We start from the raw sequence: 57101 nt of genomic DNA on the forward strand, positions 1-57101 counted from the left end.
ACCATGATCGTCGTCACCCACGAGATGGGCTTCGCCCGCGAGGTCGGCGACGCCCTGGTCTTCATGGACGACGGCGTCGTGGTCGAATCCGGCCATCCCCGCGACGTACTGACCAACCCCCAGCACGACCGCACCAAGTCCTTCCTCTCGAAGGTTCTGTAGCAACGCGAGAGGGGCGGTACGGACGTGATGTCCGTACCGCCCCTCTCGCGTTGTCCGGAAGCTACTTCACAGCCAGCAGCAGCGTGTCGGAGGGCGAGGCCCACACGGCGCGGGCCTCGCCGAATCCGGCCGTGCGCAGCGTCTCGGCGTGCCAGTGCGGGGACGGCATGTCCCCGTCGGCGTGCTCGCCGTAGATCTCGTAACGCTCGGCGGTCGGCCCGGCGAGTACGGGGTCCTCGGCGGCCAGGGCCCACCATCCGGACCAGTCGAGCGCACCGGCGGCCTTGGCCCGCTCCATGTGGGCGTGCCGGCGTGCCCGCTCGGCGGCGTTGATGCGCGGAGTGGTGCTGTCGATCATGTGGTCGGCGTTCATGAAGACACCGCCGTCCCGCACGAGCCCCGCGATCTGCCCGTACAGCGCGGTCAGCGGCTCGTTGTGCAGCCAGTGGAGGGCGGTGGCGGTGAGCACGGCGTCGTACTGGTCGTACGGCAGCTTGCTCACCCACTCGGGGTCCTTCAGGTCGGCGGTGACGAAGGTGATGCGCTCGTCGCCGTCGAAGTACCCCTCCGCGATGGTCAACAGGGCGGGGTCCAGATCCACCCCCGTACTGGTGGCCGTCGGGAACCGCTTGAGCAGCCGGTCCGTGATACTTCCCGTACCGCAAGCGAGATCCAGCACCCTCGGCTCGGGGCCCACCAGGTCCTCGACCATGTCCAGCATCACCCGGAACCGCTCCTCGCGGTCGGGCATGTACCACTCCTGCTGCCGGTCCCAGCTCTCCTGCCAGGCCCGCCAGTCGGTCCCCGTACCCGTCCCTGCCACCGTCTCCGCCACCGGAACCCTCCCGTCCGTAATACCCTCGAAGCATCATCAGCTGTTACGTCGACACTAGAACGCCGCGGTAAGGACTACAAGTGGAACTGGCCTATTACTCGGACTATGCCGTGCGCCTGGTCAACACCGAGGAGCCGGCTCGCAACAAGGACTCCCTCACCTCGGTCGAGTCCATTCGCGAGCTCTTCGGCGAGTCTTCCCAGGCCGCGCGCCGCGCCACCGACGCGGATGTCACCCGTTTCCGGTCCGTACGGGGCCGCCTGCGCGCGGTCTTCACCGCGGCCGACTCCGGCGACGAGACCCAGGCGGTCGACCTGCTCAACTCACTGCTGCTGGAGTTCCCGGTGAACCCGCAGATCTCGGGCCACGACTTCCGCAACGAGGACGGCCGCCCGAAGTGGCACATGCACCTGGCCGACCACCCGTCCAATGCGACGGCGGGGTACGCCGCGATCGCCGCGATGGGCCTCGCGTTCCATCTCACGGAGTACGGCGTCGACCGGCTCGGCCTCTGCGAGGCAGCACCGTGCCGCAACGCCTACCTCGACACCTCGACCAACCGCTCACGCCGCTACTGCTCGGACCGCTGTGCGACCCGCGCCAACGTGGCTGCCTACCGCGCCCGCAAACGTCTCGAGACGGAACGGTCCGCGAGCACGAGCCGCAGCGACGACGCCACCCAGGAGACGACCCCGCGAACCGACCGCTGATCCTCGGGCAGCGGCCGGTATCTGCCGCGCACCCGCCCCAGCAGCAACTCGTGGGGCACTGTGCCGAACAGCCGGCTGTCCCCCTCCGCCCCCGGATTGTCCCCGAGCACCCACCAGCCCTCCTCGCGCCGCTCGACGAGCCGCTTGACGATGAGCAGATCCTGTTGCAGCGGATGGCGCAGCACGGCGACGTCGCCGGCCTTCACCTCCGCGCCGTAGTGCACCAGCAGTTGATCGCCGTGCTTCAGCGTCGGGTACATGGAAGGACCCATCACTTCGGCGACCCCGAATGGCGCTCTCGGCTCCCGCCCCTGCTCAGTCATCCCGCCACCTCCGAGTCCCACGGTATGTTCGGCCACCGGTCCCATACTGACCCTGGACTTTTGTCCTAAGCCCTAGGGGGCACCCGCGAAAACGCGTCTCTCACGGAGTAATGTCCCACCTGAGAAGACGATCACGAGGAAGGACAGCTCAATGCTCTCCCGCCTGTTTGCCCCCAAGGTGAAGGTCAGCGCCCACTGCGACCTCCCCTGCGGTGTATACGACCCGGCCCAGGCCCGCATCGAGGCCGAGTCGGTCAAGGCCGTCCAGGAGAAGTACCAGGCCAACGAGGACCCGCACTTCCGGGCCCGCGCCACGGTCATCAAGGAGCAGCGCGCGGAGCTCGCCAAGCACCACGTCTCGGTGCTGTGGAGCGACTACTTCAAGCCCCCGCACTTCGAGAAGTACCCGGAGCTGCACCAGCTGGTCAACGACGCCCTGAAGGCGCTGTCGACCGCGAAGGCCTCGACGGACCCGGCAACGGGCCAGAAGGCGCTGGACTACATCGCCCAGATCGACAAGATCTTCTGGGAGACGAAGAAGGCCTGATCTTGGCCTGGGCGGCCTGACCCGCACTTTCGCGGGTCGCGTCGCTTACCTGTCCGCACCTGGTCCGCAAGCCGCCGAGAACGGCGTCGATGACGGACCGGGTGCGGTCTTCTTCCCCCCGGGCACAAGTGGGGATAGATCCGCAGGGTGATGACCGCGGACGCGTGGCCGAGGACCAGCTGAACCTGCTTGACGCCTGCCCCGCCGGCGATGAGTGCGGAGGCGTAGAAGTGGCGCAGGTCGTGGGTCACCATGTGCGGCAGCTCGCCGGGCTCGCGGCCCTCGCGCTCGGGTTCTTGCTCTCCGCCGTTTGGAGTTCGCGGCGGGCGCAGTTCCATTCGGTCTTCCAGCGGCGGTAGTTGAGCGGTTCGCCCTCCTCCATGGTGAACAGCCACTCCTTCGAGGGCCGTGCGGCGAGATGCGCGAGGAGCGCGAGGAGCGCGTCGGTGACGACCTCGCCGACGGGGACCGTGCGCCGGGACTTTCCGGTCTTCGGCGGGCCGATCAGGCCGGACTGCAGGCGCTGGCGCTCGACGCGGATGGTGCCGCGCTTGAAGTCGACGTCCGAGACCTTGAGGCCGAGCAACTCACCTATGCGCAAGCCCGCTTCCCCAAGGGAACCGACCTGTCCGTCCATACCCGCGAGCAACTGGCCGCCGCCGAACTCAACGGCCGCCCACGCAAAACGCTCGACTGGGAAACCCCAGCCGAGCGCCTGCATAGACTACTCGCCGCCTAACACAACCGATCACATGTTGCGACGATCCCTAGAAACCGCCGCCCTTGACGGGGCTTCACTTTTCCTGGCGTTATCGGCCGTCCTTGCGGGAGGTACTCCACGTCAGCGCTTCACCTGATCTAACGGTTACCCACGCCTCAGGGAACTCTAGAAGGATGCCACACACCTCACCTACGGAATTACGAATATCCGAAGTCGAGATGATTCTGTCGAATCCAGGGCTTCCGATCTGATCTACCTCCTCGAAAGCCCACGACTCGACGGGCCAGCACCATGCGGGCAATACCGGCCATCGGCCTTCCGAGACCTTCAAAGTCCAGTCCGTGCCGCAAGACAAAAGGATGGAAGGGTGCGCCTCCAACAGGAATTCCACGGCCTCGGCGGATGCGGCACCCTCGACGTCATCCTCTAGATACTTGACGACAAGCGCAGCCCGCACCCGCTGCCCGGCTCGCAGGCTAGGCGCGTTTCGCTCTGTCATTTCTTACACCCGCATGAGTAGGGAGTAGCTTGCTGGAACCAGCCGTTTGGCTTACTCATAGGGAACATGGTGACGAACTGGCCATCACCCTTCGTTACTAGAAGATCGTTCCCTCTACGGTAGAAGAAATAGTCGTTCCCGCCGCCATTCTTCGGATTCCATGGGCCTTGACGCACTTCGTCATGCGACCCGCGAACCCCTGCGATTTTGTCACGGAATCCCTGACGGGCAGAGGCATCGCCCGGGTTCAGGCCATAGTCCTGTGCATGCTTGCCCCACTTCTTTCCGAACTGCCCCTCATCGATGGAAAACTCAGGACCACAGTCGGTGTTGTGAACGAGTACGGGAGTTTCACCCGCCAGCACATAGTACGTGTGGAAACCGGCAACCGTGAGGTTGTAGGTGGGCACGTGTTTGGTGAAGGAGTGAATTTCCTTCACGGTGACAGTGGCACCGACATCGGTGCGTAGGGTCATGCCCGTCTTGAGGTCACCAGCATCGATCCAAGCATGCTTGGAGGCCACCCAGAACGGGTGCCCTTCGGTCGCGGTGAGCGAGTCGATGCCATCTTTTGTTTCGATCTTCAGATCGACGAGGTTCTTCTTGCCTTCGGTGACGAAGGTCGCGGTTACCTCTTGGGCTTTCGTCTGACCCGTTTCCGGGTCTGTTGCGATGACCTTCTCGCCGACCTTGATGTCTTCGATGTTCTTGGTGCTGCCGTCAGCCATCAGCACGTCTGTGCCGGCCAGGAAGCAGTTTCCGGTCGGAGGGCGTCCTGTTTTGAGACCTTCGAGCGCGACGACGACGTCTTGGACAAGGTGATAGGCGGCTTCGACGGCGCCACGAATTTTGGCGTCCCTATTGCACTCACTCGCGTGCTCAACGCAGTACAAGGCCGCGACGCGTTTGGCGCCTGCTACATCCCCCGTCTCCTCCAGATAGTCGGCAGCCTTCTCGCAGCCGAGACGGCCGTAGCAGAGCACGCCTCCGCTGCCATCCTCGGCGCCGTTGACCGTGGGTTGCCAGTACTCGCCGGACTGGTTCGGCTGCCTACCGTTGGTGTCCCAGCGCTTGAGAAGCCTCTGCGGTTCGTTGGTGTCTGGGGTGTTCTGGTCGACCCATTCATCAACTGCTTTCTGCTGACGCTCCGCATCGTGGTCGACTCCGCCGTTCTGTGCGGATGCCGGATCGTTCTCTTCTTTGTAGTCGCCGTATGTGCCGTTGCTTCCGGCGCAGTAGTTGGGATAGCAACTCTCCAGACCACTGGGGTCAGAGGCGGTTGTGGGGTTGTTGTTGGCGTAGCTGTAGCCGTTCAGGCTTTGGGGCTGCTCAAGACTGAGGAGGGGATCGACGGAAATGAATTGCCCGATCGAGGGGTCGTATTCTCGGGCGCCTATATGCGTGAAGCCGGTGGTGGGGTCGATGTCGCCGCCGACGAAGCCCTTCTGACCTGGCCAGAACGCCGGAGCTGTACCACGGGCGCCGCCGTAGGGCATCGACTTGCGGCGGTTTGCAGCAAGCGTAGTGGCGCTGATCGACAGCTGGTTGGTGTTGTGGTGGTCGGCTACCAGCAGCCGGACCTTGCCATCGCTGCTGGTGCGCACCGCGGAACCCCCGGGCACGCTGTAGTAGCGGGTGCCGGCCACGGTCTGGGTGGACTTGTTCAGGACCAGTTCCTGGCCGCCCGGCAGGTACAGGGTGGTCGCGTTCGGGTCGCGGCGGAGGAGGCGGGTGCCTTCGGCGTCGTAGAGGAACTTGGTGGTGGCGCCGGAGAGGGTGGAGGTGGCCAGTTTGCCTTCGTCGTTCCAGGTGAGGGTCTGGGCGGCGCCGGTGGAGGGGGTTTTGGTGAGCTGGTTGCCGGTGTTGTCGTAGGTGTAGTTGGTGGTGCCGGTGGTCCCGCCGGTGGCGATGACGGAGCGCACGCCGTGGGCCTGGGCGGCGCCCGTGGTGGTGGGGTAGGTGTGAGTGCGGGTGGTGTCCGCGGAAATGGACCCGGCCTTGTGCTGGGTTTCGCTCGCGCGCTGACCGGTGTCGGTGAAGGTCCAGCTGGTCCAGTACGGATCGACGGAGCCCAGCGCGGGGGTTCCGGTGCCGTCCACGGGCTTGGTGGTGCAGCCGTCGCCGGTGGTCCAGGCTTCGGACAACCGTCGTGCCCAGTCGTAGCTGAAGCACTGGTCGTCGAGGATGGTGCCGTCGTTCTGGTCGTCGCGGATGCGGGTGATGTTCCCCGCCGGGTCGTAGCTGTACTGGATGTTCGACAGGGTCGCCGGGCCGGTGCTCTCCCGGTCCACGATGGAGCGATCTGGTCGGCGGGTCACTGCGTCGTAGGTGTTGGTCTGGATGACCTGGGCGCCGCTGTTGCCCAAAGATGCCTGGGCCAGCTCCCCGAACGGGGTGTAGCCGGCGCCGCGCAGGTACACCTGAGACAGCGTGCCGTCGACGATCGCCAGCTGGTCCTGGGCTCCGTAGTGAGCGGTGACGGTCTCGGCGGGCAATGCGGTGGTGGCGTTGCTGTTGCCGGTGCTGTAGGTCGTGGTCAGCGGCAGGCCGTTCACCGCCGTCGAGGTGCCGGCCAGCGTGTAGGTGCCGGCGAGCTTCTCCTCCCCGACCACCGATGGCACGCTCACCCTCGTGCCGGTGACCTCCCCGGCACTGTCGTAGCCGGTGGCCTCGGTGGAGTAGGCGGGGTTGGGGGAGACGGTGGTGTCGTAGCGTACCGAGGTGGCGGGCAGGCCCTTACCGCCGGGTGCGGTGTCGTAGGTCCATTCGGCGAGCTTGGTGCCGGTGACCGAGTCCTTGCGCAGGCTGGTGGTGCGGCCGAGCACATCGTAGGTGGTGGCCAGCGTGACGCCTCTGGCGTCGGTGCTGGTCTGCACGCGCCCGTCAGTGCCATAGCCGGTGATGGTGGTGCCCGCGTCCGGGTCCGTGCTCTGGATCTTTCGGCCGCGCAGGTCGTAGGTGTAGGTCCAGGCGTTGCGCCCGGAGGTGTCTGTGACCTTGTTCAGATTCCCGGCCGCATCATAGGACCGGGTGGTCTTCTCGTACCCCGTGGCCGCATCGCCGATCAGGGGCGTGCGGTCCTTGTAGTCCCGCTGCTCGACCAATCGGCCGCGCACATCGCTCACGCCCAGGGTGGCGGTACCGCCGATGGGCGGCACGCTGGCGCTCCAGGTGGCGCCGTAGGTGTTGGTGGTGCGCCACTTCTCGACGTTGAGGGACAGGGTGATCGCAGCGGTAGGGCGGCCGCGGCCGTCGTACTCGGTGAGCGAAGCGCTGGGGACCTGGTTGTCGGTCACCACCAGCGCGGTGGTCGAGGCGGCGCTCGCGTTGTAGAAGGGAGCGTTGGTGCGGTACGCGCGGCCGTGATCGTCGTAGAAGGTGTCAATGACGACACGACCAGCTGTGCCGATGGCGTCGCTCTGCGACTGACGCGCGCGTAGCAACGAGTCATAGAGAGCGATGCCGGTGCCCCAAGTGCCGTTCTCGTACAGGGTCTTGGTAGTAACGGCGGACGGAGCGGTCGACGAGAGAGTGTAGGTAATGTCGACATTGGGGCTCAGGGTGGTGGCCCGCCCGGCCCGCCAACCCTTGACCAGGCGGCCGGCCGCGTCATACGCGGTGGTGGTGGTGCGGCCGTTGGCCTCGTCAGTGGCCTTCAGGATCAGACCGCGCAGACCGTCGAACTCGCTGCTCGTCGCGTAGCCCTTGGGGTTGGTGACGGTGACCTTGGTGGGCTGTGCGCCGCTGGTGGGAACGTAGTCGGTGGTCGTGGTCTGGCCGTCCTGGCCCTTGACAGTCTTGACCCGGCCGAGCGTGTCGTAGGTGCTCTGGGCGGTGGTCTCCCACACCAGGGCCCCGCCGGTGTCCGTCTTGGCAGCCTGCTCAGTCTTGGTCTCGTTCGCCTGCCCGACCTTCGGCGCGGTTCCGACGGCCTGCAGATCGTAGGAAGTGCGGGCGGAGCCGGTGACCGCGGTGGTGGCATACGCGCCAGAGCACGGCTGGTGGTTGGTCGTGGTGACCTGGGAGGGATAGCCGATCAGCCAGTTGGCGGTGTCGGGGGTGACATAGGAGGTGCGGGCGCACTTCGCTTCGACCGTGCCGGCGCCGTCGTCGCCTTCGGAAATGAGCAGCCCGTAGGTGGCGTCGTAGGTGCGGGTGGTGGTCAGGGTCCGCCAGGTGGTGTCGTCATCCTGCAACGTGGCGGCGGCCTCGGTGGCAGTGCCGGAGTAGTGGGCCGTCTTGGCCGGCAGCGCCGGGCCGGGATCGTTGGGCTTGTCGGGGTCGGTGATGCCGGTCACCGTCTGGGTGGCGGTGGCGCCGGACTGCCAGGGGGTGAAAGTCGCCTTCGCGACGACCTTGCCGCCGGGGCCGTCCTTGTCGAAGGTGCGCGACTGTGCCGCGCGCCCGGAGAAGTCGTCTCGGTCGGGGATCCCGTTAATGGTGGGGACGGGGCGGGCAGAGCCGTCGGCCAGGGTGTCGCCGGCCATGCCCGTGAAGTACGCCGTCTCAGACTTGGTGCGGTTCGTGGCCCCGACAAAGGTGCGCACGGTGCCATAGCCCCGGAACTCGGACCAGGTGCGGTGCTTGTCCAGCGTGAACTCGCCTGTGTCGCGCCGCCACTTCGGGCCGTCGGCGTACTCATACGAGGTGATCTTGGAGGCGGAGCCGGTGCCGAACGTGGTGTCGTCCTCCACGACCTGCGTCACCAGGTACTTGTGGAAGAAGTCCTTGACCGGGTCCACCGCGCCCTCGGGTGTCCACCAGGATGGATAGCACCGCTTGGCGTTGGTGTCCGGGGTGGGCAGGTTGCTGGTGGTGCACTCGGCGGCGCTGTAGGTGACCAGCGTCTGGCCGCCGGTCTCATTGGTGATCTCGGTGAGGCGCTTCTTGTTCAGCGGCGGTCGGCCCTCCGCCGCATCCACCCGATTCGCCCGCAGCTCACCGGTGAACGTCGTCTTGGGGAGTGTGATGTCGGCGAGTGCCCCGGCCTTCGCTGTGCGCTGGATTGAGTCCAGCCACATCGACGGCGAGGAGGTGTCCCCGGTGGCCGGGAAAGACTGGACCAGATTCCACGTGTCGACCGGCTGCATCGTGGTGCCGACCAGCGAGTACGTGTTGATCGAGCTCAGCCGCTTGCGGGACCAGAACACCGGCCCCGTCTGCAGGCACTGGGTGCTGCTGGTGCAGTTCAGGTCGACGGGGGTGTCGGGCCAGCTGGTGGCGTGGGCCTCGTCGAAGGTGCAGTCGGACAGGCAACGGTCGATGGAGGTAAAAGTGACCCTGCTGGCCGGGTTCGCCGCGCTGTAGACGGCGCCTGCCCGCAGCCCGTAGTCGATCTTGGTGAGGTAGCCGCCGCGATCGTAGGGTTGCGAGGCGTCGATCTTGTTGTTCTGCGCGTAGTACCCGCCCTCCTTCGCGTAGTACAGCGCCATCGCGTTGCCGTGCGGATCGACGACGTAGTCGAGGTTCCACCGCCAGCCCTGGATCTCGGCCGAGGAGGCGAAGTCTGCGGCATGACCCTGCTCGCCGGCGTGGTTGCCGTAGACCGGAACGGTGAACACCGAGTTCGTCTCGGCGTTACCACTGGCCCAGCCGGGCAGCCGGTTCTTGCCGAAGAAGTACTGGGTGCCGGTCTGCGTGGTGACCTTGAAGTACTCGCGGTCCGCATCCCCTGAGTTGTTGGCCTCCGTGTCGTAGAGGCGCTCCACCCGCGAGCCGTCATCGCCGGACAGCCGGCCGGTGTTGCCATTGGCGTCCCAGACGACCTGGTTGGAGGAGCCGTTGAGCGACAGGGTGGCGTTGTCCGACTTCCAGCACAGGTCACCGACCTTCTCGGTGTTGTTGCCACCCTGCTTGTCGTTCTCACACGAGGCGTACGTCCGTTCGACATAGCCGGGGGAGAACTCCCAGCCCTCACCGATCCACGTCGACTGGTTGTTGGTGGACGCGGTACGACCATCCACGGCGGAGGAGTTGTAGTTCAGCGCCACCTTCGGCGCCAGGCCACCCGGGGCAGAAGGGACACTGAGCGGCACATTCCAGGCGAAGCCGCCGGAGTTGCCGCCCGCCGACCACGATCCGGACGGCGCCAGCGAGGTCGCTGCGAACGAACCCTCGCCGCCGCTCGCCGCGGCGGTCGCCGCGAGCAGCACCGGCGGACCGTCGGAGGCTGCGAGGGTGGACGTCCTGGCCGCCGCGGGCAGCGGAGCGGTACCGCTCAGGGTGTTGCGGTTGGTGTCGTTGGTGGTGGGCAGCGCAGTCGCTGTGCGGCAGGCCGGCTTGTCGGGGGTGGTCAGGGCGCAGCCGGGCAGGGTGGCCAAGTGCAGGCGGGAGGACCAGCCGGCGCCGTAGGCGTCGCGAATGCTGGAGTAGTCGACCTCGATGCGGGCACCGCTCGCACCGCGCTCGCCGTCGGTGCGCTGGACCTGCAGGAGCAGCCCCTCAACCCCGGCGCGCCGCGCGGCCGTGCGGTCGAGTAGTTTCACTCCGAGTTTTGTTGGGGCAGTGCCCGCGAGGGTCTTACCGACCGAAGCGCCGACCTTGACGGGCAGGCTCCCGGCGCGCTGCTTGCTTCCGGCGGTGGCGGCGGCTGTCGTCAGGTCCACTTCTGTGCGGCCGGGCTGGGGCCAGGTCACCGGGGCCGGCTTCCAGGGTTTCGACGACGGCGTCACCGGCCGCTTGCGCGGGGCGAGGTCGGTGCCCTCGACCGAGGTGGTCTTGGGTATGGCCCGTACCCGGTAGTCGCTTGCGGCCGCCCAGACGGGCGAGGTCAGCAGGGACACCATCAGCGCGGCGGAGGTCGCCCCCACCACAGACGTCCGCGCACTGCCCCGCTGAGAAAGGCGGGTTCTTCGACGAGAAAACGGCACGGCGAACGCCCGGCGCAACGACATGTATCCCCACCCCAACAAGATCAATCGCGAATAGCTTGCACATCTAAGCGAGGCGGGACAGATCCCCGCAAGGGTTTGAGACAACAGTTTCAACTGGGCCGAGCCCGTCGGCCGCCAAACGCTTCGAAACGCACGTCAGACGTCACCAGTTGAGCTGATCAGCCTTGTCTGGCCCCACTCTGAATTGGGATCCTTCGCACAGGTGCTGTTCCGCAGATCCAGTTTCGGTGCGCCGTATGGAACGCGGGAGGTGTCGCATAATCTGCGCAGTTCAAGCTCGCCTTCAGGGCGACCCACGAGAGGTCCCGATGGAACACCGCAGATTCTGGGCCAGTGGCCTCAGACGCCCAATAGCCACCGCGATGGCCTTGGGCATTCCCCTGGCCGCGGCCACCGCACTCACTCTCCCCACCGCCGCCGCCGCGAGCGATGGCAGATCGAACTCGACTCCGCCCATGGCAAGTTCGGAGCTGAAGGCGTTCAAGCTGGCCGTCGAGTCGGGGCAGCGCGTGGAGATTGTGGACCAGCGAGAGGAGAGCCGGGAGGTCTTCGCCAACCCGGACGGCACCACCACGCGCCGCCAGTACGCCGCCCCCGTCTGGACCCGGTACGAGCGCCAGTGGCAGAAGGCCGACGACACGCTGGTCCGCCACCCCGATGGCACGGTGGGCCCGGCCGCGCCAGTCTTCGGCATCACCTTCTCCGGAGGCGGCAGTGCCCCCATGGCCGCCATGGCCAAGAACGACATCAAACTTGCGCTGAGTTGGCCTACCACGCTGCCGGAGCCGACCCTGGCGGGCAACACCGCGACCTACAAGTCGGTACTACCAGAAGTTGACTTGAAGCTGATCGCAGAGGTGGACGGCTTCGCCCAGCACCTGATCATCCACACCCCGCAGGCGGCCGCCAACCCGGCACTGAAGAGCATCCGACTCGGCATCACCGCACAGGGGGTGAGCCTGGACGACGACGCCGGGGACAACCTCCTCGCCAAGGACGCGGCGGGCAACGTCATCTTCAGGGCGCCGAAGCCCAAGATGTGGGAGCAGCCCCCAACCCAGGCTGACGGCACCGGTGCCAAACCTGCGCCGTCCCCGGCCAGGGCGCTGGCCGCCGACGCCGTGGACGGGGAAGCCCCGGCGTCGGCGCCGGTGGCCGCCGACGTCACCGGGAACACTCTCACCTTGACGCCCGATGCCGAACTGCTGGCCGACGCCGACCAGTTCCCGCTCATCGTCGACCCGATCTTCTCCGGCGGTTCTCGGGAAAAGTGGGCGGTGGTCTACTCCGCCGAGCCATCCGGGACCTTCCCCAACGGTTCGGGCTGGAACTCCTCCAACCCCGCCGATGAGCCGCGGGTCGGCAACAACGGCGACGGCCGCACCCGGTCGTTCTTCCAGATGAACACCGGCGGCCTGGGTGGCGCTGACATCCTCGACGCCACCTTCGCGGTGCGCGAGACCCACTCCTGGGGCTGCAGCGCCTCCGACGCCGGACCCACCGAACTGTGGAGCACCAACTCCCTGACCACCACGCCCTCCTGGAACACCAACAACGGCTGGTGGACCACGAAACTCGACGCCGACTCCTTCGCCGGCGGCAACGCGACCTACTGTCCGGGTGTGCTGGGCCACGACTTCAAGAGCGCCGCGCTGACCGGCGCCGTCCAGCAGGCCGCCGATGGCGGCTGGAGCAACCTGACGCTGGGGCTGCGAGCCGCCGACACCCACGAGGGCAGCGTCAACAGCTTCAAGCGCTTCGAGAACGACCCCGTCCTGGAGGTCACCTACAACTTCCTGCCCACTGTGGCCAACCAGGCAGCCTATGAAGGAAGTTGGGTGCCCAGTGCGGAGGAGAACAAGCTGGTGCCCTGCGGCGGCATCATCGGCAACAGCGGCCTGGCGCTGACCGCCAAGCTCACGGACAAGGACGGCGGCACCATCACCCCGCAGTTCTCGGTCACCAACGCCACCACCGGCGCCGCCGTACCCGTCACCAACGGCGCCGCCGTCTCCAGCGGCAAGACCGCCACCGCCAGCGTCTCCGCCGCGAGCCTCGTGTCCGGCAGCTACAAGTGGAAGGTACGCGCCAAGGACGGCGAGACCACCTACAGCCCCTACACCGCAGATTGCGCCTTCAACGTCGACCGCCAAGGCCCTACCGCCAAGGTCACCATCACTCGCACCGACGGCACTCCGGCCGGCGATCCCACCGTGAAGTACCCGGCCCGCAAGACGGTCCGCTTCAAGGTCTCCAACCCCGCCACCGACCTGGCCGGGTTCTGCTGGGCCGCCGACCACCCCATCTCCGTCTCCAGTGAGCGCTGCCACGCGGCCAACTGGGTCCCCGTCGCCTCCGGCGCCACCACTGCCACCATCGATGTCATCCCCACCGGCTACCCCAACACCGCGCTGCACGTCCTGGCCTACGACAAGGCCGGCAACCACTCCCCGCTGGACAACGGCGTCGAGACCACGATTCTGGCCACCACCAAGGCGGACTTCGTCTACGCGCCCGGGCAGAACCCCGCCACCGGCCTCGCCCGAAAGGACCTGCACGGCGACCTCACCGGCGACGGCTACCCTGACCTGTTCGCCACCGACAGCAACAAGCAACTCCTGCTCTACGCCGGCGACGGTACCGGCGCCATCGCATCCGCGCAGATGGTCGGGACCGGCGGTTGGGACTACTCCCTGGTCGCCCACGGCGGCGACCTCGCCGGCTTCACCGGCACCACCGCCGCACCGGACGGCTACGAGGACACGATCGCCCGGCTGCGCGACGGCAAACTCTATCTTTACCCCGGCAATGGCCTGGGCACCCCTTGGACCTGGTCCCGCACCGAACTCGTCCACGCCGACCTCAACAGCGGCACCGACTGGCGCCGGACCCGCCAGATCCTCACTCCCGGTGACATCGACAAGAACAACACCGCAGGTCACGCTGGCGGCAACGACCTGATCACCATCGAATGCACCACTGACATCGGCGCCAACAGCTACTGCGCCAACGCCGAACTGTGGCTCTACACCGGCAATACCCTCGCCGACGGCACCACCGACCAGACCGAACCCTTCGACCTCACCAACCGCACCAAGATCGGCAGCGCGGGCTGGCAGAACCTCAACGTCCTCGCCGTCGGCGACCAGAACGACGACGGCATCATGGACATCGTCACCCGAGACCCCGCCGCCTCAACCCTGTACCTCTACCCCGGGAAGATCACCAGCGGCGTCTACGCCCTCACCACCCGCACCAGCTACGCAGGCCAGGGCTGGAACCTCACCAACCGCCCCCAGCTGGCCTCCGCGGGCAACGCCCAAGGCGCCGTGACTATCAACACTTACACCGACCCCGACGATCCCACCAACCCGGTCACTTACCGCCAGTTCCAGCCCAAGACCGGCGAACACTACGGCGACATCTGGGCCACCACCGACGCCGACCCCGACCTCGTAGTCAGCTACGTCACCGCCAGCGGAACCGCCGCGACCACCACCTGCCCCACCGGCTGCCTCCTCTTCTACCCCGGAGGACCCACCACCCACCGCACCCCCACCCTCGTAGGCGCCGCAAGCTGGAGCACCAACATCACCGCAATCCACTGACCCACCCAAGAGACCAACACGCCACGCTGCCCCGATCAGGGCAGCGTGGCGAGCGCGGGTCACGACGGCGTTGCCCATGCGTCGTGCTTCGGATTGTCGACCAGTCCGCACGCAGTCCGCAGGACACTCGCTCGTGACCGTCGCAGCCCGTCGCCAGTAATCGCTAAGAGGCCAGGTCAGCGCCCCACAGCAATGATCGCTGCAGGTCGCCGACTCGCCCCGTTAGTTGGAGACCAAGAAGGCCTGATCTTGGCCTGGGCGGCCAGACCCGCGTCTTCGCGGGTCGCATCGCCTACCTTTCCGCACCCGGGTCCGCAGGCCGCCGAGCACGGCGTCCATGACGGAGCGGGTGCGGTCTTCTTCTCCAGCCTCACGCCCCGCCCGTCTCTGCGGCCCGGTCCTTCCGGCTGCGCAGGACCACCATTCCCGTCACCGCCGCGGCCAGTAGCACCAGCGCGACCAGTGCCGGCATCAGGACGACGACCGCTCCCGCGCACAGGCAGCCGAGCCCGCCGGCGATGAGGATCACAGACCTCCGGCCACCGGTGCGCAGCAGGATCGCAGCTGCCGCCAGCAGGAAGAGACCCACGCCTCCGGCGAGCGCCCAGGCCACCACCCCGTGCAGCGGTTCGGACAGGTCGTAGTGCTCGGTGTCGGCGACCTGGTGGAGCACCGTCTTCATGCCCAGGGCGGTGAGTACGACTCCCGCGACGAGCGGCAGGTGCAGGAACGTGTAGGCGTCGCGGGCCAGCCGGGTGCGGGCATCACCGTCCAGAGTGGTCAGCCGGTGTTCGGCCGGTTCGCTGATCTGCCGGAAGTACACGCGCCACAGCCCGGCGACGACCAACAGGCCCGCGGCTGCAGCTGCCAGCACCGGCATGGTGAGGGGAAGTCCGGACACCCCCACACCGATCGCAACGATGGACTCGCCCAAGGCGATGATCACGATCAGGCCGTGCCGCTCGGCGAAGTGCCCCGGCGAGGTGACACGCCAGCCCGATGACCCCGTGACATAGATCCCGAGGTAGTCGATCACGACCGCGCCGAGCCACAACAGCACCTGCGTGGTGCCGGTGAACGCGCTGCCGATCAGCAGCAGTACGAACGGCGGCGCCACCGACAGCAGCGCCGTCCGGCGCAGCGTCACATGGAGCGCCTCGTCACCGGGGCTGGAGATCCAGTAGGAGACCAGGTGCAGGATCCGGACCGCGCCGTAGCTGAGCACGAACACCAGTGGTGCGGACAGGCCGCCGGGCGCGTCGGTGTAGACCTCCGGGACGGCCAGTGAGACGACGAGCACCACCGCCATCACCGCGACCAGCACGGCGAACATCCCCCCGGTGTCGGCTCGCACCACATTGCCCAGCCAGGCGAAACAACACCAGCACCACCACAGCAGTGCCAGCACCACGGCCGCGCCGAGCATCCGAAGCAGGCTCGGGTCGGCCGCCATCAGGGCGGTGACCTGAGTGATCGCGTACACGAACACCAAGTCGAAGAACAGCTCGGCAGGCGTCACCCGGTGACTTCCCTCGGTGGCAATCATCCGGGAACGCTCTCTACCTGTCGCCACGGCCTCTCCCCCTCTGGAGCCCACCACTCGGTCCGGTCGGCCACGCGCGGAAGGATACCCACGGCGGCACCGTCGGCGGCGTGACAAATCGAGGCGCCATCAGTTCGCCGAGCCGCCCGCCGCCGTCGCGCATCGGCCCTGGAATTCAGCTCCAGTGCGTCCGGTAGCCCGGCGGGCGCAGCATCCGAGCAGCTGTTCGTCCGTCGCCGGGTGCGTACGGGTGAGCAGGGCGCCGACTCGGTCGAGACGCTCGGCGTGTGTGTGGGCATGCTGGGCTACGACTTCGATGTCACCGGGCCCCCTGAACTGCTCACTCATCCACGGGAGTTGGCGGGGCGCTACGCCCGTTCGACGCCACTGGAGTGATCGCCGCACCGCCCTCAGGCCGCGGGCGCGTGCAGTAGCGGGCTCTTGTGCCGCAGCAGCCACTGCCGGTACGCGGCCGCGCGCAGGGCCGCCTCCCGGTACGCCGCCTCCAGCTCCTCGTACACCGCTGCGTACAGCTCCACGCACGCTCCGGGTCTGGAGAACAGCAGCAGCCGCACGGCGAGCGGGTCGCCACGCAGCGGACGGATCGCCATGTCCTCGCGCGGTCCCGAGGTCGGCTGGCACGGCGCGACCGCCTCGCCGACCGCGATCAGGGACGCGGCGGTGAGGTAATCCCCGTGCAGAACAGGCGGGTTGAGGCCCGCGGCGCCGAGCACTCGGCGCAGCCCGTCCCATTCGCCGTCCACTGTCGGGTCGACCATCCAGCGGTCCCCGGCCAGATCGGTCAGCTCCACGACGGCTGCGGCGGCCGCCGGATGGTCGCGGGCCATCGAGATGAACTGCGGCTCGCGTTCCACCAGTACGCGTACGGCCAGTCCGTCGGGCACCAGGAGCGGACAGCCCTCCACCTCGTGCACGAAGGCGACATCAAGCTGACCCGCGGCGACCATCCGCAGCAGCGCGTTGGCGGAGACGTCCATATGCAGCGAGATTTCGGTTCCGGACAGCCGCTCGCGCAGCCGGCGCAGCCAGCCTGCCAGCGCGCGGCTGGCGGTCGAGCCGACGCGCAGCCGAGGGCCGCCGGCCCGCGCCGCGGCCGCCTTGGCCTCCACGACGAGCGCGGCCATTTCGGCCACCAGCGGGCGGGCCCGGCTCAGTACGGAGCGGCCCAGCGGGGTCGGCCGGCAGCCGGTGCGTTCACGCGAGAAGAGCTCCGCGCCGAGGGAGTTCTCGATACGCCGCAGCTGCGTCGTCAAGGACGGCTGGCTCATGCCCAGTTGTCGGGCGGCTTTGTGCAGGCTGCCGCTGTCCGCTATGGCGCACAGCGCACGGAGGTGCCTCACCTCGAGCTCCATGACCCGAGCGTAGAGCTGCCTCAACTGTCACACCAGACACACGAGTTGGGGCACACAGGGCAGAACTGGACAGGGTGATGCGCTCGTGCTATCGGCAGTTGGCATCATCCGGAACGCATCAGGCTCCTCAACACTCTCCCCAAGCAAACCCGTTCATCGGATGAGCAGGAGCCCCCCACATGCGTCACTCCAGAACCGTACTCTCCGCCGCCCTCGGCATCGGCCTCGCCGCCGCGCTGAGCGCGGTGCCCGCGACCGCAGCCACGACGACGGCCAACTCCCCTACGGCCGCCGCCTCTTCGTCGTACTCCGCCTACGCCGGCTCGTCGGCGAATGCCAAGGCGACGAAGGCCTTCTTCGACGCCGTCGTGAAGTCGGTCGCCGAGAAGCGCGCCGCGAACCCCGGCGCGCAGGCCGTGACGGTCGTCTACAGCACCAGCAGCGCACCCAGCTTCCGCAGCCAGATATCCCAGAGCACCCAGATCTGGAACAGCTCCGTCAGCAATGTGAAACTGCAGGAAGGTTCGGGTGCGGACTTCTCCTATCGCGAGGGCAATGACTCCCGCGGCTCGTACGCCAGCACCGACGGGCACGGCCGCGGCTACATCTTCCTCGACTACGCGCAGAACCAGCAGTACAACTCCACCCGGGTCACCGCCCATGAGACCGGGCACGTGCTCGGCCTGCCGGACCACTACTCGGGCCCGTGCAGCGAACTGATGTCGGGCGGCGGCCCCGGCACGTCCTGCCAGAACGCCAACCCGGATACGCAGGAGCGTGCCCGGGTGGACGCCCTGTGGGCCAACGGCCTGGCGGCGGCGATCGCCCGCGTCTCCTGACCGGTCCCTGAGCACGAGAGGCGCCCCGCCGACCCACGGCGGGGCGCCTTCTGCTCTCGGCGGAAGTAGTCGGAAACGCTTGGGCCCGCGGACAGGGCCGTGAATCCTGGGACCCACACGCCGGAGCCAGGAGGACCCGTGACCGAAGAGACGGACAGGCCGGACGAACGTCCCACGACGCTGTTCGAGGCCGTGGGCGGCGCGGACGCGCTGCGGCGGCTGAGCAACACCTTCTACGACGCCGTCCTCGCCGACCCGCTGCTCGCCCCCGTCTTCGCCGACTTCACCCCCACCCACATCGAGCATGTCGCCGTGTGGCTGGCCGAGGTCTTCGACGGACCTGCCCGCTTCACCGCCGAGCTCGGCGGCCACCAGGCCCTGCTCCGCGCCCACCTCGGGCTCTCGATCACCGAGGAGCAGCGGCTGCGCTGGATGCAGCTGATGACGGACGCGGTGGCGAAGGAGCTCCCGGACGACGAGCTGCTGCGCCGCCGGGTGGTGGAGTACTTCGACTGGGGTACGAAGATCGCCCGTGGGGTCTCGGCCGACGCGGTGGGCACGGATCTCGGCGATCCGGGCCCGACGCCGCGCTGGGGCTGGAACGGAGTGCGCTGAGGGCCTCCGTCAGGCACCCACCGGCGCCGACTGCCCGAGCTCCGCACCGGGCGGCAGCTGGCCTCGGATATGGCTGAGGGCGTCGTCGAAGTCACCACCGGCGACGCCGGATTCGTACGCGGCTCCGCCGTAGTGCAGGGTCAGATTGAGGTCGGCGCGGTCGAGCTGTCCGTCCGGCTGCGCCTCGCCGAGCGTCAACAGGCAGCTGAGCGTGGCCCGTTGGACCGTGCCGTCCGAGTGGACGGGCAGTGGCATGTCCCACTCCAGTACACAGGAGGACAGCACCCCGCTCAGGCCCACCGGCTCGAGCGTGGCGAAAGTCGCCCCTCCGTACTCGATTCCCCTGATGTGCGTACGCAGTTGCTGCCCGTGCGCCGCTATCGTGACCGCTTCCGCGCCCAGCCGGTCGCGGTACCAGCCCGCCCAGACTTCCGTCGACTCCGATGACATGGCGCGGACTGTAGCGGTACGACTGCTTCCGCCGAACAGCAGGGATGCCTCAGGTGATCCCGACCCCTGCGCCGGGCTCCTTGCCGGGCCCCGCGCCGACCTCAGTCGCCCGGTCGGCCGACCGGCTTCCCGGCCACGTTCTCGTTCGCCCTCTCGGCCGAGTTCTCCACCGGCTTCTCGGCCGGCTTCTCGGCCGACCGATGGGCCGCCTTCCTGTTCGGCCACCTGTACGGCTTCTCGACCACTTCCTCGGCGTGCTCGGCGCACTCCGGATTACGGCAGGGGCCGGGGCCCCACACGGGGACGAACGCCCCTAGCGTCTTGTGTCGTCTGATGGCCGTGCCGACAGGCTGTCCGCAGGCGGGGCACACCCTCTCCCCAGCCTGCGGGCTGCGGACGATCCGGCGTCCTTCGCTGCCCATACCTCCAGGATATGGCGGTATGGGCGGGCCGGACAGCCCTGCGGTCACAGCTCCCTGCGGTACTTCCTGACGATCACGCCATTGTCGAAGGCGCGCACGGAGTCGAGCGCGAACTCACCGATGCCGAACTCTGCGGCGAACATGGGCATGCCCGCGCCGAGGATCACCGGGTAGGTCTTGATGACGAGCTCGTCGACCTCGCCCATCAGCTGTCCCGCCAGGTTCGCACCGCCGCAGAGGTAGATGCCGAGCCCGTCCTCCTGCTTGAGCTCCCGGATCTTGGCCACCACATCGCCGGAGACGATCTCCACATGCGGGTCGGGCGACTCCTTGATGCTCCGGGACGCCACGTACTCCCGCAGATGTGCGTACGGGCTGGTGACCTTGACGTCCAGGGCGAGGTCATAGCTGGCCCGGCCCTGGATGATCACGTCGAACTCGCTGTTCGGCGCGTCGTCCACACCGAGCGCCTGGCGCCCCATGGTCGGCAGGGTGTCCGGGCATTCCGTCCTGAGGTACTCGAGGAAGTCCCCGGTCACGAACGGCATGAAGAAGTCCGCCTTGCCGTCCGGGGCTCCGATGAAGCCGTCGATCGACGCGGCGATGAAGTAGCTGAGCTTTCGCAAGCCGGTCCTCTTTGTCATGGGGTGATGGGAGTGGCCGCAAGGCGTGGGGTTTCCCCTGCCGCAACCACTCCACCCATAGTGCTCCACTTGTAGTGGTTGCGCAAGACATTTCCCGGGGAGGGAAACGGATGCCTCAACTCCGGTGCGGCTCGCGCCACATGGGCCTCAGCGTGTGCGGCGAGTGACGAATTCGGCCAGGGACAGCAGATCGCCCGCCGCCGACAGGTCCGGCACCGCGCGCGAGAGCTCATGGACGGCACCCGCCATCCGGTCGGCCGCCTGCAGCTGCGCCCAGTCGCGGCCGCCCGCACGGTCGACCGCCTCGGCGGCACGGCGGACTGCCGAGGCGTCCATGGGCCCGCGGTAGAGCTGCGCCAGCTCGGCGCCCGCCGGGGTGCCCGATGCCAGCGCCGCGACCACCGGCAGGGACTTCTTGTGGGCCGCCAGATCGGCGCCTGCCGGTTTGCCCGTCTGGTCGGGGTCTCCCCAGATCCCGACCAGATCGTCGATGAGCTGGAAGGCGAGCCCCGCCTCCCGCCCGAAAGCGTCCATGGCAGCCACCTCCTCCTCACCCGCGCCCGCGTACAGCGCGCCGAGCGCGCACGCACAGCCGAGCAGCGCCCCGGTCTTGGCCGTCGCCATGCCGAGGCACTCCTCCAGGGAGACCTCGTGCGGCGCACGCTCCTCGAAGGCGCAGTCCGCCTGCTGTCCGGCGCACAGCTCGACGAGACAGGCCGCGAGCCGCTTCGACGCGGCGGCCGACGCGGGGTGCCGGTCCTCGGCGAGCAGCTGCAGCGCGAGAGCGAGCAGCGCGTCGCCCGCGATGATGGCGGCCGGGGTACCGAAGACCGTCCAGGCGGTGGGGCGGTGCCTGCGGGTGGTGTCCTCGTCGATGACGTCGTCGTGGAGGAGCGTGAAATTGTGCGCCAGCTCCACAGCGGCAGCCGCCCGTACAGCCGGCTGCGGGTCTCCGCCCAGCGCCCGGGCGGCGGCCAGTACGAGCGCGGGCCTGATGGCCTTGCCCGCTGCTCCCGCGGTCGGCGTGCCGTCGGCGTGCTCCCAGCCGAAGTGGTACATCGCGACGGGGCGTATGGATGCCGGCAACGACTCGACGGTCGTGCGCAGCTGCGGATCGACGGTGCTTCTGGTGCGTCCGAGAAGCGCGACGGCCTCGCTGCCCTCGACGGTGTCCTGCATGGTCAACTCAGCGGTCCTTTCGAGGTGTTGGGCCGAGCTGTCGGGCCGGGGGCGTCGCGTGGCACCGGGCCCCCGGCCGCGTCGGTTCACCGCCAGCGGCTGACCTCGACGTTCTCCAGGACGCCGAGCGCGTCCGGCACGAGCACCGCCGCCGAGTAGTAGGCCGTGACCAGGTAGGAGATGATCGCCTGCTCGTCGATGCCCATGAAGCGCGCGGACAGGCTCGGCTCGATCTCGTCCGGGATGCCGCTCTGCTGCAGTCCGATGACGCCCTGATCGGCCTCGCCCGTACGCATACAGATGATCGACGTCGTACGGGCGTCGCTCACCGGGATCTTGTTGCAAGGGAAGATCGGCACGCCGCGCCAAGCCGGCACATGATGCCCGGCGACCTCCACAGTCTCGGGGACCAGCCCGCGCTTGTTGCACTCGCGCCCGAAAGCGGCGACGGCCCGCGGATGGGCGAGGAACAGCTTCGACCCGCGCCGCCGCGACAGCAGTTCGTCCATGTCGTCGGGGCTCGGCACACCGTCGTGCGGCTGCAGCCGCTGACCGTAGTCGCAGTTGTTCAGCAGGCCGAACTCCCGGTTGTTGACGAGCTCGTGCTCCTGGCGCTCCCGCAGCGCCTCGACCGTGAGCCGCAGCTGCTGCTCGGTCTGGTTCATCGGCTGGTTGTAGAGGTCGGCGACGCGGCTGTGGACCTTCAGAACGGTCTGGGCGACGCTCAGTTCGTACTCGCGCGGCGCCCCTTCATAGTCGACGTAGGTGTGCGGTACGACGGCTTCGCCGATATGGCCGGCGGACAGATCGATCTCCGCCTCGCCGTACTTGTTGGTCCGCTGCTGCGGCAGTTCGGAGAGCCCGGCCAGATGCGTACGCAGCGACTCCTCACGCTCCGCGAGGTTCAGCACATCGTCCCTGGTCAGGACGAGCACGGTGCATGCGGTCGCCGCGCGTGCGGTGTACTCCCAGACGGCTTCCCGGTCCGTGAGCGTCCGGTCGCCGAAGTACGCACCGTCGGCGAGGACGCCGAGCACCGCCTCGTCGCCGTACGGCCCGGTGCCGAGCTGCTCCACCCGGCCGTGCGCCAGGAGGAAGACGCGGCCCGCTTCCGAGCCGGATGCGGCCAGCACCTCGCCGGGCGCGAACTCCCGTTGCTCACAGCGGTTCGCCAGCTCGGCGAGCACCGCCTCGTCGCCGAACTCCCGCAGTGCGGGCAGTTCGCCCAGCTCGGCGGGGATGACCGCCACCCGGTCGCCGGTCTGCACGAACGTCACGCGTCCGTCGCCGACCGAGTAGCTCAGGCGGCGGTTCACCCGGTAGGTACCGCCCTGTACTTGCACCCACGGCAGCATGCGCAGCAGCCACCGTGAGGTGATCTCCTGCATCTGCGGGGCCGATTTGGTGGTGGTCGCAAGGTTCCGCGCGGCTGCCGTACCGAGACTCTGCTGCTGCGCCGTCTGCTGCCCGCGGATCTCGTCGCCGACCGGACCAACCGAACCAACCGACATAGGACTCCCTCTCGATCATGGGGTCTGACCTGCGAAGGGAAGCCTTCCAGCACAGCGAGTTCCAGCGCCATTACACAAATGAGTGGGACTGGATCGGGTGGGCTCGGGGCACTGTCCGGATCGGCTCGCTCACCGGTGAACGGATGGTCCTTCCACCGGAGTTCGGGTACAAGCACGATACGGAGCATTCCGCCCGGAACATTCCGCTCCGATCCCCTCACCCCCACAAGGAGACGGCCATGTCACCACCCATGTCCGCGAACAGCTTCCTCGACGTCCTGCGCGACGAGGGGCTGACGGTCGTCGAAGTCGGCGAATGGCGTACGCACAACCGCAACCACAAGGGCCCCTGGGGCCCGGTCCACGGCGTGATGATCCATCACACCGTCACCAAGGGCTCCGCGAGCACCGTCCGTATCTGCCGGGACGGGTACGCGAGCCTGCCGGGTCCGCTCTGTCACGGCGTCATCACCAAGGACGGCAGAGTCCATCTCGTCGGCTACGGGCGCGCCAACCATGCGGGTCTGGGCGACGACGACGTGCTGCGCGCGGTCATCGCGGAGAAAGCCCTCCCGCCGGACAACGAGGCGAACACCGATGGAAACCGCCATTTTTACGGCTTCGAGTGCGAGAACCTCGGCGACGGCGAGGATCCATGGCCGGCGGTCCAGCTGGAGGCGATCGAGAAGGCCGCGGCGGCGATCTGCCGGCACCACGGCTGGACCGCGCGGTCGGTGATCGGCCACCTGGAATGGCAGCCGGGGAAGGTCGACCCGCGGGGCTTCACGATGAACTCGATGCGCGCACGCATCGACGAGCGTCTGAAGTGACAATAGGCAGGTGACCTGGGAAGCGTTCGACCTCACCGCCGCGCTGCGGCCGCGACTGCCGTCGCCGCTGCAGCCTGTCGAGGACGAGCGCTTCGCCCGCCACGGCGTACGTCTGCTGCTCAAGCGCGAGGACCTGATCCACCCGGACCTCCCGGGCAACAAGTGGCGCAAACTCGCCCCGAACCTGCACGCGGCGGCCGGCCGGCCGCTCCTGACGTTCGGCGGCGCGTACTCCAACCACCTGCGTGCTACGGCGGCCGCAGGCCGGCTGCTGGGCTTCGCGACGATCGGCATAGTCCGCGGCGACGAACTGGCCTCGCGCCCCTTGAACCCCTCGCTGTCCCGGTGCGCGGCGGACGGTATGCACCTGCATTTCGTGGACCGCGCGGCGTACCGCAGGAAGGACGCCCCGGAGGTGCGGGAGCGCATCCTGACGGCAGCGGCGGAGTCGATGCTGCAGCGTTGCGCAGGAGGAGGGGCCGGTTCGGGACGGGGCGGGGCCGGGGACATCTACGTCGTCCCGGAAGGCGGCAGCAACGCCCTCGCCGCCCAGAGCTGCACCGCCCTCGGCCACGAACTCCGCGACGTCGCGGACGTCGTCGCCATTGCCTGCGGGACCGGTGGGACCCTCGCCGGACTCGCCGCCGGCCTCGGGCCGGGCAGGCGCGCCATCGGGTTCCCCGTACTCAGGGGCGGCTTCCTCGGCGACTCCATACGCGCCCTCCAGCAGGAGGCGTTCGGTGGCCCCGCCGGGAACTGGTCCCTCGACGAGCGCTTCCACTTCGGCGGATACGCCCGTACCACCCCCGGGCTGGACGCCTTCGCCGCGGCCTTCGAGGCCCGCCACGGGCTGCCCGTCGAGCGCGTCTACGTCGCCAAGATGCTGTACGGCCTCACCGCGCTCGCCGCCGAGGGCGCCTTCCCGCCCGGCACCACCGTCGCCGCCGTCATCACCGGTCAGGACGATTCCTCGCGGTAGGCCGCCGCCTCCTCCAGATCCAGCCGGCGCAGCAGCGTACGCATCATCTCGTCATCGATCCGCCGCTGGTCCCGCAGCTGTACGAAGACCTCGCGCTCGGCGTCGATCATCTCCCGCGCGAACCGCCGGTAGGTGTCGTCCGCCGACTCGCCGGTCACCTCGTTCACCGTCCCGAGCCGCTCCCAGACCGAGTTCCGCCGCCGCTCCATCACGGTCCGCAGCCGGTCGGCCAGCGGCGGCGGCAGCGCGTGCTGCTCGTCCTCCAACAGCTCGTTCAGCCGTACCTCCGCCGCCTGCGAGGCCTCACTCTGGGCCTGTGCCTCGGCCAGCGTCTCGGCGTACCGGTCGCGGCCGGGCAGCTTCAGCGCCCGGATCAGCGCCGGCAACGTGAGCCCCTGCACCACCAGCGTCGAGATCACCGTCGTGAAGGTCAGGAAGAGGACCAGGTTCCGCGCCGGGAAGGGCTCGCCGTCCGCCGTCGTCAACGGGATGGAGAAGGCGATCGCCAGCGAGACGACGCCTCGCATCCCGGCCCAGCCCACCACCACCGGCGCGGTCCAGTTGGTGTCCGGCTCGCGCTCCCTGATCCGTTTCGACAGGCAGCGCGGCAGGAATGTCGCCGGGAAGACCCAGACGAACCGCACCACGACCACGGCGACGAAGACCCCGAAGGCGTACCAGAGCGATTCGCCGACGCCGTACCCGCCGAGGCCCTTGAGTACGTACGGCAGTTGCAGCCCGATCAGCGCGAAGACCGAGGACTCGAGGATGAACGCGACCATCTTCCAGACCGCCTCCTCCTGCAGCCGGGTCGCGAAGTCGACCTGCCAGGAGCGGTGCCCGAGATAGAGCGCGACGACGACCACCGCGAGCACTCCGGACGCCCCGACCTGCTCGGCCGCCGCGTACGCGACGAACGGGATGAGCAGCGAGAGCGTGTTCTGCAGCAGCGCTTCCTTGAGATGCGTACGCAGCCAGTGGATCGGCACCATCAGCACCAGGCCGACGACGACTCCGCCGACCGACGCCAGCACGAACTCCTCGATGCCGCCGACCCAGCTCGCGCCCTCGCCGACCGCCGCGGCCAGCGCCACCCTGAACGCGGTGATCGCGGTCGCGTCGTTCACCAGGGACTCGCCCTGCAGAATCGTGGTGATCCGGCTCGGCAGGCCCAGCCGGCGGGCGATCGCGGTCGCGGCGACCGCGTCCGGCGGCGCGATCACCGCGCCGAGCACGAGCGCCGCGGTCAGTGGCAGGTCCGGCACCAGCAGAAAGGCGAGGTAACCGACCGCGACGGTCGCAAAGAGGACGTAGCCGACCGAGAGCAGCGCGACGGGCCGCAGATTCGCCCGGAGGTCGAGGTACGAACTGTCGACCGCCGCCTTGTGCAGCAGCGGCGGCAGCACCAGCGGCAGCACGATGTTCGGGTTGAGCGTGTAGTCGGGCACCCCCGGCACGTACGCGGCGATCAGCCCCGCCGTCACCAGCAGCAGCGGTGCCGGCACCGGAGTCCGGCGGGCCGCCCCGGCGATCGCGGCGCTGGTCGCGATCAGCGCCACCAGCGGCAGTACGTCCATTTTCGCCCTCCTCACGTCCGCACGACGCCCGAGGGCCGCGTCGTAGTCTGGCAATCATGAGCGAGTGCCCGCATGTACGAAAACTGCCGCACCCCGAACCTGCTCCGCTGAGCGAGACGTGCCCGGGGTGTCTGGCGATCGGCAGCCACCCCGTACAGCTGCGGCTCTGCCTGGTCTGCGGCCACGTGGGCTGCTGCAACTCCTCGCCCCACCAGCACGCCGAAGCGCATTTCCAGGAGACCGGGCACGCGGTGATGCGGAGCTTCGAGCCGGGAGCCGTCTGGCGCTGGTGCTTCGTCGACGGTTCGATCGTCTGACGCGTGGGTACGTCAACCCTCCGCTGGGTCCTCGCAATTGGGCGCCGCAGACCTCTAGCCACTGTGTGTACTCATATGCTTACCATGAGTGACAGTCATCGACTGGGGGTCCCGGCGACAGGGCACCATGGATCGCGATAGCGTCGCCGGGCCAGTACCGGCTACGTACGAATGCGTAGCGACGGCTTCGGGATCTCCCCTCCCGTAGCCCCGAAAGAGCTTGTGCCACCTTGGAGGTGAGGGTGTCCCAGATCGCAGGCGAGCCCGGGACCCAGGACTTCGTGGAAGTCCGGCTGCCCGCTGCGGGTGCCTACCTGTCCGTGCTGCGTACGGCCACGGCCGGCCTCGCAGCGCGCTTGGACTTCACCCTCGACGAGATCGAGGATCTGCGGATCGCGGTTGACGAGGCGTGCGCGATTCTGCTGCAGCAGGCTGTGCCCGGCTCCGTTCTCAGCTGCGTGTTCCGGCTCGTCGACGACTCGCTCGAGGTCACGGTCTCGGCGCCGACGACCGACGGTCGCGCGCCGGAACGTGACACCTTTGCCTGGACGGTGCTGTCGGCACTGGCGGGCAAGGTCGACTCCACGGTCGCGGACGACCGTACGGTCTCCATCAGCCTGTACAAACAGCGCGGCGCGGGACCCGGGCCGGCGTGAGGGACGGGGGCGGTCCGGTGCAGGACGAGGAGCGCGGACCCCGGATGCTGAGCGCGCCGACTGACATCCCGGAGCAGGAGGCGCGGCCGCACCCGGAGGACGGACTTGACGGCCAGACGGCCGCGGCGGAGCAGGCGCAGGCGCAGGCAGAGCGGGCGGACCGTATGAGCGAGCACGTGCACGAGAAGCAGCACGATCCACATGACCGCAGCGGTGCGCGGGCGATGTTCATCGAGCTGCGCAAGCTGCCCGACGGCTCGCCGGAGCGGGCGGAGCTGCGCAACCAGCTGGTGCGGATGCACCTGCCGCTCGTCGAGCACCTGGCGCGCCGCTTCCGTAATCGCGGCGAGCCGCTGGACGATCTGACGCAGGTCGCAACGATCGGTCTGATCAAGTCGGTGGACCGGTTCGATCCGGAGCGGGGCGTCGAGTTCTCGACGTATGCGACGCCCACGGTCGTCGGCGAGATCAAGCGCCACTTCCGCGACAAGGGCTGGGCGGTACGAGTACCGCGCCGCCTGCAGGAGCTGCGGCTCGCCCTGACCACGGCGACGGCGGAGCTCTCCCAGCAGCACGGCCGCTCCCCGACGGTGCACGAGCTGGCGGAACGCCTGGGCATCTCGGAGGAGGAGGTCCTGGAGGGCCTGGAGTCCGCGAACGCGTACTCCACGCTGTCCCTGGACGTCCCCGACACGGACGACGAGTCCCCGGCGGTGGCGGACACGCTGGGCGCGGAGGACGAGGCCCTTGAGGGCGTCGAATACCGCGAGTCACTGAAGCCGCTGCTGGAGGACCTGCCGCCGCGCGAGAAGCGGATCCTGCTGCTGAGGTTCTTCGGCAACATGACGCAGTCGCAGATCGCACAGGAGGTGGGTATCTCCCAGATGCACGTCTCCCGCCTGCTGGCCCGCACCCTGGCCCAGCTGCGCGAGAAGCTGCTGGTGGAGGAGTAGGGACGGCTGGGGCGCGGCCGGGACCGCGCAGGCGCGGGGCGCGCGCGCCGAAGCGCCCGGTCCGGCCCAACGCCCCGGCGGCGGAGCATCCACGCCGCGAAGCACGGCGCTCCCGCCCCGACACGCCCGGTCCTGCCCAGGCCGGCTCAGAACCGCCCACGGCCGGACGCTCCGGCTGCGCCGCGAAGCCGGCGATTCACAGGACGTGGCCCCGTCCCCGACAAAAACCAGCGCCGCGAAGCCGGCGCCGCCTCGCAGGGGCGTGGGGTCCGTGCCCCCCTCACAACATCAAGGGCGGGCGGGTGGGACAGACCCCGCACCCGCTACGCGTCCCGCGCCGCGCCGCCCCGGATGCCCAGCGCCTCCGTCGTCGTCGGGTTGACCAGCAGCACCAGGCCGGTCAAGGCGACCATCGCCAGCACGATGCCGAGCGGGATCAGCCCGGCCGACGAACGCAGCAGCGTCCACGACGGGATCAGCGCCATCAGGTGCGTGATGATCGCCGGACCCCGGCTCCAGCTGCGCCGCAGCAGAAGCCCCCTCGCCGCGATCAGCGGGATCGCGCCGAGTGCGATAAGTGTCACTCCACCCATCTCCGCCTGCGAGGGACTGTCAGGCCGGCCGAGCAGCCCGAGCACAAGCATGTAGACGCCGCCCGCGGCCAGTGCCAGGCCCTCCAGACCGGATACCGCGGCCGCGGCGGTCAGACGGGCAGGTCGGGGGGTCTGGTCATCGCTCACCACTGCAGGGTAGCCCGCGTAGGAAGCCCGGGTCTGGGCCCGGTACTCACCACTGGGTACGCTGCTGCGCATGCGCGCACTTCTTGTGGTCAATCCGGCAGCAACCACCACCAGTGCTCGCACCCGTGACGTACTCATCCACGCCCTCGCCAGCGAGATGAAGCTGGAAGTCGTCACGACGGAGTACCGGGGACACGCCCGCGACCTCGGCCGCCAGGCCGCAGATTCCGACGACACAGAGCTGGTCGTCGCCCTCGGCGGCGACGGCACCGTGAACGAGGTCGTCAACGGTCTGCTCCACAACGGCCCCGACCCCGACCGCCTCCCCCGCCTCGCCGTTGTCCCCGGCGGCTCGACGAATGTCTTCGCCCGGGCCCTCGGGCTCCCGAACGACGCCGTGGAGGCGACCGGCGCGATCCTTGACGCGCTCCGCGACCGGACCGAGCGGACGGTCGGCCTCGGTCGCGCGGCCGGCACCCCGGGCACGAAGGACGAGTCGGCCCCGCCCCGCTGGTTCACCTTCTGCGCCGGACTCGGTTTCGACGCGAGCGTCATCGGCCGGGTCGAACAGCAGCGGGAGCGGGGCAAGCGCTCCACGCACGCCCTCTATATGCGCCAAGTGGTACGGCAGTATCTGGACGAGCCCCACCGCCGGCACGGCCCGATCACCCTCGACCGCCCCGGCAAGGACCCGGTCAGCGATCTCGTGCTGTCCATAGTCTGCAACACCGCCCCCTGGACCTACCTGGGCAATCGCCCGGTGTACGCCTCCCCGGCGGCCTCGTTCGACACCGCCCTGGACGTCGTCTCACTGTCCAAGCTGTCGGCCCCCGCCGTGGCCCGGTACGCCACCCAGCTGCTCACCTCGACCCCCGAGCGCGGACCGCGCGGCAAGCACGCCGTCACTATCCATGACCTGACGGACTTCACCTTGAATTCAAAGGTTCCGCTGCCGTTCCAGATGGACGGTGACCATCTGGGGCTCCGTACGAGCGTGACGTTCACAGGCGTACGCCGTGCACTGCGTGTGATTGTGTGAGCGGAAGGACCGAAAGTCCTTTATCTCGAACGTATGGGCTGGGCTCCACCCCATAGAAGTACGGCTGTGACCTAGTCGACACCGAGGAATCAAAAAAAAGTTTCCGGAAGGGGTTGTATCCGCCGCCGAGGTTTGCGAATCTCTACATGGCGATCGGGACGGCCCGCAACATCGGCCCCACAGACCGCCAGAACCCCTCCTAAGAACCCAGGACCACGCCGGGTAACTGGCAGTCGGCCCTTCCCTCGCGGGGGGATTCGTGAAAGCGTTCACATTCACAAGCAACCTGAATGTAATACCAAGGAGAGGTAGCAGCCATGGACTGGCGTCACAACGCCGTTTGCCGCGAGGAAGACCCCGAGCTCTTCTTCCCCATCGGCAACACTGGTCCTGCGCTGCTGCAGATCGAGGAAGCCAAGGCCGTCTGCCGTCGCTGCCCCGTTATGGAGCAGTGCCTGCAGTGGGCGCTCGAGTCCGGCCAGGACTCCGGCGTCTGGGGTGGCCTCAGCGAGGACGAGCGTCGTGCGATGAAGCGTCGCGCCGCTCGCAACCGGGCGCGTAACGCCAGCGCCTGAGCCCGCCCCTGCTACGAGCCTGAGCCCGGCGCCGCGTACAGAGAGTACGCATTCACCGCCTTCGAGCCGCAGCGCGCAGTACCCCCGATGCGCATAGCAACGTGAGCTTCGAGCCCCGGACCGTTCCACACGGTCCGGGGCTCATTGCTGTTCCGGCTCTCCTACTTCCGCTTCTCGCCCTGCACAGGGATGTCGAGGACGACGCGGGTGCCACGACCGGGCGCCGGGACCGGGAGCATGTCGAAGGTTCCGCCCAACTCCCCTTCCACCAGGGTCCGTACGATCTGCAGACCCAGGTTGCCGGCGCGCTGCGGATCGAAGCCCTCAGGCAGACCGCGGCCGTCGTCCTGGACGGTGATCAGCAGCCGGCTGGTCTCCGCGCGCTGATCGGCCCGCACGGCTGCGACCTCGACCGAGCCGCGCTCCCCCTGCGCGAAGGCGTGCTCAAGGGCGTTCTGCAGCACCTCGGTCAGGACCATGGAGAGCGGTGTGGCGACTTCGGCGTCCAGGATCCCGAACCGTCCCGTACGGCGGCAGTCGACCTTGCCCGGCGAGATCTCGGCGACCATCGCGATCACCCGGTCCGCGATTTCGTCGAACTCGACGCGCTCGTCCAGATTCTGGGAAAGCGTCTCATGGACGATCGCGATCGAACCGACGCGCCGTACCGCCTCGTTGAGCGCCTCCCGGCCTCCTTCGGAATCCATCCGGCGGGCCTGGAGACGGAGCAGGGCGGCGACCGTCTGGAGGTTGTTCTTCACCCGGTGGTGGATCTCCCGGATGGTGGCGTCCTTGGTTATCAACTCGCGCTCGCGGCGGCGGAGTTCGGTGACGTCGCGGAGAAGTACGAGAGAGCCGATGCGGACACCCTTGGGCTTGAGCGGGATGACGCGCAGCTGGATGACCCCGCCGTAGCCCTCGACCTCGGTCTCGCGCGGCGCGTAGCCGCTGGCAAGTTTGACCAGGGCCTCGTCGACCGGACCGCGCGCCGGGGCGAGTTCGGCGGTGGTCTGGCCGAGGTGATGTCCGACGAGGTCGGAGGCGAGGCCGAGGCGGTGGTACGCGGAGAGGCCGTTGGGGCTCGCGTACTGGACGACGCCGTCGGCGTCGAGCCTGATCAGCCCGTCGCCGACGCGCGGCGACGCATCCATGTCGACCTGCTGCCCGGGGAAGGGAAACGATCCTGCGGCGATCATCTGGGCGAGGTCGGAGGCGGACTGGAGGTAGGTGAGCTCCAGCCGGGAAGGGGTCCGTACGGTCAGCAGGTTCGTATTGCGGGCGATGACGCCGAGGACTCGGCCCTCGCGGCGTACGGGGATGGACTCGACCCGCACCGGCACCTCCTCGCGCCACTCCGGGTCGCCCTCGCGCACGATCCGCCCCTCGTCGAGCGCGGCGTCGAGCAGCGGCCGGCGGCCGCGGGGGACGAGATGGCCGACCATGTCGTCCTGGTAGGAGGTGGGGCCCGTGTTGGGCCGCATCTGGGCCACCGAGACATAGCGGGTGCCGTCGAGGGTGGGGACCCAGAGGACGAGGTCGGCGAAGGAGAGGTCGGAGAGCAGCTGCCACTCCGAGACCAGCAGATGGAGCCACTCGAGGTCGGATTCACTGAGGGCTGTGTGCTGGCGTACGAGGTCGTTCATGGAGGGCACATCTGCGAGCGTACCTTCGGGGTGAACCGGTTGAGCCGTCCGCCCGTGCCGGAGGATGGACCGGAACTAAGCTCTGCAGACGGATGGACAGTGGAGAATGGTCTAGTCCACAATGTTTGAGTAAAGCCTCCACCCTCCCCGCACAGGAGAGTGGAACGAGGTACCCGGCGCTCTCTGCCCTGACTGCGTCGATACCTCTCACACGGCCGAGCGGGACCGCACACCTGCCGGCCGGAGCAGCTCCGGGCTGCGGTGCCGTACGGGTTGAGGGTCCCGTCACGGCGCCGCGGCCCGCGGGTGCCCGTGCCCCCTCAGCCTCTGTCAGCGGGGCTCGTCACCGTTCAGTGCGTCTCCGTCACCTTCGCCAGAGCGCGCGGCGCGTCCGGGTCCTGGCCACGCGCGATCGTCACCTCGTACGCCAGCAGCTGCAGCGGCAGGATCTCCAGGATCGGCTGGAGTTCCTCCGGGACTCCGTCCACCGGGAGGACAAAGCCCGCCGAGGCCGCGTCGACCTGGGGCTCGGGACCGATCACCACCAGGTCCGCGCCGCGGCCGCGGAGGCGGTCGAGGACCGGCTGGAGGGCCTCGCCGCCCTTGCCGTCGGTGACCACCGCGATGACCGGGGAGATGTTGTCGACCATGGCCAGCGGGCCGTGCAGCAGATCCGCGCCGGAGTACGCGAGGGCCGGGATGTAGCTCGTCTCCATCAGCTTCAGCGCGGCCTCCTTCGCCGTGGGGTAGCCGTAACCCCGCGACGTGATCACCATCCGCTCGGCGAAGCGGTAGCGGGAGGCCAGCTGCCGCACCTCGTCCTGGCGGGACAGGGTCTGCGCGGCGAGCTCCGGGAGGATCTTCGCCGCCGCGCCGTCGCCGCCGCGCAGACCCTCCACGAACAGATAGAGCGCGAGCAGCGACGCGGTGTACGTCTTCGTCGCCGGGAGCGCATTCTCCGGGCCGGCCAGGATGTCGATGTGGAATTCGGAGACCGCCGCCAGCGGGGAATCCGCGTTGTTGGTCACCGCCAGCGTGATCGCGCCCGCCTCCCGCGCCGCCTTCGTCGACGCCACCAGGTCCGGTGAGCCGCCGGACTGACTGACCGTGATGACCAGGACGTCGGTCAGATCGGGTCGTGCTCCGTACGCCGTCGTCGTCGACATGGAGGTCAGCCCGCACGGCAGACCCAGCTGGATCTCGAGCAGGTACTTCGCGTACAGCGCGGCGTTGTCGGACGTGCCGCGCGCGGTCAGCAGCACGAAGCGCGGGCCGCGGGCCGCGATCGCCGCCGCCACCTCGCGGATCTTCGGCGCGCCCTCCTCGAGGATGCGCCGCAGCACCGCCGGCTGCTCCGCCATCTCGCCGGACATGATCCGGCCCGGGCGCTCGCTCTGTTCGGCCGAACTCGTGGCGGACATGCTGGCTGCCTCCATGTGGATTCCTTGTGCCGGGGACGGAAGGTTCTCCCGGTACAGCACGGCCCGCGTCGGTCAGACCCCGGCGCCCTTGCCGGCGATGACCTCCGCGGCGGCCCGTCCGCAGACGCGGGCGGCGCCATGGGTCGCGATGTGCAGGACCCCCCTCGGCTCCGCCCGGTCCACACCCATCTCGACCACGACCGTGTCGGGACGGGCCTCGATCAGGGCGTCCAGAGCGTCGGCCATCCAGGGGTGGCGGTGGACGTCGCGTACTACAGCGACGATCCTACGGTCCCCCGCAAGACCCAGCACATTTCCTACCAAAGAGGGTGTATCGGTCGTACCGTCAGCAGCGCTGCCGTATGTGTCGGTCGTCGTGCCCGGCAGTATCGCGGCCAGCTCCGCCGCCACTCCCCACGGAGTCTCGTCCCCCACGGCGATGTTCGCGACCGGTGTGAAAGCGGCTACGTACGGAGGGCTCGTCAGCGGTTCGTACGGCGCCTCCCCCGCTGTCACCCGCACCGCCCGGCGCGCCGCGACAAGGCCGATGTCGGTGCCGGGCGCGGTCCCCTCCTGTGAAGCCGCGCCCGGCTCCGCTGCAGCCCCCCTGGCCCGCCGCGTCCAGTCGGCGAGGGCGCGTACCCGCGCCGCCGCGTCGGCCAGCCTCTCCTCGGGCAGTTCGCCGTCCCGTACCGCGGCGACCAGCGCGTCGCGCAGCCGCAGTACGGTCTCCTCGTCGGCCAGGCCGCCGCCGACACAGATCGCGTCGGCGCCCGCGGCGATCGCGAGGACGGAGCCGCGCTCGATGCCGTACGCCGCCGAAATGGCCTGCATCTCCATGCCGTCGGTGACGATCAGGCCCTGGTAGCCCAGCTCTTCGCGCAGCAGACCGGTGAGGATCTGCGGGCTCAGCGTCGCCGGGCGGTTCGGGTCGAGCGCGGGAAGCAGGATATGCGCGCTCATCACCGCTTTGGAACCCGCCGCGATCGCGGCGCGGAAAGGCACCAGCTCACGGGCGTGCAACGTGTCGAGATCCACGTCTATCCGGGGCAGCGCGTGGTGCGAGTCCACATTGGTGTCGCCGTGTCCGGGGAAGTGCTTGGTGCAGGCGGCGACTCCGGAGGACTGGAGGCCTTCGACGTACGCGACGGTGTGGCGGGAGGCGAGCGCGGTGTCGGCACCGAAGGACCGTACGCCGATGACCGGGTTGTCCGGATTGGAGTTGATGTCCGCGGACGGCGCCCAGTTGAGGTCGACGCCGCACTCGGCGAGCCGGCGGCCGAGCTCTCGGGCGACGGCCCGGGTGAGGTCCGTGTCGTCCACCGTGCCCAGCGCGTAGTTGCCGGGGAAGGAGGAGCCGGTGCGCACCTCGAGCCGGGTGACGTCCCCGCCCTCCTCGTCGATCGCGACGAGTACGTCGTCCCGCTCGGCCCTCAACTGCGCGGTGAGCGCGGCCAGCTGACCGGGCGAGACGATATTGCGGCCGAACAGGCCGACGGCCGAGAGGCCTTCGCCGATCCGGCGCAGCAGCCAGTCCGGTGCGGTGGTGCCGACGAAGCCCGGCTGGAGGACGGCGAGCGCGTCGCGGGTCAGGGTGTCTGTACTGCGTACGAGAGTTGTCATGTGGACGGCGTCATCCCTTCACTGCGCCGGCCGTCAGACCCGCGGCCATCTTGCGCTGGACGAGGAGGAAGAGGATCACGATGGGGATGGCCATCATCGTGGCGCCCGCCATCATCGGGGCGTACTCGGTGCCGTTCTTGGTGGTGAAGTTGCCCAGCCACACGGTGGCGGTCTGGTTCTGCTGGCTCATCAGCATCAGTGCGTACAGGTACTCGTTCCAGGCCTGGATGAAGCCGTAGACCGAGGTGGCGACCATGCCCGGGGCGAGCAGCGGGAAGACCACGCGGATGAAGGCGCCGGTGCGGGTGCAGCCGTCGACCATCGCCGCCTCCTCCAGCTCCTTGGGGATGTTGACGATGAATCCGCGCAGCGTCCACACCGTGAAGGGGAGGATGAAGGTCAGATACGTGATGATCAAGCCAGTGAGCTTGTCGTACTGACCGAGGTCGTTCAGCAGCAGGAAGACCGGGATGATCATGGCGACCAGCGGAATCATCTGGACCGCGAGGATGCCGACGATCACGATCTTGCGGCCACGGAAGGCGAACCGGGATATCGCGAGCGCGGCGAGCATGCCGACCGCGATGCCGATGACGACCACGACGAGCGAGACGGTCAGGCTGCGTCCGACCGGTCCCCAGAAGTCGGCGATGTCCAGGGCCCGCCGGAAGTTCTCCGTCGTGAAGACGTTGGGGAAGAAGTGCGGGTCGGGGTCGATGGCGTCCTTGGCCGGCTTGAACGCCGTGTTCAGCATCCAGTAGACCGGGAAGCCCGCGGTGACGAAGACAAGGAGGCCGAGCAGATTCCAGCCGAGCCGGCTCTTCCTGGGACGGCGGGTGGCGGCGCGAGCCGCGGCGGTCGAAGTCACTCCACCTCTCCGATCTTGAGCATCTGGCGCATATAGACCGCGACCACACCGAGCAGCAGGATCACGGTGACAAGCGCGATCGCCGAGCCGGTGCCGTAATCGTTGACGACGAAGGCCTTGTCGTACGAGTACGTGGTGAGCAGCTGGAACTCCGCCTCGGGATGGCCGTTGCGCATCACGAAGACCTGCGGGAAGACACCCATGTCCCAGATCACCGAGAGCGTCGTCAGCATCACGATGATGGGCTTGAGGATCGGCAGGGTGACGAAGCGGAAGACGCCCCAGGCGCCTGCGCCGTCGAGACGGGCGGCCTCTTCGAGCTCCTTGGGCACCTGGGTGAGGCCTGCGCTGAGTGTGATCACGACGAAGGGCACGGCGCCCCAGACCACCAGCAGGATGATCACGGCGAGGCCCTGGGGGCCGCTGGCGAACCAGTTGTGGCCGATCATGTCGACTCCGGGCAGCCTGGAGAGCAGCCAGTTGAGTACGCCGTAGTCGGCGTCGAAGAGCCACTTGAAGATCGCGGTGGCGACGATGATGGGCATGCCCCAGCTCGCCACGAGCGCGATGTTGATCAGGGTCTTCACCCAGCCGGAGACCCGTTGCAGCAGCAGCGCGACCAGCATGCCGATGACCATGGTCAGCACCACGGCGCTGAAGGCGAAGACGGCGGTCCGTATGACGACGGTCCAGAACTCGCTGTCCCCGAGGATCTTGGAGAAGTTGTCGAAGCCGACCGGCTCCGGGTCCTTGAAGCCCCACAGCTGGGGCTGGCCGAACTTCTGGAAGGAGAGGGTGACCAGCCGTACCAGCGGATAGCCGAGGACGAGCAGAAGGATGAGCAGGCAGGGCGCGAGCAGCAGCCAGGGCACTCCTGTCCCGCCCGTTGTCGGCTTTCTGCCGGGCTTCGCCGGCGTGGTTGCGCCGGTCCCCGGTCGTGGCGATTGCCGCGTCGGCGGCACCGTGGCGGTGGTTGTCTCTGCGGCACTCATCCCGTGCTCCTCAGCGGTCCCTCTCCCGGTACGAGCGGCAGGGCCCCGTCGCGGTGACGGGGCCCTGCCCATAGGTCACTTGGTGTTGATGACCTTGTCGATCGCGGCGTCCGCGGTCTTCGCGGCGTCCGCCACCGACTTCTTGCCGGTGCCGATCTGTTGCAGCATGGTCTTGAGGGTCTGGGCCTTCTCGACCTGACCCCAGCCCGGTGCCATCGGGACGAACCAGTTGGACTCGGCGGCGGTGGCCGGGACCACCGTCTTCGGGTCGTTCTTCAGGGTCGCCAGGTCGGTCTTGTTGTTGGGCAGGTTGCCCTTGGCGAGCAGACCCTTCTGGCCCTGGGCGCCGGTGAAGGCGTTGATCCACTCGGCCGCGACGTCCTGCGCCTTGGACTTGACCGGGACGGCCAGGTCGGAGCCGCCGAGGAAGACGGGAAGGGCCTTGCCGTTCGGGCCTGGCATCACGAAGTTCTCGAGCTTGTCGGCGAGTTTGCCGACCTTGTCGTTCTTCGGGTCGGCGGCCGTGCCGCCCTCCCAGGCCGCGCTGAAGATGGTCGCGGACTTGCCCTGGCCGAAGACGACCGGACGGTCGGACTCGTCCTTCGTCTTGTCGCCGTGCATGTACTTGTCGAGGATCGACTTGTACTCATTGAGGCCCTTGAGGGACTCGGGCGAGGAGAGGTTGGCCTTCCAGGTGTCGCCGTCCTTCTTGGCGATGGAGCCACCGGCGTCGTACACGAAGGACATCGCGGCGTACCAGTCCGGCGAAGGCTGGTACCAGGCGCTGAACTTGTCGCCCTTCTTCTCCTGGATCTTGTCCAGGGCGTCGGTGAGCTCCGCGTACGTCTTCGGGGCGGCCTTCACGCCGGCATCGGCGGCGATGTCCTTGCGCCAGGTGCCGACACGGCCACCGGCGTAGTACGGGACACCGTAGGTCTTGCCGTCGTACGTGACGGACTCCTTGAGGCCGTCCAGCCACGCGTCCGACTGCTCGAACTTCTTCGGGTCGACCTCGGCGAACGCGCCCTTGGTCATGTAGCCGAGCATCTCGGTGTTGCCCATCTCGACCACGTCCGGAGCCTTGTCCGTGGCGAGTACGGCGTCGAGCTTGGCGTTCTTGTCCGGCCAGCCGTAGTACTCGTGCTTGATCTTGATGCCCGGGTGCTTCTTGACGATCGCGTCGTCGGCGGCCTTTACGAGATCGGGCCAGTTGTTCTGGGCGTCCACCGTCAGCCAGACGGTCAGCTCCTTGGCGTCGCCGCCGCCGGCCTTGTCCCCGCCCTTGTCCGAATCACCACAGGCCGCAAGGCCGATCATCATGCCCGCGACGCCTACCGCCGCGATGAGCTTGCGCTTCACGCCACCCTCCTCAGGGATGCCTGCAACCCCCCTGCCCACCGCGAAGACATACGACGAGTACTGCTCGTGGGGCTGGGTCCTGGTCTTTAATGGTTTAGACCAGTACTCGGGAGCTTGGCCTAGACCTTTAGGGGTGTCAAGGGTGTATAAGAAGGGCTGTCACCTCCGTTATCGGACCGACACCTGAGGGAGGTCGACGACCCGCGACCGGACCGTGCCACCATGTGAGCCGCAACAGACGGAGGAGCCGGTGACGGCAGCAGCACAAGAGTCGGGAAGGCGGGCCATGGCCACGGACGGGGGCGGCACCGAGACCGAGGGCGGGGCACAGACCCGTACCGCGCGCGTGCCCAAGTACTACCGGCTGAAGCGCCACTTGCTGGACATGACGGAGACCATGCCGCCCGGCACGCCCGTGCCGCCGGAGCGCACACTCGCCGCGGAGTTCGACACCTCGCGTACGACGGTGCGCCAGGCGCTCCAGGAACTGGTCGTCGAGGGCCGCCTCGAGCGCATCCAGGGCAAGGGCACCTTCGTGGCCAAGCCCAAGGTCTCGCAGGCCCTGCAGCTCACCTCGTACACCGAGGACATGCGGGCCCAGGGCCTCGAGCCCACCTCGCAACTGCTGGACATCGGGTATGTCACGGCCGACGACACGCTGGCCGGACTGCTGGACATCTCGGCCGGCGGACGGGTGCTGCGGATCGAGCGGCTGCGGCTGGCGAGCGGCGAACCGATGGCGATCGAGACGACGCATCTGTCGGCCAAGCGCTTCCCGGCGCTGCGGCGCAGCCTGGTGAAGTACACCTCGCTCTACACGGCGCTGGCGGAGGTGTACGACGTCCATCTGGCCGAGGCCGAGGAGACGATCGAGACCTCGCTGGCCACGCCGCGCGAGGCGGGGCTGCTCGGTACGGACGTGGGCCTGCCGATGCTGATGCTGTCGCGCCACTCGCTCGACGCGCAGGGCGAGCCCGTGGAGTGGGTGCGCTCGGTGTACCGGGGCGACCGGTACAAGTTCGTGGCGAGGCTTCAGCGCCCCGCTCCCTGAACCGCGGTCCGACCCGCACACCCTGCCCCGCCGAGGTTCATCGGCACAGCGCCGCAACTGCCGTTGCGGCGCTATGTCATGTTTACCGCCACCGTGCCCGGGCGCGACGCGAAGTCGTTGCCGTACCGATATGCGGACGGGGGGTGACTCGGTTCGAAAGCCTCGCCTACATTTCCTGCGCATTACAGGTACAGGTGATCAGCGAGGGGACGGAGTCGCCGTATGTCAGCAGAGCCTGAGGCGCCAGAAGCGCCGGAAGTGCCTGAAGTTCCTGAAGCGAAACCACCGGTCATCACGCCGGTGCGCGTGATCGTCGCCGTCTGCCTCTTCGCGCCGTTTGTGGCAATGCTCTGGGTCAGTTCGTATGCGAAGACCGAACCGGCCTTCATCGGGATCCCGTTCTTCTACTGGTACCAGATGCTCTGGGTGGTCATCTCGACCGCACTCACCATGATCGCTTACCAGCTGTGGCAGCGTGACCAGCGCGCCCACAAGGGAGGTGCGTCGAAGTGAAGGACGGCGTGAACGGCGTCGCACTCGGCGTCTTCATCTTCTTCTTCCTGGCCGTCACGGTCATGGGCTTCCTGGCCGCGCGCTGGCGCAAGGCCGAGAGCGACAGCCTCGACGAATGGGGCCTGGGCGGCCGTTCGTTCGGCACCTGGGTCACCTGGTTCCTGCTCGGCGGCGACCTGTACACGGCGTACACCTTCGTCGCCGTCCCGGCGGCGATCTACGCGGCCGGCGCGGCGGGCTTCTTCGCCGTGCCGTACACGATCCTCGTCTACCCGCTGATCTTCACCTTCCTGCCGCGGTTGTGGTCGGTGTCGCACAAGCACGGATACGTCACCACCTCGGACTTCGTGCGCGGGCGCTGGGGCTCGAAGGGTCTCTCGCTGGCGGTCGCCGTCACCGGCATCCTGGCGACGATGCCGTACATCGCGCTCCAACTGGTCGGCATCCAGGCGGTACTCGATGTGATGGGCGTCGGCGGTGGCGAGACGACCAACTGGTTCGTCAAGGACCTGCCGCTGCTGATCGCCTTCGGTGTGCTGGCGGCGTACACATACTCGTCCGGCCTGCGGGCGCCGGCGCTGATCGCGTTCGTCAAGGATGCGCTGATCTACATCGTCATCGCGGTGGCGATCATCTACATCCCGATCAAGCTCGGCGGCTTCGACGACATCTTCGCGAAGGCGGGCGACGCGTTCGCGCAGATCAACCCGGCGACGGAGAAGCCACGTGGCGCGCTGGCGCCGGGCGAGGCGGGCCAGTGGGGTTACGCGACGCTGGCGCTGGGCTCGGCGCTCGCGCTGTTCATGTATCCGCACTCGATCACGGCGACGCTGTCTTCGCGCAGCCGTGATGTGATCCGCCGCAACACCACGATCCTGCCGCTGTACTCGCTGATGCTGGGTCTGCTGGCGCTGCTCGGGTTCATGGCGATCGCGGCCGGTATCAAGGTGCAGAACGGTCAGCTGGCGATCCCTCAGCTGTTCGAGACGATGTTCCCGGACTGGTTCGCGGGTGTGGCGTTCGCGGCGATCGGCATCGGCGCGCTGGTGCCGGCGGCGATCATGTCGATCGCGGCGGCGAATCTGTTCACCCGGAACATCTACAAGGACTTCATCAAGCCGGACGCGACGCCCGCGCAGGAGACGAAGGTCTCCAAGCTGGTCTCGCTGCTGGTGAAGGTGGGCGCGCTGGTCTTCGTTCTGACGATGGACAAGACGGTGGCGATCAACTTCCAGCTCCTTGGCGGCATCTGGATCCTCCAGACCTTCCCGGCTCTGGTCGGTGGCCTGTTCACGCGCTGGTTCCACCGCTGGGCGCTGCTGGCGGGCTGGGCGGTCGGCATGATCTACGGCACGTCGGCGGCGTACGGAGTCGCGAGCCCGACACAGAAGCACTTCGGTGGCTCGTCGGCGGAGATCCCCGGCCTCGGCGAGATCGGCTACATCGGCCTCACGGCGTTCATCCTGAACGTGGTGGTGACGGTGGTCCTGACGTTCGTCCTGCGGGCGCTCAAGGCCCCGGAGGGCGTGGACGAGACCAGTCCGTCGGACTACACGGCGGACGCGGGCGACGCGGGCGTCCAGGTGGAACTGCCGCCAGCGACAGCAGTGGTGAGTCACTGACGGTCGGGCCGACGTGAGGGCCGTTGCGTTTCCCGGGAGGGGCGCGACGGCCCTTGGCTGTTGGGCGGGCAGCAGATCAAGCCCCGCAGATCAAGCCCCAACGGCGATTGAGGCGCGGGGTCCGGGGCGGAGATCCAGACCGTCCCCGGGATCACCTTGCTCCCTTACGCGTTGGAGCCGCAGCGCGCCATGACACAACATGTGGGGGGTGCCGCATCAAGCGGCCCCCACATGTATGCTCATGGTCGCTGTCGACGCAGGGGAATCCGGTGCGAATCCGGAACTGTCCCGCAACGGTGTGATGCGGTGCGCTTTGTCGTACCCCGCCAGTCCGAGGACCTGCCGACGGTGCATCCGGCTCGACCGAACCGGGTGCCGAGACGTCCGGGCCTCGCGGTTGGGCCGGTGGACGCCGTGCGGTGTGCTGCCCTTAGACGGGTACGTACGCCCGTACCGGCCTCCCCTCCCCCGCCGGCCCAGAGCCGAGCGAGGGAGAGCACCACGTGACCATCGCGCCAGCCGATCCGGCTTCAGGCATCTCCGAGCAGGTGGCCGACGGCCCCGGGACCGCACTGCTGCGGACCCTCACGGACCTCACCGCCGATCTGCCCGACACCGACCCCGGACGTGTCGCCGCCGCCGCGCTGCGCGGCCGGCACGCCGGGTCGGACGCGGCCGAGCTGCGGAGCCTCGCCACCGACGCGGCCGCGGGGCTGATCTCCGAGGACCCTGCCTACTCACGGCTCGCCGCCCGCCTGCTGACCCGTCATATCGCGGACGAGGCAGCCGGACAGGGCGCGGTGGCCTTCTCCGCATCCGTCGCGGTCGGGCACCGCGAGGGCCTGATCGCGGACCGTACGGCCGAGTTCGTGACGCTGCACGCCGCGCGGCTGGACTCCCTCATCGACCAGACCGCCGACGACCGCTTCGGCTACTTCGGTCTGCGCACCCTCTACAGCCGCTATCTGCTCCGGCACCCGATCACCCGTCAGGTCATCGAGACCCCGCAGCACTTCATGCTGCGCGTCGCCTGCGGCCTCGCCGAAGACGCTTCGGTCCGTGCCCTGGACGAGGTCGCCGCGCTGTACGGCCTGATGAGCCGCCTCGACTACCTCCCTTCCTCGCCCACGCTCTTCAACTCCGGCACCCTCCACCCGCAGATGTCCTCCTGCTATCTGCTGGACTCGCCGCTGGACGAGCTCGACTCGATCTACGACCGCTACCACCAGGTGGCCCGTCTTTCGAAGCACGCGGGCGGCATCGGCCTCTCCTACTCCCGTATCCGCTCCCGCGGTTCGCTGATCCGGGGCACCAACGGCCACTCCAACGGCATCGTTCCGTTCCTCAAGACCCTCGACGCCTCGGTCGCCGCGGTGAACCAGGGCGGCAGGCGCAAGGGCGCCGCCGCCGTCTACCTGGAGACCTGGCACTCCGACATCGAGGAGTTCCTGGAGCTGCGCGACAACACCGGTGAGGACGCCCGGCGTACGCACAATCTGAACCTCGCGCACTGGATCCCCGACGAGTTCATGCGCCGCGTCGAGGCGGACGCCGACTGGTCGCTGTTCTCGCCCGCGGATGTGCCGGAGCTGGTCGACCTGTGGGGCGACGAGTTCGACGCGGCGTACCGCAAGGCCGAGGCCGCCGGTCTCGCGCAGAAGTCCATGCCGGCCCGTGACCTCTACGGCCGGATGATGCGGACGCTCGCCCAGACCGGCCAGGGCTGGATGACCTTCAAGGACGCCTCAAACCGCACCGCCAACCAGACGGCGGAGCCGGGCCACACGGTCCACTCCTCGAACCTCTGCACCGAGATCCTCGAGGTGACGGACGACGGTGAGACGGCCGTCTGCAACCTCGGCTCGGTCAACCTGGGTTCGTTCGTCGCCGACGGCGGCATCGACTGGGAGCGGCTCGACGAGACCGTCCGTACCGCCGTCACCTTCCTCGACCGCGTCGTCGACATCAACTTCTACCCGACCGAGCAGGCCGGCCGCTCCAACGCCAAGTGGCGGCCGGTGGGCCTGGGCGCGATGGGCCTCCAGGACGTCTTCTTCAAGCTCCGCCTGCCCTTCGACTCGGCCGAGGCGAAGGCCCTCTCCACGAAGATCGCCGAGCGGATCATGCTGGCGGCGTACGAGGCGTCCTGCGACCTCGCCGAGCGCAACGGCCCGCTGCCCGCCTGGTCCCGGACGCGCGCGGCCCGTGGCGTGCTGCACCCCGACCACTACGACGTCGAGCTGAACTGGCCGGAGCGCTGGGACGCGCTGCGCGCCCGGGTCGCCTCGAGGGGCATGCGCAACTCCCTGCTGCTCGCCATCGCGCCGACCGCGACCATCGCCTCGATCGCAGGTGTCTACGAGTGCATCGAGCCGCAGGTCTCCAACCTCTTCAAGCGCGAGACACTCAGCGGTGAGTTCCTCCAGGTCAACGGCTACCTGGTGGCGGAGCTGAAGAAGCTCGGCGTCTGGGACGCGCAGACCCGTGAGGCGCTGCGCGAGTCCAGCGGCTCGGTGCAGGGCTTCAGCTGGATCCCGGCCGACGTCCGCGCGCTGTACCGCACTGCGTGGGAGATCCCGCAGCGCGGCCTGATCGACATGGCGGCGGCCCGTACGCCGTTCCTGGACCAGAGCCAGTCGCTGAACCTCTTCCTGGAGACGCCGACGATCGGGAAGCTCAGCTCGATGTACGCGTACGCCTGGAAGCAGGGGCTGAAGACGACGTACTACCTGCGCTCCCGGCCGGCGACGCGGATCGCCCGTGCGGCCGGCTCCGGCGCTGCGGCGGCCGCCGCCCCCATCCCGCTACAGCAGTCGTCGGCGCCCGACGCGGACGCGATCGCCTGCTCCCTCGAAAACCCCGAGTCCTGCGAGGCCTGCCAGTAATGACCACCCCGAACACCGAGAAGAACCTGCTGGACCCGGGCTTCGAACTGACCCTGCGTCCGATGCGTTACCCGGACTTCTACGAGCGCTACCGCGATGCGATCAAGAACACCTGGACCGTGGAGGAGGTCGATCTCCACAACGACGTGGCCGACCTCGCCAAGCTCTCCGCCGGCGAGCAGCACATGATCGGCCGGCTGGTCGCGTTCTTCGCGACGGGTGACTCGATCGTCTCCAACAACCTGGTGCTGACGCTCTACAAGCACATCAACTCCCCGGAGGCGCGGCTCTATCTGAGCCGTCAGCTCTTCGAGGAGGCGGTGCACGTCCAGTTCTATCTGACGCTGCTCGACACCTATCTGCCGGACCCGGACGACCGCGCGGCCGCCTTCGACGCGGTCGAGGAGATCCCCTCCATCCGCGAGAAGGCCCAGTTCTGCTTCAAGTGGATGGACTCGGTCGAGAAGATCGACCGGCTGGAGTCGAAGGCAGACCGCCGTCGCTTCCTGCTGAATCTGATCTGCTTCGCGGCGTGCATCGAGGGCCTGTTCTTCTACGGCGCGTTCGCGTACGTCTACTGGTTCCGCTCCCGCGGTCTGCTGCACGGTCTGGCCACCGGTACCAACTGGGTGTTCCGGGACGAGACGATGCACATGAACTTCGCCTTCGAGGTTGTGGACACCGTCCGCAAGGAGGAGCCCGAGCTCTTCGACGATGCGCTCCAGCAGCAGGTCACCGACATGCTGAAGGAGGCCGTCGAGGCGGAGCTGCAGTTCGGCCGCGATCTGTGCGGCGACGGTCTGCCCGGTATGAACACCGAGTCGATGCGCGAGTACCTCCAGTGCGTCGCCGACCAGCGGCTGACGCGGCTGGGCTTTGCTCCGGTGTACGGCTCGGAGAATCCGTTCTCCTTCATGGAGCTGCAGGGCGTCCAGGAGCTGACGAACTTCTTCGAGCGCCGTCCTTCCGCCTACCAGGTGGCGGTCGAGGGCTCGGTCGGCTTCGACGACGACTTCTAGACCCGTCAAGACCTCTCCGGACCGTTCCAGACCATGTGAATACGGGGGACGGGGGCTGAACGGCCGGGCGGATGCCTTCTGCGCATCCGCCCGGCCGTTTCAGTTTTCGCGCGCGGTGTGCACCGGCGTCGAAACCGAGCTGACAATCAGCGGGCACGCTGGTCAATGAGTACGGCCAGTCCGTCCAGGATGCGCTGCAGGCCGAACTCCCATGCCTGGTCACCCTCGCCGGGCTGAGCCGCCGAGGCGAGCGCGGCAGTGAGGGCAGGGAAGCGCTCACCATGTGCCTGCATCAGCTCTCCGAGGATGGCGCCCAGCTGGGCTTCGGGCTTGCCTGCCGGACCTGCCGCGCGGGTCTGCTGGACGATGGCGCGTACGTGTCCGGCCAACAGGACCGCGGCATCCATCTGCTCGGCGCCGCTGAGGCCCGTACCGTCCAGCGCCGAGATTGCCCGCTCCATCCAGGACAGCTCTGCGGGACCCATGACCCGCGGCCCGACGGTGGCGTCCAGCGCCCATGGGTGCCGGCGGAAGACAGCGATCAGCCGACGAGCCCAGTCCTCGAGCCGGTCCCGCCAGCCGTCATGCCGCTCAGCCTCGGTCGGGTACGCGCCGAGCGCGGCGTCCACCATCAGCGCGACCAACTCGGCCTTGCCCGGCACATACCGGTACAGCGCCATCTTGGTGACGTCCAGCAGCGCGGCGACCCTTTGCATGGACACAGCGCCCAAGCCCTCGGAGTCGGCGACCTCGATCCCGGCCCGTGCGATGCGGTCCAGGTCAAGTGTCGGTTTGGGGCCTCGCGCGGGCCTGGGGTGGGGCCCCCACAGCAGCCGCATCGTCTCGACGTGCTTGTCACCCATGCGCGTCGCCCCTCCTGTCGAGCCTTGTGGATCTGCCGAGCCTTGCCGGGTCCACCGAACTGTGTCTATCGTACACAGTAACTACAGTGTCCACCGGATACAGTTTCACTGGGGGGATCCATGATCCAGAACGTCCTCATCTCCGGCGCGAGCATCGCCGGCCCGGCGTTGGCCTACTGGCTGGGGCGCCACGGCTTCAGGCCCACAGTCGTCGAGTTGGCCCCGGCCCTGCGCGACGGCGGCCAGGCCGTCGACTTCCGCGGCGAGACGCATCTGGCCGTGCTGGAGCGTATGGGTGTACTGAACGATCTGCGCCGGTTCCAGACCGGCGGCAGCCCGATGCGCTTCGTCGGCGACGACGGTCGGCAACTGCTGTACCTGCCGGCCGAGTTCGCCGGCGGTGGCATAGAGGTGCTTCGCGGTGATCTGGCCCGGGTGCTGCACGAGCACAGCCTCCCCCGGACCGAGTACATCTTCGGCGACTCGATCACCGACCTCACCGAGACCTCGTCCGGCGTACAGGTCGACTTCCGGCACGGAGCCTCACGCACGTTCGACCTTGTGATCGGCGCGGACGGGCTGCACTCCAACGTCCGCCGCATCGCCTTCGGCCCGGAGAAGGACTATGTGAGCCACCTCGGCCACTACGCGGCCACCTGGCAGCTCTCCAACTACCTGGGCCTGGCGAAGGGCTCGGTCTGCTACAACGCTCCGGGCCGACTCGCCTCCTTCGGCGCCGACCACCGTAACCCTGAGCGGGCAGGGGCCTTCTTCGTCTTCGCCGCGCCTCAGGTGCCGTACGACCGTCACGACCTCGATCAGCAGAAGGCGCTGATCACCAAGGCATTCACCGGCCTCGGCTGGGAAGTGCCGCGACTCCTCGAATCCCTGCAGCAGGCGCCGGACCTGTACTTCGACTCAATCAGCCGGGCGGACGTGGACACCTGGTCCACGGGCCGGATCGGTCTCGTCGGAGACGCCGCGTTCGGGGCCACCATCGGCGGCATGGGAACGGGGGCCGCGGTGGTCGCTGCCTACGTACTGGCCGGCGAACTCGCGCGGGCCAAGGGCGACCACCGGGTGGCCTTCACCCGCTACGAGAGCAGACTTCGGCGGTACGTCACGGGCTGCCAGAAGGGCGGCGACCGCACCGGAAAGTTCCTCGCCCCCGGCACCAGGACCGGCATACGCGTGCGCAACAGCCTGTTGTCCCGGCCCCTGCTCATGAACGGCATGCTCAAACTGGGAGAGAAGGTCAGCAGCGTCGCAGCTCTGCCCGACTACCGGCCGAGCCCACTCGCGCCAACGGACGCCGCGTGACCCGGGACCGGACCTCGAGTTGCCGCTCGACGAGCTGATGGGGGCCTTCCTCGTCGAGCTGCTCGGCCCGGCGCAGCTGGCGGTCGATGGCGCGCTCCCTGGCGTGTCCGACAAAGGCGGGAAGCGTGATCAGCCCGAACAGGACGAGTACGAAGAGGTAGCTCAGGAAGGTGTTCATGACGTCCACTGTCGTCCTTCCGCGCCGAAGAAGTCAGTGGCAGGACTGTCATCAACCATCGAATTACTGCCACACTGATTCCATGCTGAAAAATGTGGCTGCCGTCCTGCTGGACGAGGTGCACCCCTTCGAACTCGGCGTCGTCTGCGAGGTGTTCGGCCTCGACCGCAGCGACGAAGGACTGCCCGTCTACGACTTCGCGGCGGTCTCCGCCGAGGGCCCCACCCTGCGTACCCATGCCGGATTCACCATCAGCACTCCGTACGGCCTCGAACGGCTGGACGAGGCCGACCTCATCGCCGTCCCCACCGGCGGCTCGTACCCCACCCGCGGCTATCCCGACGAGCTCCTGGACGCACTGCGCCGCGCCGTGGACCGCGGCGCCCGTGTGCTCAGCGTCTGCACCGGCGCGTTCGTCCTCGGTGCCGCGGGGCTGCTCGACGGCCGCCGCTGCACCACCCACTGGCGGCACGCCCAGGCGCTGGCCCGCCGCCATCCGCGGGCCCTCGTGGACCCCGATGTGCTGTACGTCGACGAGGGGCCGGTGATCACCTCGGCCGGCACCGCTGCGGCGATCGACGCCTGCCTTCATGTCGTACGCCAGGAGCACGGCCCCGAGGTCGCCAACAAAGTCGCCCGGCGGATGGTGATCCCGCCGCACCGCGACGGCGGGCAGGCGCAGTACATCGAGCGCCCACTGCCACGCACCCCCTGCGACACCGTCGGCGACGTGCTGTCCTGGATGGAGCGGCATCTGGACCGCGAGATGACCGTCGAGCAGCTCGCGACCCGCGCCCATATGTCACCGCGCACCTTCGCCCGCCGCTTCCAGCAGGAGACGGGGACCACTCCGTACCGCTGGCTGCTGCGCCAACGGGTACTGCTGTCACAGGAGTTGCTGGAGTCGACGGACGAGACGGTGGATGCGATCGCGGGCCGCGCCGGCTTCGGGAACGCGGCGGGGCTGCGCCACCACTTCCTCCGTACGCTCGGCACCACACCGAACGCGTACCGCCGGACCTTCCGAGGCCCGGTGCGCGACGTCGCGTGAACGCCCGAGGGCCCCGCTCGTTGTGAGCGGGGCTCTCCGGCGTCGCAGAAGGATCAGGCGTTCGGGACGGTCTCGTAGCGCGGCGTGCCCTCTTCCATCTGCCGCAGGGCGTCCTTGCGGTCCCGCTTCGAGAGCCGGTCGATGTACAGGTATCCGTACAGGTGGTCCGTCTCGTGCTGCAGGCAGCGGGCGAAGTACCCCGAGCCGCGCACCTTGATCGGCTTGCCCTCGGCGTCCTGCCCGCGCACCACCGCGTAGTCGGGACGCGCCAGCGCCGCGTACGCCGTCGGGACGGACAGGCAGCCCTCGTTGGCCTCGTCCAGGACACGGCGCTCGGCCGGCAGCTCCTCGAGCACCGGGTTGCAGACGACGCCGACGTGACGTACGCCTTCGTCGTCCATGCAGTCGTAGACGAAGACCTTCAGGTCCACGCCGATCTGGTTGGCGGCCAGGCCCACGCCCTCCGCCGTCCGCTGGCTGGCGAACATGTCGTCGATGAGAGCGGCGAGCCTGTCGTCGAACTCGGTGACGTCCTTGCACTCCTTGTGGAGCACCGGATTGCCGACGACCGTGATCGGGCGGGACGTGCCACGCTCCCGGTACGCCAGCTCGCGCTCCTCGCAGTCTTCCGTGTCCACGACGAAACCATCGTTGACCTGCTGGTCCGTCTTCTGCTGCGACGCCATGTCAGCCGTACGCCCTTCTCAGTACCCGATGCTTGCTCACTCTGTGTCCGTACAGCCTACGGCCAGGGGTCAGCAGACTTCCTCGAGATCCCGCCACTCACGGGAGTCCGGGCTGTCCGCGACCCAGCTGTCCAGCAGGCCGCGTACGAGCCCGGCGGGCGCCGCGATGCCGCACTCGCGCTCCGGGGACCACAGATCGCCGGCCGTGCGGTGTCCCAGCGGCCCCGGGTGTCCCGGCTCGCTGTGGTCGTGCGGGTCGAGGTGCTCGCCCTCGCCCTCGGCACTGGGCATACGGCTCTCGGAACAGGCCCGGCACAGCAGTCGCACCGACGAGGACCAGTCCTCGGCTGCGAATCCGGCGTCGGCGGCGAGCTGCTCCAGGGCGTCCCGGTCGGCCTCGGTCGCGGCCTCGAGCAGGACCACCCAGGTGGGTACGGGCGAGGGGGCCCAGAGCTCGATCTCGTCGAAGACGGGGTAGGACGGTCCCGCGGTGGTGGTCCGCTCGCCGTGGGGCACTCCGTCGTGCAGGACGACCTCGCCCCAGCGGCGCCCGGAGGACGGCAACGGGATGGAGAGCACTTCTATCCGTGCCGGGTCGAGCCTGCGGCCCCACACCACTTCGGCCTCGCCCTCGGGCGAGAGGCGGACGGCCGCACTTCCCAGCTCCATGCCGACCGGCTCGCCGTTCGCGGCGGCCGCACCCGGCACCTTGAGTCCGTAGGCCTGCCAGGAGCGACGGGCCAGCGGCCAGTCCTGCAGTGCGGTGGCGGCGATTCCGACGTTCCACCAGTCGGGGGCGCCGGTCTCCTTGTCGAGCAGGGCGACGGCACGCAGTCCCGCGGCGCGCGCCTGCTCCCAGTCGTGCCGGAACTTGTGCAGCAGCGCCAGGTTGAACCAGGACTCGGAGAGCCAGGGCTCAAGGTCCGCGGCCCGTGTCAGCAGCGCTCCCGCGTCCTCGTACCGCCCGTCGCCGATCAGCGTGAACGCGCGGTCGGTGGCCTGCCGCCAAGAGGCGGAGGGCCGATGCCGTACCTTCCCGAAGATCCTCACGATTCCCGCCTGCCGGTCGCTCGGGTCAGTGCCCCCGGACACCCTCTTCTTCGCATCCAACCATGCCCGGTCACAGGCTCGCTCATTACCCATGGGTTACCCAGGTGGGACCGGGGCCAGACCGCCTCGTGCGAGGACTCTGGCAAGCGATTCGACAACCTCCGGCTGGTAGTCGTGGGCGGTGCCGAGCCGCAGCCGTTCGAGTGCCGTGAGCGCCCCGCCCGCTGTTCCTCCGCTTCCCCCGGTGAGATCGTCGTATGCGTTGACGGTCCGGACGATCCTGGCGGGCAGCGGCTGTTCCCGGTACGGATCTGCCTGGCGCTCCACGACGACGGCGACGGCCACGGGGACGCCGGTCTGCCGGACGACCGCTCCGCCGAGGAGCGCGATACGTCGCTGCTCGGCGGCGGGCAGCAGAGCGGTGGCGCCCTCCGGTACGGGGTCGACGAGAGAGAGCTGGCCGATGTCGTGCATCAGCGCCGCGTACTCCAGAACGGTCAGATCGGGCCCGGAGAGCCCCAGCTCACGCCCGACGGCGGTGCTGAGCGCGGCGACTCGGCGGGCGTGGCCGGACTGGGTGTAGCCGGCGATTTCGGTGGAGCGGGCCAGGGAGGCGATGGTCTGCCGGTTGGTGGTCCTGACCGCGGTGTAGCGCCGGAAGGACAGCTGGGCGAGCAGGAGAGGTACGCAGAACACAGGAAGCGCCCACAGTCCGGCGACGGCGACGGCGAGCGCCATCACGGCTCCGGTGGCGCAGACGGCGGAGCCGATTCCGAGGAGAGCCCTCAGCTCGTCGCGCAGCAGCGGCCCGTACGGAATGGGGGTACCGCCCATGCGCTTGGCGCTGTGGGGGAGGGTGCGGGCGCGCAGCATCGCGGCGGCTATGACCGCGTCGCACAGGGCGGTCAGTCCGAGCAGGACGAGGAGGAAGACCGCATGGTATGCCCCGTGCCCGATGACTTTTCCCAACTCGCCCGAGTTGTACAGCGGCTGGAAGCACACGGCTGCGAACCCGACGGTCAGCACCCGCCGCGCCACATGATCGAGCGCGGGCCCGCTCCCGCGCGCCACATGCGGTACGGCACCGACGAGCGCGGCGGCAACGACGACGGCGACGACCTGGAGGACACCATGGGTGGTGGGCTCCCCCGCGCACTCGCCGAGCAACGCATACGCGAGCGCCCCGGCGGCCGCGAGTGGCGCGGGCTCCCGCTCGCCGGGCAGGGCCCCCCACCGGACGAGCTCGCCGACGAGGATGAGGGCACCGAAGGCGAGGGCGTTCCCGGGCTCGTCCACTCCCTGCCACGCGGTCCACGCCAGCCCGGCCCCGATGAGCAGGGCAGCGGCGGTGTAAAGGGCGCCAACGATGACGCCGGGCCGCCGTATCACGCCGCGCCCGCTCTCACCCCGGGCCACCCGCCGCACCGTCGTCGCGCCCGGGCACTGCCACGCGCGGCGGCTCCGGCTGAGGCGGCACGTTTCCTCGCAGGTCCGGCCCGCGCGCCACCCCCGCCGACTCGCGCGCCACTGCCGCCGGCTGGTCCGACATCACCCCCGTCGGCTCGTCCGACATCACCCCCGTCGGCTCGTCCGACATCACCCCCGTCGGCTCGTCCGACGTCACCGCCGTCTCCCAGCCGTGCCGCTCCAGCGCTTTGGCCAGCGCCCGCACCATCTCCGGGTCGAACTGCGTCCCCGCGCACCGCCGCAGCTCCTCCAGCGCTACCGCCACCGGCCGGGCCCGCCGGTACGACCGGGTCGAGGTCATCGCGTCGAACGCGTCCGCCACCGCCACCACCCGCGCGAATTCCGGGATCTGGCCCCCTGCCAGCCCGTACGGGTAACCGCTCCCGTCCAGCCGCTCGTGATGGTGCAGGATCGCCGCCCGCGCCTCCCCCAGGAACCCGATGCCGCGCACCATCTCGTGCCCGTACTCCGGATGCAGCTCGATCACCCGCCGCTCGTCCGGCGTCAGCGGACCGTCCTTGCGCAGCACCCGCGTCGGCACCCCGAGCTTGCCGACGTCGTGGAGTATCCCCGCGAACCGGAGCACCTCGAGCCGCTCCTCCTCCATGCTCAGTTCGCGCGCGATCAGCACCGACGCCCGCCCCACCCGCTCGCTGTGCCCGCGGGTGTACTTGTCCTTGATGTCGACGGCCTGCACCAGCGCCCGGATGGTCGCCTGATGGGCGGCGCGCTCACGGTGGTACTGGGCGAAGATCCAGCAGGAGATGTACATCGGCAGCAGGACGAAGAGCGCGGAGAGCGGCCCGTACGGACTGCGCCACAGCACCGCCATCATCAGTCCGGCGAGCCCGTGCGCGCAGTGCGGCGCCGCCGAGCGCAACAGCAGCCCGCGCCAGGCGGTCCGTACGGGCAGGCGTTCCGCGGTGGCCAGGATGCCGACGTCGAGCGCGGTCAGCACCAGGCAGAAGGCGAGCGCACCGGCGGCCGCCGGCAGCAGCGCGTACGGAAAGTCCGGTGCCCGCAGTGTCCGCTCACCATTCAGCAGCAGATACGCCTGTGCCGCGCCCCAGGTCGCGAGCGCGAGCTGCGCGGCGCGCCAGATCCGGCGTACTCCGGCCGGGCGCCGGTCGACCCGCCCCAGCAGCGCACCGGGCACGGCGACGAGCGCGGCCGCGGCGGGCGGCAGCAGAAAGGCGGCGGCGAGGAGTACGGGGAAGAACGATCCGGCAGCCAACGGCACGGAGTCGCCGAGGTAGCGGCAGCGGGCGGGCAGCTCACACACGGCGTACAGCCCGGCGAGCATCAGTACGGCGCTCCAGGGGGCCTCGGCGCCAGGCCGCGGCACGGGCAGTACGGGCGGTACAGGCAGGGCAGGCAGTACGGGCAGCGCACACGCCACAGCGCCCAGTACGACGCACAGAATGTACGCGCGTGCCGCCGTCGGTATGGGCTTCACTGCCCTGCACCCCCCTCAAATCGAGCGCCTAGGCTAGCGAGTTGAGGGGTGTACGGCGGCCGGAAGCCTGCGATTCGCACCTACGGGTGACATACGAACAGGGTGCGTCGCGACAACCGCGACACACCCTGTTCGTATGTACGAGTACGCCTACTCCTGCGCGACGCTCGGCAGCTCGGCGCCGGAGACCGTCACATCATGGTCGGGCACGGCCTGCCCGGACCGGATCAGATCGATGCGTCCCATGACCTTGGCCCGCAGATCGCTGGGCACGTCGTCATGCCCGCAGCAACGCTTCACCAGCTTCTTCACGGCCTGCTCCAGCCCGTACTTCTCCAGGCAGGGGGAGCACTCCTCGAAGTGCACCTCGAACTTGGTGCAGTCGCTGTCGGGCATCTCGTGGTCGAGAAACTCATAGAGATGGTCCAGGACCTCTGAGCAGTCCGTCTCGTGCGGCTCTCCGCAGCTCATGAGCCTGAGCCTTTCGCTTCGTTCGACTCTCCTGCACCGGCGGGGACGAGCCCGCGCTCGCGGGCGTAGTCCTCCAGCATGCCGCGCAGTTGACGGCGGCCTCGGTGCAGCCTGGACATCACTGTGCCGATGGGCGTTCCCATGATGTCCGCGATCTCCTTGTACGCAAAGCCCTCTACGTCGGCGAGATAGACCGCCATGCGGAACTCTTCGGGGATCGCCTGGAGAGCCGCCTTGACGTCCGAGTCCGGCAGATGGTCGAGGGCCTGCGACTCGGCGGAACGCAGCCCGGTCGACATGTGCGACTCGGCGCGCGCGAGCTGCCAGTCCTCGATCTCCTCCGCGGCGCTGCGCTGGGGCTCGCGCTGCTTCTTGCGATAGGAGTTGATGAAGGTGTTCGTGAGAATCCGGTACAGCCACGCCTTGAGGTTCGTGCCCTCACGGAACTGGTGGAAGGATCCGTACGCCTTGGCAAACGTCTCCTGCACGAGGTCTTCGGCATCAGCCGGATTGCGCGTCATGCGCAGCGCGGCCGAGTACATCTGGTCGAGGTACCCGAGGGCGTCCCGCTCGAAGCGGGAATTGCGCTCGGCGGTCGTCTCCTCGGACTGCTCCGCCTGGCCGTCGTCGGTCCCTGCGTCGGTCCCAGTGACCGGACCCACCTCCTCCAACGATGTGGCGAGGCCGAATGCCGACCCGCTCGAATCGGAGGATAGACGACGATCCGCTCCGTCCGCCGCCCGAACAGGGGCGGTCTTCGCCGCGGAAAGCACCGTCCACTCCAGGTCAGCGGCGTGCGAGCGGCTCGGGCAGATGGTCGAACCCATGCGACGGACTCCCTACTCAATGCACCATGCTCTGTTTCTCCGACATCGGCCACAACAGTGCTCGTACGCTCAGCATTCCCGGAGTCCGCGGGCCCAGCTGCCGACCGCATCCGTGATGATGCTCACCACCTCGGCCTCGGCCATCCCCGCCCGCTTGGGCACGCCGAACCCGTGATCCCCGTACGGGACTTCCACAAGCTCGTGCGCACCCTCGGGGAACTCTCCGGGCTTGCCGAAGGGATCATTCCCGCCCTGTACGACGAGGGTCGGCACCCCGGCGCCGAGGAGCTCGTCGGCCCGGGACTTCTCGGGCCTGCCGGGCGGATGCAGCGGAAAACTCAACGCGAGCACGCCGACGGCGCCGAGCTCCTGGGCGGTCCGGCAGGCGACCCGAGCCCCGGCACTGCGCCCACCGGCGACGACGGGCAGCCCGGGCTTCTGCAGCGCGGGCCAGACCCCGCGCCACCCGATGTCGAGCGTCTTGGGCGCGGGCGCGAGCTTCTTCCCTGCCACCCGCCACGGCTGCTCGACGAGCGCGACCGTGACCCGCTCCTGGGGCAGGACACCGGCAATCCCCTGGAGATCCCGCGCCTCGATGCCACCACCGGCCCCATGACTGAGCGCCAGCACAAGCCGCGCCCGCTCGGCCGGGTACCAGGTGACACGGGCGTCCCCGGCGGCTGTCTCAACGATCTCGATCCGACTCACAAGCCCCATCCTGCCGCTGCCGGGGCGCGGGGGTTGTGTTGTGGGGGTATGGGTACCGCGCCCGACCCCGCCCCAGCGGCCCCTCGCCAGGCCCCGCGAGGCACAGCTACCAGCCCCTGGGGGCACGCCCGCAGGACATCACCCGCCGCTCGCCTGGGCGCGGGGCCCCGGGCTCCACCCCGCCGCTCCGCGCCCCGGGGGTCCGTGGGTCCGGGGGCTTGCCTCCGGTATCGGGAAGGGGCGCGGCCGGGGAGAACCACCCCCGGTCAGAACAGCGTGCCCACTTCCGGCCCCGACAGCTCCTCCAGCAGCTCCGGCCCGTTGTTCCGGACATTGCTGACCGCCGTCGTCACCGGATACGCCCTCATCAGGCCACCCGGCGGCGGCTCCAGCAGCCCACGCAGCTCCTCCACATCCGTCCTGGACGGGTCCAGCCACGCGTCCCACCGGTCCGGCGTCAGCATCAGCGGCATGCGCGGGTGGATGTCCGAGAGCGACCGCGGGCCCTCCGCCGGGGCCACCCCCAGCGGTCCCGTCTCCCCCTCCGTCGTGATCACCGAGCACGTCACCCACCACGCCTGCGGATGATCGTCCGGCAGCGTGCGATCACGCCAGAACTCGTACAGGCCGGCCATCGCGAACACCGACCCGTCCGACGGCGTCACGAAGTACGGCTGCTTCCGCGGCCGCTTCTTCTTCCCCTCGACCTCCAGCTCCCGCTCCCCCGCCCCGGTCACCCACTCGTAATAGCCGTCCGCCGGCAGAATGCAGCGCCGGGACACGAACGGCCTGCGGAACGACGGCTTCTCGTGCACCGTCTCCGCCCGCGCGTTGATCATCCGCGCGCCGCCCTCCGGCGACTTCGCCCACGACGGCACGAGCCCCCACTTCAGGCCCCGCAGCTGGCGAACCGGACGACGGTCTTCAGCGTCCTTAACAGGGCGTTCGAGAATCGCGTAGACCTCCTTCGTGGGGGCCACGTTCCAATCGGGCGCCAGCGTCTCCTCCGGCTCCCACTTCTCGACCTCGAAGAGTCCTGCGAGATCCTCGGGCCTACGACTCGCTGCATACCGTCCGCACATGAGTGCCACACTGCCACTCCCGCCCGCCTCCCGAGGAGCCGCCCGAGAAATGGCCAGCACCGATCCCGCCACCAGCCTCAGCAGCGCCGCGATAGGCGACCTCTGGGACCGCGTCTCCGGCACCCAGCCCGTCCCCGCCGAGTGGCTCGTCATCATCACCGGCCTGGTCGCCCTCGCCGCCGTCGTGCCCCACTCCCTCTGGCGGCTCTCCCGCAACGCGATCACCATCGCCCACGAAGGGGGCCACGGCCTCGTCGCGCTGCTCACCGGCCGCCGCCTCGACGGCATCCGGCTGCACTCCGACACCAGCGGCCTCACCGTCAGCGCCGGCAAGCCGACCGGGATCGGCATGATCCTGACCGCCGCCGCCGGCTACACCGCTCCGCCGCTGCTCGGCCTCGGCGGT

At 68.8% G+C, this 57101-nt stretch carries 49 protein-coding genes, 3 pseudogenes and 1 riboswitch (1 of these 53 running past the window's edge); of the genes and pseudogenes, 23 read left to right on the forward strand and 29 right to left on the reverse strand.

All coding sequences use genetic code 11. From position 1 onward, the window contains the following. Window positions 1-162 (forward strand): annotated as a pseudogene (locus AB0D12_RS23930) (ectoine/hydroxyectoine ABC transporter ATP-binding protein EhuA); the annotation flags it as partial. Between the two features lie 61 nt (window positions 163-223). Here AB0D12_RS23930 and AB0D12_RS23935 read toward each other — a convergent pair. Next, window positions 224-913 carry a class I SAM-dependent methyltransferase gene (locus AB0D12_RS23935; RefSeq protein ID WP_362686826.1) on the reverse strand — a complete coding sequence of 230 codons (690 nt, stop codon included), beginning with the start codon at window positions 911-913 and terminating at the stop codon, window positions 224-226. Between the two features lie 164 nt (window positions 914-1077). Between AB0D12_RS23935 and AB0D12_RS23940 the strand changes: the two genes are divergently transcribed. Then, a complete protein-coding gene (locus AB0D12_RS23940; RefSeq protein WP_362686382.1) occupies window positions 1078-1707 on the forward strand; it encodes a CGNR zinc finger domain-containing protein in 630 nt (209 codons plus the stop codon). On the opposite strand, the gene sodX is transcribed toward AB0D12_RS23940, so the two are convergent. Beyond that, window positions 1611-2030, reverse strand: coding sequence for a nickel-type superoxide dismutase maturation protease (gene sodX, locus AB0D12_RS23945; protein WP_362686385.1), 420 nt, complete (start codon window positions 2028-2030; stop codon window positions 1611-1613). The genes AB0D12_RS23940 and sodX overlap by 97 nt on opposite strands. Window positions 2031-2181: 151 nt before the next feature. Here sodX and sodN point away from each other — a divergent pair, with 151 nt between their 5' ends. Next, window positions 2182-2577, forward strand: coding sequence for a superoxide dismutase, Ni (gene sodN, locus AB0D12_RS23950; protein ID WP_108152448.1), 396 nt, complete (start codon window positions 2182-2184; stop codon window positions 2575-2577). Window positions 2578-2587: 10 nt separating this feature from the next. Here sodN and AB0D12_RS23955 read toward each other — a convergent pair. Next, window positions 2588-3184, reverse strand: a pseudogene (locus AB0D12_RS23955) (site-specific integrase); the annotation flags it as partial. On the opposite strand from AB0D12_RS23955, the pseudogene AB0D12_RS23960 reads away from it, so the two are divergent. Continuing rightward, window positions 3185-3316: pseudogene (locus AB0D12_RS23960) on the forward strand (IS30 family transposase); the annotation flags it as partial. A gap of 477 nt (window positions 3317-3793) precedes the next feature. Here AB0D12_RS23960 and AB0D12_RS23965 read toward each other — a convergent pair. Next, window positions 3794-10783, reverse strand: coding sequence for a polymorphic toxin-type HINT domain-containing protein (locus tag AB0D12_RS23965; RefSeq protein ID WP_362686388.1), 6990 nt, complete (start codon window positions 10781-10783; stop codon window positions 3794-3796). 362 nt (window positions 10784-11145) lie between these two features. Here AB0D12_RS23965 and AB0D12_RS23970 point away from each other — a divergent pair, with 362 nt between their 5' ends. Continuing rightward, window positions 11146-14298 carry a hypothetical protein gene (locus AB0D12_RS23970; RefSeq protein WP_362686390.1) on the forward strand — a complete coding sequence of 1051 codons (3153 nt, stop codon included), beginning with the start codon at window positions 11146-11148 and terminating at the stop codon, window positions 14296-14298. 370 nt (window positions 14299-14668) lie between these two features. On the opposite strand, the gene AB0D12_RS23975 is transcribed toward AB0D12_RS23970, so the two are convergent. Continuing rightward, window positions 14669-15844, reverse strand: coding sequence for a low temperature requirement protein A (locus AB0D12_RS23975; RefSeq protein ID WP_362686392.1), 1176 nt, complete (start codon window positions 15842-15844; stop codon window positions 14669-14671). A gap of 237 nt (window positions 15845-16081) precedes the next feature. Here AB0D12_RS23975 and AB0D12_RS23980 point away from each other — a divergent pair, with 237 nt between their 5' ends. Then, window positions 16082-16237 (forward strand): hypothetical protein, encoded by a 156-nt coding sequence (locus AB0D12_RS23980; RefSeq protein ID WP_362686395.1) that lies wholly within the window; start codon window positions 16082-16084, stop codon window positions 16235-16237. Window positions 16238-16251: 14 nt separating this feature from the next. Here AB0D12_RS23980 and AB0D12_RS23985 read toward each other — a convergent pair whose 3' ends face one another. Next, entirely contained in the window at window positions 16252-17214 is a 963-nt protein-coding gene (locus tag AB0D12_RS23985; protein WP_362686398.1) for a LysR family transcriptional regulator, read from the reverse strand. 179 nt (window positions 17215-17393) lie between these two features. Between AB0D12_RS23985 and snpA the strand changes: the two genes are divergently transcribed. Together snpA and AB0D12_RS23995 are read left to right on the forward strand one after the other, a co-directional pair. Beyond that, entirely contained in the window at window positions 17394-18053 is a 660-nt protein-coding gene (snpA, locus tag AB0D12_RS23990; RefSeq protein ID WP_362686401.1) for a snapalysin, read from the forward strand. 138 nt (window positions 18054-18191) lie between these two features. Then, the gene (locus AB0D12_RS23995; RefSeq protein WP_362686404.1) at window positions 18192-18668 is read left to right on the forward strand and encodes a group II truncated hemoglobin; all 477 of its coding nucleotides are present in this window, start codon (window positions 18192-18194) and stop codon (window positions 18666-18668) included. A 9-nt stretch (window positions 18669-18677) separates the two neighbouring features. Here the strand turns inward: AB0D12_RS23995 and AB0D12_RS24000 are convergent, their stop codons facing one another. The 5 genes from AB0D12_RS24000 to AB0D12_RS24020 form a co-directional block, all read right to left on the reverse strand. Continuing rightward, window positions 18678-19118: a DUF6304 family protein gene (locus AB0D12_RS24000; protein ID WP_362686407.1), complete on the reverse strand. Its 441-nt coding sequence runs from the start codon at window positions 19116-19118 to the stop codon at window positions 18678-18680. A gap of 101 nt (window positions 19119-19219) precedes the next feature. Continuing rightward, complete coding sequence (locus tag AB0D12_RS24005; protein ID WP_362686410.1) at window positions 19220-19540, reverse strand: hypothetical protein; 321 nt, start codon at window positions 19538-19540, stop codon at window positions 19220-19222. Between the two features lie 44 nt (window positions 19541-19584). Beyond that, window positions 19585-20166: a dihydrofolate reductase family protein gene (locus AB0D12_RS24010; RefSeq protein ID WP_362686829.1), complete on the reverse strand. Its 582-nt coding sequence runs from the start codon at window positions 20164-20166 to the stop codon at window positions 19585-19587. A gap of 165 nt (window positions 20167-20331) precedes the next feature. Further along, complete coding sequence (locus AB0D12_RS24015; RefSeq protein ID WP_362686832.1) at window positions 20332-21363, reverse strand: family 2 encapsulin nanocompartment cargo protein polyprenyl transferase; 1032 nt, start codon at window positions 21361-21363, stop codon at window positions 20332-20334. Between the two features lie 86 nt (window positions 21364-21449). Then, on the reverse strand, window positions 21450-22874 hold the full coding sequence (locus tag AB0D12_RS24020) for a family 2B encapsulin nanocompartment shell protein (protein WP_362686413.1): 1425 nt from the start codon (window positions 22872-22874) through the stop codon (window positions 21450-21452). A gap of 239 nt (window positions 22875-23113) precedes the next feature. Between AB0D12_RS24020 and AB0D12_RS24025 the strand changes: the two genes are divergently transcribed. After that, window positions 23114-23704: an N-acetylmuramoyl-L-alanine amidase gene (locus AB0D12_RS24025; RefSeq protein ID WP_362686416.1), complete on the forward strand. Its 591-nt coding sequence runs from the start codon at window positions 23114-23116 to the stop codon at window positions 23702-23704. A 10-nt stretch (window positions 23705-23714) separates the two neighbouring features. Next, window positions 23715-24683 (forward strand): pyridoxal-phosphate dependent enzyme, encoded by a 969-nt coding sequence (locus AB0D12_RS24030; protein ID WP_362686419.1) that lies wholly within the window; start codon window positions 23715-23717, stop codon window positions 24681-24683. Here the strand turns inward: AB0D12_RS24030 and AB0D12_RS24035 are convergent. Then, window positions 24662-26260: a Na+/H+ antiporter gene (locus tag AB0D12_RS24035; protein ID WP_362686422.1), complete on the reverse strand. Its 1599-nt coding sequence runs from the start codon at window positions 26258-26260 to the stop codon at window positions 24662-24664. The two genes, AB0D12_RS24030 and AB0D12_RS24035, sit on opposite strands and share 22 nt — an antisense overlap. Before the next feature lie 56 nt (window positions 26261-26316). Here AB0D12_RS24035 and AB0D12_RS24040 point away from each other — a divergent pair, with 56 nt between their 5' ends. The 3 genes from AB0D12_RS24040 to AB0D12_RS24050 all read left to right on the forward strand — a co-directional run bounded on the left by AB0D12_RS24040 (window position 26317) and on the right by AB0D12_RS24050 (window position 28186). Further along, window positions 26317-26577: a UBP-type zinc finger domain-containing protein gene (locus AB0D12_RS24040; RefSeq protein ID WP_362686425.1), complete on the forward strand. Its 261-nt coding sequence runs from the start codon at window positions 26317-26319 to the stop codon at window positions 26575-26577. Between the two features lie 242 nt (window positions 26578-26819). Beyond that, window positions 26820-27233: an anti-sigma regulatory factor gene (locus tag AB0D12_RS24045; protein ID WP_254375657.1), complete on the forward strand. Its 414-nt coding sequence runs from the start codon at window positions 26820-26822 to the stop codon at window positions 27231-27233. 44 nt (window positions 27234-27277) lie between these two features. After that, window positions 27278-28186 carry an RNA polymerase sigma factor SigF gene (locus AB0D12_RS24050; protein WP_362686429.1) on the forward strand — a complete coding sequence of 303 codons (909 nt, stop codon included), beginning with the start codon at window positions 27278-27280 and terminating at the stop codon, window positions 28184-28186. A gap of 323 nt (window positions 28187-28509) precedes the next feature. Here AB0D12_RS24050 and AB0D12_RS24055 read toward each other — a convergent pair whose 3' ends face one another. Continuing rightward, a complete protein-coding gene (locus AB0D12_RS24055) occupies window positions 28510-28926 on the reverse strand; it encodes a hypothetical protein (RefSeq protein WP_362686835.1) in 417 nt (138 codons plus the stop codon). Window positions 28927-28996: 70 nt separating this feature from the next. Between AB0D12_RS24055 and AB0D12_RS24060 the strand changes: the two genes are divergently transcribed. Together AB0D12_RS24060 and AB0D12_RS24065 are read left to right on the forward strand one after the other, a co-directional pair. Continuing rightward, on the forward strand, window positions 28997-29965 hold the full coding sequence (locus AB0D12_RS24060) for a diacylglycerol kinase family protein (RefSeq protein ID WP_362686432.1): 969 nt from the start codon (window positions 28997-28999) through the stop codon (window positions 29963-29965). A 317-nt stretch (window positions 29966-30282) separates the two neighbouring features. Further along, window positions 30283-30540, forward strand: coding sequence for a WhiB family transcriptional regulator (locus tag AB0D12_RS24065; RefSeq protein ID WP_003953983.1), 258 nt, complete (start codon window positions 30283-30285; stop codon window positions 30538-30540). A 161-nt stretch (window positions 30541-30701) separates the two neighbouring features. On the opposite strand, the gene AB0D12_RS24070 is transcribed toward AB0D12_RS24065, so the two are convergent. The 6 genes from AB0D12_RS24070 to AB0D12_RS24095 form a co-directional block, all read right to left on the reverse strand. Then, on the reverse strand, window positions 30702-32183 hold the full coding sequence (locus AB0D12_RS24070; protein ID WP_362686838.1) for a histidine kinase N-terminal domain-containing protein: 1482 nt from the start codon (window positions 32181-32183) through the stop codon (window positions 30702-30704). A 350-nt stretch (window positions 32184-32533) separates the two neighbouring features. Then, window positions 32534-33604 (reverse strand): SIS domain-containing protein, encoded by a 1071-nt coding sequence (locus tag AB0D12_RS24075; protein ID WP_362686435.1) that lies wholly within the window; start codon window positions 33602-33604, stop codon window positions 32534-32536. 72 nt (window positions 33605-33676) lie between these two features. Then, window positions 33677-35227 carry a glycoside hydrolase family 3 protein gene (locus AB0D12_RS24080; RefSeq protein ID WP_362686438.1) on the reverse strand — a complete coding sequence of 517 codons (1551 nt, stop codon included), beginning with the start codon at window positions 35225-35227 and terminating at the stop codon, window positions 33677-33679. A gap of 10 nt (window positions 35228-35237) precedes the next feature. After that, on the reverse strand, window positions 35238-36095 hold the full coding sequence (locus AB0D12_RS24085) for a carbohydrate ABC transporter permease (RefSeq protein ID WP_362686441.1): 858 nt from the start codon (window positions 36093-36095) through the stop codon (window positions 35238-35240). After that, a complete protein-coding gene (locus AB0D12_RS24090; RefSeq protein ID WP_362686444.1) occupies window positions 36092-37087 on the reverse strand; it encodes a sugar ABC transporter permease in 996 nt (331 codons plus the stop codon). Before AB0D12_RS24090 ends, AB0D12_RS24085 begins: the two co-directional genes overlap by 4 nt. A 75-nt stretch (window positions 37088-37162) precedes the next feature. Further along, window positions 37163-38446, reverse strand: coding sequence for an extracellular solute-binding protein (locus tag AB0D12_RS24095; protein ID WP_362686447.1), 1284 nt, complete (start codon window positions 38444-38446; stop codon window positions 37163-37165). A gap of 286 nt (window positions 38447-38732) precedes the next feature. Between AB0D12_RS24095 and AB0D12_RS24100 the strand changes: the two genes are divergently transcribed. The 5 genes from AB0D12_RS24100 (at window position 38733) to AB0D12_RS24120 (ending at window position 45536) form a co-directional block, all read left to right on the forward strand. Next, on the forward strand, window positions 38733-39497 hold the full coding sequence (locus AB0D12_RS24100) for a GntR family transcriptional regulator (protein ID WP_327325982.1): 765 nt from the start codon (window positions 38733-38735) through the stop codon (window positions 39495-39497). A 258-nt stretch (window positions 39498-39755) separates the two neighbouring features. Beyond that, a complete protein-coding gene (locus AB0D12_RS24105; RefSeq protein WP_362686841.1) occupies window positions 39756-40010 on the forward strand; it encodes a DUF3311 domain-containing protein in 255 nt (84 codons plus the stop codon). Beyond that, window positions 40007-41632 carry a monocarboxylate uptake permease MctP gene (mctP, locus tag AB0D12_RS24110; protein WP_362686451.1) on the forward strand — a complete coding sequence of 542 codons (1626 nt, stop codon included), beginning with the start codon at window positions 40007-40009 and terminating at the stop codon, window positions 41630-41632. Before AB0D12_RS24105 ends, mctP begins: the two co-directional genes overlap by 4 nt. Window positions 41633-41857: 225 nt before the next feature. Continuing rightward, a riboswitch (cobalamin riboswitch) is annotated at window positions 41858-41994 on the forward strand. Between the two features lie 141 nt (window positions 41995-42135). Further along, window positions 42136-44517 (forward strand): ribonucleoside-diphosphate reductase subunit alpha, encoded by a 2382-nt coding sequence (locus AB0D12_RS24115; RefSeq protein ID WP_362686454.1) that lies wholly within the window; start codon window positions 42136-42138, stop codon window positions 44515-44517. Further along, window positions 44517-45536, forward strand: coding sequence for a ribonucleotide-diphosphate reductase subunit beta (locus AB0D12_RS24120; RefSeq protein ID WP_362686457.1), 1020 nt, complete (start codon window positions 44517-44519; stop codon window positions 45534-45536). Before AB0D12_RS24115 ends, AB0D12_RS24120 begins: the two co-directional genes overlap by 1 nt. A 146-nt stretch (window positions 45537-45682) precedes the next feature. Here AB0D12_RS24120 and AB0D12_RS24125 read toward each other — a convergent pair whose 3' ends face one another. Continuing rightward, window positions 45683-46399, reverse strand: coding sequence for a TetR/AcrR family transcriptional regulator (locus AB0D12_RS24125; RefSeq protein WP_362686460.1), 717 nt, complete (start codon window positions 46397-46399; stop codon window positions 45683-45685). A 120-nt stretch (window positions 46400-46519) separates the two neighbouring features. Between AB0D12_RS24125 and AB0D12_RS24130 the strand changes: the two genes are divergently transcribed. Continuing rightward, complete coding sequence (locus AB0D12_RS24130; RefSeq protein ID WP_362686463.1) at window positions 46520-47719, forward strand: FAD-dependent monooxygenase; 1200 nt, start codon at window positions 46520-46522, stop codon at window positions 47717-47719. On the opposite strand, the gene AB0D12_RS24135 is transcribed toward AB0D12_RS24130, so the two are convergent. Continuing rightward, window positions 47655-47897, reverse strand: coding sequence for a hypothetical protein (locus AB0D12_RS24135; protein WP_362686466.1), 243 nt, complete (start codon window positions 47895-47897; stop codon window positions 47655-47657). The two genes, AB0D12_RS24130 and AB0D12_RS24135, sit on opposite strands and share 65 nt — an antisense overlap. 82 nt (window positions 47898-47979) lie before the next feature. On the opposite strand from AB0D12_RS24135, the gene AB0D12_RS24140 reads away from it, so the two are divergent. Continuing rightward, complete coding sequence (locus AB0D12_RS24140; protein WP_362686469.1) at window positions 47980-48948, forward strand: helix-turn-helix domain-containing protein; 969 nt, start codon at window positions 47980-47982, stop codon at window positions 48946-48948. 53 nt (window positions 48949-49001) lie between these two features. On the opposite strand, the gene def is transcribed toward AB0D12_RS24140, so the two are convergent. From def to AB0D12_RS24180, 8 genes are all read right to left on the reverse strand, one after another. Continuing rightward, the gene (gene def, locus AB0D12_RS24145; RefSeq protein ID WP_362686472.1) at window positions 49002-49634 is read right to left on the reverse strand and encodes a peptide deformylase; all 633 of its coding nucleotides are present in this window, start codon (window positions 49632-49634) and stop codon (window positions 49002-49004) included. Between the two features lie 69 nt (window positions 49635-49703). Then, window positions 49704-50684: a hypothetical protein gene (locus AB0D12_RS24150; RefSeq protein WP_327325972.1), complete on the reverse strand. Its 981-nt coding sequence runs from the start codon at window positions 50682-50684 to the stop codon at window positions 49704-49706. 96 nt (window positions 50685-50780) lie between these two features. Beyond that, window positions 50781-52022 (reverse strand): HD domain-containing protein, encoded by a 1242-nt coding sequence (locus tag AB0D12_RS24155; protein ID WP_362686844.1) that lies wholly within the window; start codon window positions 52020-52022, stop codon window positions 50781-50783. A 64-nt stretch (window positions 52023-52086) separates the two neighbouring features. Continuing rightward, window positions 52087-53607: an HD-GYP domain-containing protein gene (locus AB0D12_RS24160; RefSeq protein WP_362686475.1), complete on the reverse strand. Its 1521-nt coding sequence runs from the start codon at window positions 53605-53607 to the stop codon at window positions 52087-52089. 150 nt (window positions 53608-53757) lie between these two features. Beyond that, window positions 53758-54078, reverse strand: a complete 321-nt coding sequence (gene rsrA / locus AB0D12_RS24165; RefSeq protein ID WP_326652476.1) for a mycothiol system anti-sigma-R factor — start codon at window positions 54076-54078, stop codon at window positions 53758-53760. Beyond that, a complete protein-coding gene (locus AB0D12_RS24170) occupies window positions 54075-54740 on the reverse strand; it encodes a sigma-70 family RNA polymerase sigma factor (RefSeq protein WP_327325969.1) in 666 nt (221 codons plus the stop codon). Before AB0D12_RS24170 ends, rsrA begins: the two co-directional genes overlap by 4 nt. Before the next feature lie 234 nt (window positions 54741-54974). Beyond that, complete coding sequence (locus AB0D12_RS24175; protein ID WP_362686478.1) at window positions 54975-55622, reverse strand: alpha/beta family hydrolase; 648 nt, start codon at window positions 55620-55622, stop codon at window positions 54975-54977. 257 nt (window positions 55623-55879) lie between these two features. Beyond that, window positions 55880-56695, reverse strand: coding sequence for an SOS response-associated peptidase (locus AB0D12_RS24180; RefSeq protein ID WP_362686481.1), 816 nt, complete (start codon window positions 56693-56695; stop codon window positions 55880-55882). A gap of 49 nt (window positions 56696-56744) precedes the next feature. Here AB0D12_RS24180 and AB0D12_RS24185 point away from each other — a divergent pair, with 49 nt between their 5' ends. Next, on the forward strand, window positions 56745-57101 hold the start of the coding sequence (locus AB0D12_RS24185) for a M50 family metallopeptidase (RefSeq protein WP_362686484.1). It continues 384 nt past the right edge of the window; 357 of the gene's 741 nt are visible here — the first part of the coding sequence; it begins with the start codon at window positions 56745-56747; its stop codon lies beyond the right edge, outside the window.

Source organism: Streptomyces sp. NPDC048479 (genome assembly GCF_040651435.1).
Lineage (GTDB): Bacteria > Actinomycetota > Actinomycetes > Streptomycetales > Streptomycetaceae > Streptomyces.

What these genes read in the sequence shown, in the direction of transcription:
- AB0D12_RS23975 (WP_362686392.1), bottom strand. Translation starts at nt 15,844, where the DNA reads ATGATTGCCACCGAGGGAAGTCACCGGGTGACGCCTGCCGAGCTGTTC.
- AB0D12_RS23985 (WP_362686398.1), bottom strand. Translation starts at nt 17,214, where the DNA reads ATGGAGCTCGAGGTGAGGCACCTCCGTGCGCTGTGCGCCATAGCGGAC.
- AB0D12_RS23935 (WP_362686826.1), bottom strand. Translation starts at nt 913, where the DNA reads ATGCCCGACCGCGAGGAGCGGTTCCGGGTGATGCTGGACATGGTCGAG.
- def (WP_362686472.1), bottom strand. Translation starts at nt 49,634, where the DNA reads ATGGCGTCGCAGCAGAAGACGGACCAGCAGGTCAACGATGGTTTCGTC.
- snpA (WP_362686401.1), top strand. Translation starts at nt 17,394, where the DNA reads ATGCGTCACTCCAGAACCGTACTCTCCGCCGCCCTCGGCATCGGCCTC.
- AB0D12_RS23970 (WP_362686390.1), top strand. Translation starts at nt 11,146, where the DNA reads ATGGCAAGTTCGGAGCTGAAGGCGTTCAAGCTGGCCGTCGAGTCGGGG.
- AB0D12_RS24175 (WP_362686478.1), bottom strand. Translation starts at nt 55,622, where the DNA reads ATGGGGCTTGTGAGTCGGATCGAGATCGTTGAGACAGCCGCCGGGGAC.
- AB0D12_RS24000 (WP_362686407.1), bottom strand. Translation starts at nt 19,118, where the DNA reads ATGTCATCGGAGTCGACGGAAGTCTGGGCGGGCTGGTACCGCGACCGG.
- AB0D12_RS24180 (WP_362686481.1), bottom strand. Translation starts at nt 56,695, where the DNA reads ATGTGCGGACGGTATGCAGCGAGTCGTAGGCCCGAGGATCTCGCAGGA.
- AB0D12_RS24075 (WP_362686435.1), bottom strand. Translation starts at nt 33,604, where the DNA reads ATGTCCGCCACGAGTTCGGCCGAACAGAGCGAGCGCCCGGGCCGGATC.
- AB0D12_RS24065 (WP_003953983.1), top strand. Translation starts at nt 30,283, where the DNA reads ATGGACTGGCGTCACAACGCCGTTTGCCGCGAGGAAGACCCCGAGCTC.
- AB0D12_RS24005 (WP_362686410.1), bottom strand. Translation starts at nt 19,540, where the DNA reads ATGGGCAGCGAAGGACGCCGGATCGTCCGCAGCCCGCAGGCTGGGGAG.
- AB0D12_RS24020 (WP_362686413.1), bottom strand. Translation starts at nt 22,874, where the DNA reads ATGTCGGTTGGTTCGGTTGGTCCGGTCGGCGACGAGATCCGCGGGCAG.
- AB0D12_RS24125 (WP_362686460.1), bottom strand. Translation starts at nt 46,399, where the DNA reads ATGGGTGACAAGCACGTCGAGACGATGCGGCTGCTGTGGGGGCCCCAC.
- AB0D12_RS24060 (WP_362686432.1), top strand. Translation starts at nt 28,997, where the DNA reads ATGCGCGCACTTCTTGTGGTCAATCCGGCAGCAACCACCACCAGTGCT.
- AB0D12_RS24130 (WP_362686463.1), top strand. Translation starts at nt 46,520, where the DNA reads ATGATCCAGAACGTCCTCATCTCCGGCGCGAGCATCGCCGGCCCGGCG.
- AB0D12_RS24015 (WP_362686832.1), bottom strand. Translation starts at nt 21,363, where the DNA reads ATGCAGGACACCGTCGAGGGCAGCGAGGCCGTCGCGCTTCTCGGACGC.
- AB0D12_RS24140 (WP_362686469.1), top strand. Translation starts at nt 47,980, where the DNA reads ATGCTGAAAAATGTGGCTGCCGTCCTGCTGGACGAGGTGCACCCCTTC.
- AB0D12_RS24035 (WP_362686422.1), bottom strand. Translation starts at nt 26,260, where the DNA reads ATGGACGTACTGCCGCTGGTGGCGCTGATCGCGACCAGCGCCGCGATC.
- AB0D12_RS24070 (WP_362686838.1), bottom strand. Translation starts at nt 32,183, where the DNA reads ATGAACGACCTCGTACGCCAGCACACAGCCCTCAGTGAATCCGACCTC.
- AB0D12_RS24120 (WP_362686457.1), top strand. Translation starts at nt 44,517, where the DNA reads ATGACCACCCCGAACACCGAGAAGAACCTGCTGGACCCGGGCTTCGAA.
- sodN (WP_108152448.1), top strand. Translation starts at nt 2,182, where the DNA reads ATGCTCTCCCGCCTGTTTGCCCCCAAGGTGAAGGTCAGCGCCCACTGC.
- AB0D12_RS24040 (WP_362686425.1), top strand. Translation starts at nt 26,317, where the DNA reads ATGAGCGAGTGCCCGCATGTACGAAAACTGCCGCACCCCGAACCTGCT.
- AB0D12_RS24090 (WP_362686444.1), bottom strand. Translation starts at nt 37,087, where the DNA reads ATGAGTGCCGCAGAGACAACCACCGCCACGGTGCCGCCGACGCGGCAA.
- AB0D12_RS24080 (WP_362686438.1), bottom strand. Translation starts at nt 35,227, where the DNA reads ATGACAACTCTCGTACGCAGTACAGACACCCTGACCCGCGACGCGCTC.
- rsrA (WP_326652476.1), bottom strand. Translation starts at nt 54,078, where the DNA reads ATGAGCTGCGGAGAGCCGCACGAGACGGACTGCTCAGAGGTCCTGGAC.
- AB0D12_RS24025 (WP_362686416.1), top strand. Translation starts at nt 23,114, where the DNA reads ATGTCACCACCCATGTCCGCGAACAGCTTCCTCGACGTCCTGCGCGAC.
- AB0D12_RS24050 (WP_362686429.1), top strand. Translation starts at nt 27,278, where the DNA reads ATGCTGAGCGCGCCGACTGACATCCCGGAGCAGGAGGCGCGGCCGCAC.
- AB0D12_RS24135 (WP_362686466.1), bottom strand. Translation starts at nt 47,897, where the DNA reads ATGAACACCTTCCTGAGCTACCTCTTCGTACTCGTCCTGTTCGGGCTG.
- AB0D12_RS24100 (WP_327325982.1), top strand. Translation starts at nt 38,733, where the DNA reads ATGGCCACGGACGGGGGCGGCACCGAGACCGAGGGCGGGGCACAGACC.
- sodX (WP_362686385.1), bottom strand. Translation starts at nt 2,030, where the DNA reads ATGACTGAGCAGGGGCGGGAGCCGAGAGCGCCATTCGGGGTCGCCGAA.